The sequence below is a fragment of the Candidatus Acetatifactor stercoripullorum genome (genome assembly GCF_944382095.1).
Taxonomy (GTDB): Bacteria; Bacillota; Clostridia; order Lachnospirales; family Lachnospiraceae; genus Acetatifactor; species Acetatifactor stercoripullorum.
In genome coordinates, this window is sequence record NZ_CALWMU010000011.1 from 1 (window position 1) to 57671 (window position 57671).

50 protein-coding genes, 2 tRNA genes and 1 pseudogene (1 of these 53 running past the window's edge) are annotated in these 57671 nt (G+C 49.2%); 8 read left to right on the top strand and 45 right to left on the bottom strand.

Annotation, left to right across the window (positions count from 1 at the left end):
• The 6 genes from SHK35_RS04830 to SHK35_RS04855 all read right to left on the bottom strand — a co-directional run.
• On the bottom strand, positions 1 to 971 hold a 971-nt coding region (locus SHK35_RS04830; RefSeq protein ID WP_318708860.1), incomplete at its 3' end, for a PepSY domain-containing protein.
• A gap of 108 nt (positions 972 to 1079) precedes the next feature.
• A complete protein-coding gene (locus SHK35_RS04835) occupies positions 1080 to 1931 on the bottom strand; it encodes an anti-sigma-I factor RsgI family protein (protein WP_318708861.1) in 852 nt (283 codons plus the stop codon).
• Positions 1928 to 2653, bottom strand: coding sequence for a sigma factor (locus SHK35_RS04840; protein WP_318705394.1), 726 nt, complete (start codon positions 2651 to 2653; stop codon positions 1928 to 1930). Before SHK35_RS04840 ends, SHK35_RS04835 begins: the two co-directional genes overlap by 4 nt.
• A 299-nt stretch (positions 2654 to 2952) precedes the next feature.
• A complete protein-coding gene (locus SHK35_RS04845; RefSeq protein WP_318708862.1) occupies positions 2953 to 4113 on the bottom strand; it encodes a DUF3048 domain-containing protein in 1161 nt (386 codons plus the stop codon).
• Positions 4114 to 4296: 183 nt separating this feature from the next.
• Complete coding sequence (locus SHK35_RS04850) at positions 4297 to 4791, bottom strand: hypothetical protein (RefSeq protein ID WP_318708864.1); 495 nt, start codon at positions 4789 to 4791, stop codon at positions 4297 to 4299.
• A gap of 102 nt (positions 4792 to 4893) precedes the next feature.
• Positions 4894 to 5757: an AAA family ATPase gene (locus SHK35_RS04855; protein WP_330638186.1), complete on the bottom strand. Its 864-nt coding sequence runs from the start codon at positions 5755 to 5757 to the stop codon at positions 4894 to 4896.
• Between the two features lie 161 nt (positions 5758 to 5918).
• On the opposite strand from SHK35_RS04855, the gene SHK35_RS04860 reads away from it, so the two are divergent.
• On the top strand, positions 5919 to 7280 hold the full coding sequence (locus tag SHK35_RS04860) for an MATE family efflux transporter (protein WP_330638187.1): 1362 nt from the start codon (positions 5919 to 5921) through the stop codon (positions 7278 to 7280).
• A gap of 82 nt (positions 7281 to 7362) precedes the next feature.
• Here the strand turns inward: SHK35_RS04860 and SHK35_RS04865 are convergent, their stop codons facing one another.
• Together SHK35_RS04865 and SHK35_RS04870 are read right to left on the bottom strand one after the other, a co-directional pair.
• Complete coding sequence (locus tag SHK35_RS04865; protein WP_318708865.1) at positions 7363 to 7791, bottom strand: flavodoxin family protein; 429 nt, start codon at positions 7789 to 7791, stop codon at positions 7363 to 7365.
• Positions 7792 to 7816: 25 nt separating this feature from the next.
• Entirely contained in the window at positions 7817 to 8971 is a 1155-nt protein-coding gene (locus SHK35_RS04870) for a cyclophilin-like fold protein (RefSeq protein WP_318708866.1), read from the bottom strand.
• A 248-nt stretch (positions 8972 to 9219) separates the two neighbouring features.
• Here SHK35_RS04870 and SHK35_RS04875 point away from each other — a divergent pair, with 248 nt between their 5' ends.
• Positions 9220 to 10092, top strand: coding sequence for a LysR family transcriptional regulator (locus tag SHK35_RS04875; RefSeq protein WP_318708867.1), 873 nt, complete (start codon positions 9220 to 9222; stop codon positions 10090 to 10092).
• A 66-nt stretch (positions 10093 to 10158) separates the two neighbouring features.
• Positions 10159 to 10527, top strand: coding sequence for a MerR family transcriptional regulator (locus SHK35_RS04880; RefSeq protein ID WP_318708869.1), 369 nt, complete (start codon positions 10159 to 10161; stop codon positions 10525 to 10527).
• 102 nt (positions 10528 to 10629) lie between these two features.
• On the opposite strand, the gene SHK35_RS04885 is transcribed toward SHK35_RS04880, so the two are convergent.
• Entirely contained in the window at positions 10630 to 11889 is a 1260-nt protein-coding gene (locus SHK35_RS04885) for an IS110 family transposase (RefSeq protein WP_318708870.1), read from the bottom strand.
• 313 nt (positions 11890 to 12202) lie between these two features.
• Between SHK35_RS04885 and SHK35_RS04890 the strand changes: the two genes are divergently transcribed.
• From SHK35_RS04890 to SHK35_RS04900, 3 genes are all read left to right on the top strand, one after another.
• Complete coding sequence (locus SHK35_RS04890; protein ID WP_318705401.1) at positions 12203 to 12640, top strand: cupin domain-containing protein; 438 nt, start codon at positions 12203 to 12205, stop codon at positions 12638 to 12640.
• Positions 12641 to 12674: 34 nt separating this feature from the next.
• Positions 12675 to 13364, top strand: coding sequence for a carboxymuconolactone decarboxylase family protein (locus SHK35_RS04895; RefSeq protein WP_318708920.1), 690 nt, complete (start codon positions 12675 to 12677; stop codon positions 13362 to 13364).
• 284 nt (positions 13365 to 13648) lie between these two features.
• Positions 13649 to 14212 (top strand): Ice-structuring protein, encoded by a 564-nt coding sequence (locus tag SHK35_RS04900; RefSeq protein WP_318708872.1) that lies wholly within the window; start codon positions 13649 to 13651, stop codon positions 14210 to 14212.
• A gap of 11 nt (positions 14213 to 14223) precedes the next feature.
• Here SHK35_RS04900 and SHK35_RS04905 read toward each other — a convergent pair whose 3' ends face one another.
• From SHK35_RS04905 to SHK35_RS05045, 29 genes and pseudogenes are all read right to left on the bottom strand, one after another.
• Positions 14224 to 14937, bottom strand: coding sequence for a LysR family transcriptional regulator (locus SHK35_RS04905; protein ID WP_318708873.1), 714 nt, complete (start codon positions 14935 to 14937; stop codon positions 14224 to 14226).
• A 40-nt stretch (positions 14938 to 14977) separates the two neighbouring features.
• Positions 14978 to 15607, bottom strand: a complete 630-nt coding sequence (locus SHK35_RS04910; RefSeq protein WP_318708874.1) for a TetR family transcriptional regulator — start codon at positions 15605 to 15607, stop codon at positions 14978 to 14980.
• 132 nt (positions 15608 to 15739) lie between these two features.
• Positions 15740 to 15841 (bottom strand): annotated as a pseudogene (locus SHK35_RS14170) (flavodoxin); the annotation flags it as partial.
• 186 nt (positions 15842 to 16027) lie between these two features.
• Positions 16028 to 16111: transfer RNA gene (locus tag SHK35_RS04920), tRNA-Leu, on the bottom strand.
• Positions 16112 to 16114: 3 nt separating this feature from the next.
• A tRNA-Tyr gene (locus tag SHK35_RS04925) sits at positions 16115 to 16196 on the bottom strand.
• A gap of 77 nt (positions 16197 to 16273) precedes the next feature.
• Entirely contained in the window at positions 16274 to 18124 is a 1851-nt protein-coding gene (locus tag SHK35_RS04930; protein ID WP_318708875.1) for a hypothetical protein, read from the bottom strand.
• 15 nt (positions 18125 to 18139) lie between these two features.
• Positions 18140 to 20242 (bottom strand): alpha-glycosidase, encoded by a 2103-nt coding sequence (locus tag SHK35_RS04935; protein ID WP_318708876.1) that lies wholly within the window; start codon positions 20240 to 20242, stop codon positions 18140 to 18142.
• 341 nt (positions 20243 to 20583) lie between these two features.
• Positions 20584 to 22350, bottom strand: a complete 1767-nt coding sequence (gene ftsH, locus SHK35_RS04940; protein WP_318704769.1) for an ATP-dependent zinc metalloprotease FtsH — start codon at positions 22348 to 22350, stop codon at positions 20584 to 20586.
• A 68-nt stretch (positions 22351 to 22418) separates the two neighbouring features.
• Positions 22419 to 22943 (bottom strand): hypoxanthine phosphoribosyltransferase, encoded by a 525-nt coding sequence (gene hpt, locus SHK35_RS04945; protein ID WP_318708877.1) that lies wholly within the window; start codon positions 22941 to 22943, stop codon positions 22419 to 22421.
• Complete coding sequence (gene tilS / locus SHK35_RS04950) at positions 22927 to 24447, bottom strand: tRNA lysidine(34) synthetase TilS (protein WP_318708878.1); 1521 nt, start codon at positions 24445 to 24447, stop codon at positions 22927 to 22929. Before tilS ends, hpt begins: the two co-directional genes overlap by 17 nt.
• A 35-nt stretch (positions 24448 to 24482) precedes the next feature.
• Positions 24483 to 25685 carry a SpoIIE family protein phosphatase gene (locus SHK35_RS04955; RefSeq protein WP_318704729.1) on the bottom strand — a complete coding sequence of 401 codons (1203 nt, stop codon included), beginning with the start codon at positions 25683 to 25685 and terminating at the stop codon, positions 24483 to 24485.
• Positions 25686 to 25847: 162 nt separating this feature from the next.
• Positions 25848 to 26156: an FtsB family cell division protein gene (locus SHK35_RS04960; RefSeq protein ID WP_318708879.1), complete on the bottom strand. Its 309-nt coding sequence runs from the start codon at positions 26154 to 26156 to the stop codon at positions 25848 to 25850.
• Between the two features lie 50 nt (positions 26157 to 26206).
• A complete protein-coding gene (gene yabQ, locus SHK35_RS04965) occupies positions 26207 to 26686 on the bottom strand; it encodes a spore cortex biosynthesis protein YabQ (RefSeq protein ID WP_318704731.1) in 480 nt (159 codons plus the stop codon).
• Positions 26687 to 26697: 11 nt separating this feature from the next.
• On the bottom strand, positions 26698 to 26985 hold the full coding sequence (gene yabP, locus SHK35_RS04970; protein WP_318704732.1) for a sporulation protein YabP: 288 nt from the start codon (positions 26983 to 26985) through the stop codon (positions 26698 to 26700).
• Positions 26986 to 27100: 115 nt separating this feature from the next.
• The gene (locus SHK35_RS04975) at positions 27101 to 27340 is read right to left on the bottom strand and encodes an RNA-binding S4 domain-containing protein (RefSeq protein ID WP_318704733.1); all 240 of its coding nucleotides are present in this window, start codon (positions 27338 to 27340) and stop codon (positions 27101 to 27103) included.
• A 107-nt stretch (positions 27341 to 27447) separates the two neighbouring features.
• Positions 27448 to 27723 (bottom strand): HU family DNA-binding protein, encoded by a 276-nt coding sequence (locus SHK35_RS04980; protein ID WP_318704734.1) that lies wholly within the window; start codon positions 27721 to 27723, stop codon positions 27448 to 27450.
• A gap of 139 nt (positions 27724 to 27862) precedes the next feature.
• Complete coding sequence (locus tag SHK35_RS04985; protein ID WP_318708880.1) at positions 27863 to 28588, bottom strand: MazG family protein; 726 nt, start codon at positions 28586 to 28588, stop codon at positions 27863 to 27865.
• A 227-nt stretch (positions 28589 to 28815) separates the two neighbouring features.
• On the bottom strand, positions 28816 to 30285 hold the full coding sequence (locus tag SHK35_RS04990) for a PEGA domain-containing protein (RefSeq protein ID WP_318708882.1): 1470 nt from the start codon (positions 30283 to 30285) through the stop codon (positions 28816 to 28818).
• A gap of 14 nt (positions 30286 to 30299) precedes the next feature.
• Positions 30300 to 31295, bottom strand: a complete 996-nt coding sequence (locus tag SHK35_RS04995) for a CotS family spore coat protein (protein ID WP_318704737.1) — start codon at positions 31293 to 31295, stop codon at positions 30300 to 30302.
• A gap of 94 nt (positions 31296 to 31389) precedes the next feature.
• Positions 31390 to 32724, bottom strand: a complete 1335-nt coding sequence (locus SHK35_RS05000) for a CCA tRNA nucleotidyltransferase (RefSeq protein ID WP_318708884.1) — start codon at positions 32722 to 32724, stop codon at positions 31390 to 31392.
• Positions 32725 to 32762: 38 nt separating this feature from the next.
• Positions 32763 to 34175 (bottom strand): MATE family efflux transporter, encoded by a 1413-nt coding sequence (locus tag SHK35_RS05005; protein ID WP_318708885.1) that lies wholly within the window; start codon positions 34173 to 34175, stop codon positions 32763 to 32765.
• A gap of 518 nt (positions 34176 to 34693) precedes the next feature.
• Positions 34694 to 36415 (bottom strand): SurA N-terminal domain-containing protein, encoded by a 1722-nt coding sequence (locus tag SHK35_RS05010; RefSeq protein WP_318708887.1) that lies wholly within the window; start codon positions 36413 to 36415, stop codon positions 34694 to 34696.
• A gap of 103 nt (positions 36416 to 36518) precedes the next feature.
• The gene (locus SHK35_RS05015; RefSeq protein ID WP_318708889.1) at positions 36519 to 38192 is read right to left on the bottom strand and encodes a M3 family oligoendopeptidase; all 1674 of its coding nucleotides are present in this window, start codon (positions 38190 to 38192) and stop codon (positions 36519 to 36521) included.
• Between the two features lie 143 nt (positions 38193 to 38335).
• Positions 38336 to 40489, bottom strand: a complete 2154-nt coding sequence (gene gnpA, locus SHK35_RS05020; RefSeq protein ID WP_318708890.1) for a 1,3-beta-galactosyl-N-acetylhexosamine phosphorylase — start codon at positions 40487 to 40489, stop codon at positions 38336 to 38338.
• 20 nt (positions 40490 to 40509) lie between these two features.
• The gene (locus SHK35_RS05025; protein ID WP_318708892.1) at positions 40510 to 42309 is read right to left on the bottom strand and encodes a GDSL-type esterase/lipase family protein; all 1800 of its coding nucleotides are present in this window, start codon (positions 42307 to 42309) and stop codon (positions 40510 to 40512) included.
• Positions 42310 to 42311: 2 nt separating this feature from the next.
• Positions 42312 to 43364 (bottom strand): glycoside hydrolase family 88 protein, encoded by a 1053-nt coding sequence (locus SHK35_RS05030; RefSeq protein ID WP_318708893.1) that lies wholly within the window; start codon positions 43362 to 43364, stop codon positions 42312 to 42314.
• Positions 43365 to 43627: 263 nt separating this feature from the next.
• Positions 43628 to 45358 carry an extracellular solute-binding protein gene (locus SHK35_RS05035; protein ID WP_318708895.1) on the bottom strand — a complete coding sequence of 577 codons (1731 nt, stop codon included), beginning with the start codon at positions 45356 to 45358 and terminating at the stop codon, positions 43628 to 43630.
• An 86-nt stretch (positions 45359 to 45444) separates the two neighbouring features.
• The gene (locus SHK35_RS05040; protein WP_318704747.1) at positions 45445 to 46377 is read right to left on the bottom strand and encodes a carbohydrate ABC transporter permease; all 933 of its coding nucleotides are present in this window, start codon (positions 46375 to 46377) and stop codon (positions 45445 to 45447) included.
• A 13-nt stretch (positions 46378 to 46390) separates the two neighbouring features.
• Entirely contained in the window at positions 46391 to 47344 is a 954-nt protein-coding gene (locus SHK35_RS05045) for an ABC transporter permease (RefSeq protein ID WP_318708897.1), read from the bottom strand.
• Between the two features lie 375 nt (positions 47345 to 47719).
• Here SHK35_RS05045 and SHK35_RS05050 point away from each other — a divergent pair, with 375 nt between their 5' ends.
• Complete coding sequence (locus SHK35_RS05050; RefSeq protein WP_318704749.1) at positions 47720 to 48679, top strand: AraC family transcriptional regulator; 960 nt, start codon at positions 47720 to 47722, stop codon at positions 48677 to 48679.
• Positions 48680 to 48859: 180 nt separating this feature from the next.
• Positions 48860 to 49423, top strand: coding sequence for a hypothetical protein (locus tag SHK35_RS05055; RefSeq protein WP_318704750.1), 564 nt, complete (start codon positions 48860 to 48862; stop codon positions 49421 to 49423).
• A 48-nt stretch (positions 49424 to 49471) separates the two neighbouring features.
• Here the strand turns inward: SHK35_RS05055 and SHK35_RS05060 are convergent, their stop codons facing one another.
• The 7 genes from SHK35_RS05060 to SHK35_RS05090 form a co-directional block, all read right to left on the bottom strand.
• Positions 49472 to 51478 carry a 2-isopropylmalate synthase gene (locus tag SHK35_RS05060; protein ID WP_318708899.1) on the bottom strand — a complete coding sequence of 669 codons (2007 nt, stop codon included), beginning with the start codon at positions 51476 to 51478 and terminating at the stop codon, positions 49472 to 49474.
• Between the two features lie 367 nt (positions 51479 to 51845).
• The gene (locus tag SHK35_RS05065; RefSeq protein WP_318708900.1) at positions 51846 to 52331 is read right to left on the bottom strand and encodes a cytidylate kinase-like family protein; all 486 of its coding nucleotides are present in this window, start codon (positions 52329 to 52331) and stop codon (positions 51846 to 51848) included.
• A gap of 60 nt (positions 52332 to 52391) precedes the next feature.
• Positions 52392 to 53054: an InlB B-repeat-containing protein gene (locus tag SHK35_RS05070; protein WP_318708901.1), complete on the bottom strand. Its 663-nt coding sequence runs from the start codon at positions 53052 to 53054 to the stop codon at positions 52392 to 52394.
• 64 nt (positions 53055 to 53118) lie between these two features.
• A complete protein-coding gene (locus tag SHK35_RS05075; protein ID WP_318708902.1) occupies positions 53119 to 54222 on the bottom strand; it encodes a galactose/methyl galactoside ABC transporter permease MglC in 1104 nt (367 codons plus the stop codon).
• A 14-nt stretch (positions 54223 to 54236) separates the two neighbouring features.
• On the bottom strand, positions 54237 to 55736 hold the full coding sequence (locus SHK35_RS05080) for a sugar ABC transporter ATP-binding protein (RefSeq protein ID WP_318708904.1): 1500 nt from the start codon (positions 55734 to 55736) through the stop codon (positions 54237 to 54239).
• A gap of 129 nt (positions 55737 to 55865) precedes the next feature.
• Complete coding sequence (locus tag SHK35_RS05085; RefSeq protein ID WP_318708906.1) at positions 55866 to 56957, bottom strand: galactose ABC transporter substrate-binding protein; 1092 nt, start codon at positions 56955 to 56957, stop codon at positions 55866 to 55868.
• Positions 56958 to 57087: 130 nt separating this feature from the next.
• Positions 57088 to 57671 carry the 3' portion of a substrate-binding domain-containing protein gene (locus SHK35_RS05090; RefSeq protein WP_318708907.1) on the bottom strand. 382 nt of this gene lie beyond the right edge of the window, so only the last 584 of its 966 coding nucleotides appear in the window; its start codon lies off the right edge, out of view; it ends in the stop codon at positions 57088 to 57090.

Consider the following 57671-nt stretch of genomic DNA (forward strand, 5'->3'; position numbering starts at 1 on the left):
ACTCCGTCGTTGTTCGGGCCGTAATCCGTATCGTTGTAATCCGTTACTCCGTCGTTGTTCGGGCCGTAATCCGTATCATTGTAATCTGTCACTCCGTCGTTGTTCGGACCGTAATCCGTATCATTGTAATCCGTTACTCCGTCGTTGTTCGGGCCGTAATCCGTATCGTTATAATCCGTTACTCCGTCGTTGTTCGGGCCGTAATCCGTATCATCATAGTTGAGAGAGCCACTGCTGGCAGCTGGCTCCTGGCTCTGCGTTACCGCAGCCTTATGCTCAGCTCTCAGAACCTTTCCGGTTACCGCATGGATATCATATTCATATTCATTTCCGTTCGCAGTAAATTCCAGCTCAAAAACTGTGGTACCGTCGTCATGGTCAAACTCCTTATCCTCAAACATTGCATCCGCCGCTTTGACATTTGCCTGAGCCAGCGCAATTTCTTGTGCTTTTTCCAAGGTAATATAAGGAGAAGGACTGCCGCTTTCGGCATAAGCTGAATCATAATCGTCTTGTTCAATCGTCACAACGCTGGAAGAAAGACCCAGCCCTTTCACCGCTTCCTGCGTGCTGGTACTCATATCAACCAGAAAATCATCGTCTGGAAGTATCGATCCGGGCTCAAGCTGCAAGACGATATTCTTTTTATTTCCGTCAATATCCTCTACGAAGTAGCCCGCTTCATTGATTTCTACAATCAGATCCTTTAAAACATCCTCACAGTTTTTGCCGATATAATCCAGATACGTTTCCACAATGCCTTTCCCATCATCGTTCCTGCCAGTTAAAGCAGTCACACGCCCCTCTTCGTCATATGCAATCTGAATTTCCGGATTAACGCTTAAAATAAGTGTGCCTGTTTCCTGCAATGCCTTCCCCTCTGCAGCAGAGTATCCACATCCGGTCAGAAGGACTGCTGACGCAACAGCCAGGGAAGAGACCGTCACTAAAATTTTTCTTCTTTGTCTCATATCGATTGCTCCTTTCAGTTTCTATTTGGCTTTTGTTTTACCTTACATTCATAGATTACGGAACTCTAATTTCAAAAGTGGGGTAATCTGGAAATTTTTGAAATAAATTTAGTCGTCATCATCGTCATCGCCATAGTCGCTGTAGTTACTTCCACCGTCGTCACTATCTGGAGCATCGTCATAGTCTGTATTTCCATTATCCGTATTACCATAATTGCTGGAACCAGAAGATGCCGGAGGCGTAACCGTTGGCTGAGATGGCTCCGGCAGCGGAGCCGACGGCGTTTGCTCTGGCTGGGATTCCTCCGGCAGCGGAGCCGACGGCGTTTGCTCTGGCTGGGATTCCTCCAAAGAGGAGCTGTCCTCCATGCTTTCCTCCCTCTGCATGCTTTTATGGTTGACAATTTCAATCGTAATCCGTCCGTCTAAATGCTCCGCCACTCCTACACGAAGCTCCGCTCCATATTCCTGAAACAGCGCTTCGTCCGGGGAATCAATGGAGAACGAAACCTGCCCGCCCTCAGAGAGGAAGCCCATCTCTATCGCCCGGTCAATCAGCTCATTAGACACCGTTACTTTATTCTTGCCTTTTCCGTCATAGCCTTCCAGCAGTCTTTGCCCATCTTCATTCACTCCTGCAAGCCCCACAACCGTGCCCTGCCGGTTCAAATCCAGCTGTACCTGCGGATTGATGGTGAGATAGATTCGAGAATAAGGCCGCATATAGCTCTGATAATAGCTGACGCCCCAAAATAGCAGAAAGCAAACTGCGACTGCCGCAATTCCGCTGCTGATCCACCTGATAGTGTACTTCTGCTTTCCCGGGCTTTCCTTCATCAGCACGGGCTCGTATACCGTCTGCCCTGTTTCGTAACGAAGATTAGCCGCTTTAAAAAATCTGCCTTCTTCATCCAAAAGCACCACATAACCAGGGTGACATTCCATAACCAGATAACTCATCGCGCTGCCACTCCTTTCATCACCTGCTTTAAATGCCCTCGGATAATTTCATAGCCGTTAGTATAAATCAGCAAAAGGGCTACCATGTATTTACGATGTCTCTCCAGTGTTTTTCGTTCCACACCACTGCCAGAGGCAAGCCGTCCAATGGGCAGCCGTTTTGTCTGCAGCATTTCGTCTAACAGCTCCGGATTTTCCTTTGCATATTGCAGCGCCCTCTTGCAAGCCTCCAGCGTACGCTGCTGCTTTGGACAATTATCTGCCACATCGCTGAGGCTGACCCCAAATTCCTGCATCTGCCGGCTCAGCTCTTCAATTTCTGTCCGGGTAGCATCCCGGGATGCCGCATTTTCTTGATAGTCCTGTCCATCGGCCAGCGTTTCCTCAAGAGTCGTATCCTCCTCCCCGGTCGGCGTACTCAGTGAAATCACATGCCTATGGCGCTGTTCTTTACGGCTGTAATCGATCAGACGGCTTTTTATCAGCATAGACGCATATTTCAGGAAAGCCCCCCGTGTGCGAGAATAGCTTCCAATGGCTTCGTGAAAAGCAATCATGGAAATGCTTAATTCATCATCATGCCCTTCAATGGGCGGACGCTTTAAGAATTTTGCTGTTTCCGCCTTTATAAAGGGCATATATGTACCGATAAGGTGGTCTGCCGCCTGTATGTCATTTTTTGCCGCATAGACCTGTTGGACAATTTTGTGCTCATCATTCATGCAGCAATCTCCTCCTATATATAGAAATACGGCCCCTGCTTCTTAAAACTGGGGTCGCTTCTGCAAAAATTTATTTACGAAAGCTTTTGATAAAATTTTATATCAGCTTAGATTGAGGTGAAACCGCAATTTCGTAAAGACCATGTAAAATCAAACTAAAATGCCTGATTATTTTGGCTGATTTCAGGAGGATTTTCATATGCTGTCGAGAAACCGGGAGCTTTCAGCATAAAAAGAGAAAGAGGCAGCTGTTTCTAATCAAAGCTGTCTCTTTCTCATAACCGGCCTGATGCCGGACTTTATTCATAGGACATATACTGAGAATACTCATCCCAGATATTGCAAATCCATGTTTTCCCCTGATTGAACACGATTTCATTGCCGTTCTCATCCAGGAAAATATTGGGATCATAATCCCCCTCCCGGCTCCAGGTTCCCTTGATCACCCTGCCGTTTGTAAACACATAGGCGTCTCCCGTTCCATGAACGCCAAAGGCCAGATAATCCAGATTTGCAGGATCTCTTACCTCTCCATGACAGATTTTGAATACCACATTGCTCACGGCAATCTGTTCTCCATTCATTTCATCCGTGTGGGCAGCGCCGTACTGGGTACGGTAATATAAGCCGTCCTCTTCATTATAGGTAAAGCAGGGATTGGCATTGCCGTAACCGCCGCTGTTGGAGGAGGTGCCTCCGGGATAAATCTTGGTTGCCTCAGGATAATCCGCATATTCCGCCCGCTGTCCGTCCGCAGCGAAGGTAAAAGCCTGCACAAAACGGTCCGTATATTCCGTCTCATACCCAAGACGGTCCACAGCCTCATTGTAGCCGTCAATAAACAGATAGCCCGTATATTCCGTGGCATAGCCGGATCTGGAAATACGGTCAAAGGCCTCCGGAGCGGCTACATCTATGCCCTCCACCGCCTGGCTTACATTGTCAATTCTGTCTGTGTTGATGATCGGCCCTACAAAGGGAATTGCAAGGCCCCAGTTTACAAATATGGAATCATAGGCCATAGCCTCATACACATAATAATCCCGGGCGCTGCGCACAGGCCCAATGTGATCCAGATCGTCATAATCCTCAAACAATGCCATGAGACGAGTGATACGTCCCTCCACAGGCGCCTCGTACACAATGCTCGCCTGAGAAATGCCATACTGGGGCAGGGATGGCTTATTGTTCGGCATAATCACTGCCATATTTCTTCTCTTTACTACAGCCTCATCCTTCCACTCCCCTGTGAGGTAGCTCTGCATCTTGCCGTCCACCACGGTCCGTTCTGTAATCACAGTGTCTCCAGAGGGCTGCGCCTGGTCCTCTCCCCCCTGTATTTCACTGGCTATGGGCTGTCCCTCCACAGTGTGGACTACAGAAGCCGCATCTTCGTTATTTCCACAGCCTGTAAGAATACCCATTGCCACAATCATTGCTGCAAGTACTTTCTTTTTCATACAAAATCCTTTCCTTTTGTTACTGGGCCCTTTTCCTCAGGGCTGCCTGTCTTATTTTAGCTCTTTCTAATGCCTTTTGTCTATTTATTTGCACAAAATTTTCTTAGAAATTTTTAGAAGCATAAACCCGGCGCCGTTTTCACAGCACCGGGCTTTCTTTTTTTCCGAGGTTCAGATTTTTTATCACTGCTGCGGTTTTTCTGTCTGCGCGGCCGTAGATTCCGGTGCAGGCTGAGGAGCCGGAGCGGGCTGGGGTACTGGTGCAGGAGCAGGCTGAGGCTGCACTTTTACAATTCCATATGCCCAGTCTGCAAACTTTCTGGCTCCAATAATATCCGCATCATTACCCTTCAAATTCTTTAATACACCCACAATGCAGAATACCAGCACAAAAATGCTCACAAGAGCTTCTACCAGTCCGTCTGCAACACCCCAGATATGGGAAATAATGGGAATCTCATACAAAAAGTCAAATACTCCCAGCACTGCGGATACTAAATTTCTTGCCACGCACAGGCAGATGGCCTGAATTACCTGGCGGGTTGCCCACTCATTTTTCTCCGCAAGCAGTACCACGCCCGCCAGCAGAAACAGCACTGTGGAATACCCCAGATATGCGAGAATAAACGCCGACACAGTGTAGAAGCACAGTCTAATTCCATATTTTCCTTTTTCCATTGATAAACCCTCCTCAATATTATTATTTTCAGGAATACATAATGTCAATATCAGTATAGCGTAAAAAGCAATTTATTGTCAATGAAAGATAAAATTTTGATGTCACTTGTCAAATTCCCCTTCATGCTCCTTGAAAAATTCATAATAAGCGCGCACGCTGGGGAGCTCTGTCCATTTTTTGACATCCACAGGCTCTTCGTCCATATCGTATATTTTTGCATTTTTTATGGACAGCACAAAGGGAGAGTGGGTGGAAATGATAAACTGGCATCCAAAAAAGCGGGCGGAGTCCTCCAGAAATTTCACAAGCTCTTTCTGTCTTTGGGGAGACAGGCTGTTTTCTGGCTCGTCCAGAAGGTACAGGCCATTGTCCTTTATCTTTTCCGAAAAATATAAAAAAGCGCTTTCCCCGTTGGAATGCTCCCGCACATTGTCCATCAGGCGGCTCCTTACATACTTAGACTGGGTTTTCCGGCGGGCGGTGGTCACCTTTTTGAGCTGTTCGTAATCCTCCAGAGAACGCATTTGAAAATGAGAATATTTGGCATCCAGATATTCCTCAAACAAATCCTCCCTTTTTCTGTCTACGCCCTCGTTGAGGCTTCTCAGATTCAGCATAAAATCAAACACATCATCACTAGCAATAATTCTGCTGCCCCTGGGAATCGGCTTGTACACTTCATAATCACACATGCCCGTATAATCCTCAAAAAAATTGCTGCGGTTGTACAGGGAATCCCTCTTAAGTCCCAGCTTTTCTGCAATCACATTCAGAGCCGTAGTTTTTCCGCAGCCGTTGCCTCCATATAAAATTGTGACAGGCTCAAAATCAAGCATAGTAAACCGGTGTCTGACCAGCACCTGAAAGGGATAATAAGAGTCATAGCAGGTTCTTCGTATCCCCATAAAAAAGCTGTGCTCCCGGTCCTCATCGGGAAAAGAAAAATGCTTTAAATAAATCATCATCTGCCTCCTTGCATTTCCTGTTTTTAGGTGTATGATATAGAAAGCATTTTACCATAAAAGGCAAAGGCACGAAACTGGGCATAATCACCAAAAACGGGTTCCAAAGCAGTGGCCGGAGTTTCTCACCTGACTATATTTTATACTGAGAAAGGAAATATGCCGTGAAGAAGCACGAAATGGACCTTTTAAGCGGGTCTTTGTGGAAAAAAATTTTGATGTACAGTATTCCCCTGATGTTTACAAACATCCTCCAGGTGGTGTTCAATATGTCGGACATTGCCGTGGTGGGAAAATTTGTGGGCCCCATTGCCCTGGGAGCGGTTGGCTCTACCAGTATTCTTGTAACATTGTTTACGGGGCTTTTGATCGGTTTGGCCAGCGGTGTAAACGCTCTGACCGCCTTGCACATCGGTTCCAGAAACGAAAAGGATATCCGGGAAACCGTACATACCTCCGCCATTCTCTGCCTGCTTGCGGGAATTTTGATTATGCTGATAGGCGTTTGCTTTGCGCCCGCCATTTTAGAGGCCATGAACACCAAGGAGGAGCTGATTGCTGACGCCGTGCTGTACCTGCGCATTTATATGCTGGGAATGCCCGCCCTTGCCCTCTACAATTTCGGCAATGCGGTTCTAAGCGCTGCAGGAGACACTAAGCGCCCTCTGTACTATCTTTCCCTGGCCGGTGTTATCAATGTGGTTTTAAATCTGTTTTTTGTGATCGTATGCCATCTTGGCGTTGCGGGAGTGGCCCTTGCCAGCATTATCGCCCAATATATTTCCGCCTCCCTGATCCTGCGGTCTCTCTTCCAAAGCCAGGAAAGCTTTTCCCTTCGCATGGCTTATCTAAGGGTGGACTCTGCCAAGCTGATCCGCATTTTGCGTATTGGCCTGCCCTCCGCCCTTCAGTATGCCCTTTTTGCCATCGCCAATCTGTTTGTGCAGACCAGCGTAAATTCCTTTGACCATGTAATGGTGGAGGGCAATTCCGCTGCCGCAAATGCGGATTCCCTGATCTACGATATGATGGCCGCCTTCTACACCGCCGCTGCAAGCTTTATGGCACAGAATCTGGGAGCGCACAAAAAGGACAGAATTTTAAAGAGCTATCTGATCAGCCTGACTTATTCCTTCTTCCTGGGGCTGATTCTGGGAGTGAGCCTGTATCTTTTCCGGTATCCCTTCCTCTCCATCTTTACCAGCGACAGCGCCGTGATAGAGGCGGGCATCAAGCGTCTCTCCATCATGTCCCTGTCCTACGCTGTTTCCGCCTTTATGGACTGCACCATCGCGGCCTCCAGAGGACTGGGCCGGACCGCCATCCCCACTGTTATTGTGATCATGGGCTCCTGCGTGTTCCGCATCATCTGGATTTATACGGTTTTTGCATACTTTGGCACCATAGAATCTCTCTATCTTTTGTATGTATTTTCCTGGCTCTTTACCGCTGTTGCAGAAGGAGTGTATTTCATCAAAATATACCGCCGCTGCATGGCGGCGGAGGGGCTGGCTGATGCGGCTTAGTTTCCTGGTATAAACAGGTTGGGCCCCGTCTTTGTAAGCCATTGGCTGATTTTTTCCGCCAGCTGATCTTTTTCATCCTCCATCACACCCAGGGCCTCCCGCACGTCTGCCTTGGGACACATTCGGGCAATATCCCGCCGGATATCGCCCACAGCCCCTCCACAGTGGGAATATTCATGTGCTTGCGCTGGATGCTGCTGTTGAAAGCGCAGAATCGGTCTACCAGGGTTTTCAGCTGGGCGGACATGCCATAATAATACAAAGGTGTAACAAACACCATCATATCTGCAGACAGAATCTTTTTACGAATTTCCTCTACATCATCCTTCTGCACACAAGGTCCCTCATAGCCACAGTGAATGCACCCAATACAAGGGTGTATCTCAGCGTGGGCTGCGTCAATAACCTCCACAGCATGCCCCGCTTCCTTCGCTCCCTGTTGAAAGCACTCTGCCAGCAGATTAGAAGAACCATTCTTGTTGGGGCTGCCTTCCAATATCACAATCTTCATTTCAAGCTCCTCCTTACTCCATTTCTCATCCGTTATCCGCTTCAATGGTGATAGTGCCTGACATTTCGCTGACCAGCTCCCCGCCCAGGACAGCCTGTCCCAGTTCAAATAAGGAGGAATTTTCACCATAGTCACCGTAGAACATCACCACATCCCCCCAGGGTGCGTAATAGGCCAGCGTTCCGGCTCCCCCTTGGGCCATGGGGGAATTGCTTGTATCCAATTCCTCCGGCGGATAAAATATTTTTTCATTGGTACTGTAATCCTCCACCTCTATGGTGAGGGGAAGCTGCTCATAAAGGGAATCGGCCGCCGTTGAATCGTTTAATTCATAGACCACTGTGTCTTCTCCAAACTGCACCAAAATCCGGCGGGACAAAGCCTGCTTCCCTTCTTGCTCCCCTTCTGTTTCCAAGGAATATCCCAATTCCCTTACCCAATTCTGGATGGCTTCCTGTGAGGAGGCCGCGTCCTCTTCGTAGCAGTCGAAGATATGATCCGAAATCAAGGCGTCAGGCGCTGCCTGAGTAATGATCTCCACGCTGTTTGCCAGGCCGCCGGTGCCATGGGAGCAAAACAGGTAGACCTGCTTGCCCGAAAGATCATTCTGCTCCAGGAAGGAAAGCAGCGCCATAGGCACACCATACCACCAATTAGGATACCCCAGGAAAACCACATCATAGCTCTCCAGATTCTCCACGCTCTCTTCCAGCTGGGGGCGTGCGTCATCGCCTCGTTCCTGATTGGCGCGGGCAAGGCATTCATCCCAGTCGCTGGGGTAGGGGTCCGTCACCTGAATGGAAAACAGATGCCCTCCTGTTTCCTCCTGCACCCAGCCCGCCAGCTGCTGCACGTTTCCCGGCGGAATGACGCTGGGGGAAGCAACAGCATCCACATCATCCGCCAAAACAGCGTTGTCCGCCCAGGAAAAATAAGCCACCAAAATATTTGTGGTATCCGTATCGCCAGACTGCTCCATGGATTCTGCTTCCTCTGTGGCCATACCGTGATCATTGCTTTCCGTTTCCGATACACTGTTGTCTAAAGCAGCCTCCTCCGTTACAGCAGTGACGCTGTCCGAGGATTCCGAAGCATTTGTCTGTGTTTCCTCCGACATTCCACAAGCTGTAAGCGAAAAAACCATTGCTGCAGCTGATAAAATCGAAAGTATCTTTTTCATCCATCATACCTCCCGTTGCTTTTTATTTTCTGGCCTTATTATAAAGCGGATCTCATCCGGTGGCTAATACTTATCTTTTATCCTTATCCATACATTTTTTGTATAGGTTCCAAAATATCAGCCTATCAACCATATCGTCTCCTCAAAATATAAGCTGGCCTTTTTTAAATAGCTAAAAAGCATTTGAAGAGTCAATATATTGATTTTGGGGCATATGCGTGATATCTTAAAACAAAGGAGGATTCAATATGGAAATCCGTGTTTTGAAATACTTTCTGATGGCAGCCAGAGAAGAGAACATTACAAAAGCCGCCACTCTGCTTCATCTGACTCAGCCTACCCTGTCCAGGCAGCTGATGCAGCTGGAGGAGGAGCTGGGCGTACAGCTCTTCCGCCGCAGCAAGCATCGGATCATCCTGACAGAGGACGGAATGCTTTTGCGCCGTCGAGCAGAGGAAATCGTAGCTCTGGCTGATAAAACAAAAGAGGATTTCCTGCACAGGCAGGATGAGCTGGCAGGCATCATATCCATTGGAAGCGGGGAGCTTCGAAGTTCCCAATTTCTGGCGCGCCTGATTTCAGGTTTTCAAAAGAAAAATCCCCTTGTTCAGTTTACCTTCTACAGTGGAAACTCCGACAATATCAAAGAGCGGCTGGAGCGGGGGCTTTTGGATGTCGGCCTTTTGCAGGAGCCAGTAGATATTGTAAAATACAGCTTTATTCGAACGCCCGTCCGTGAACAATGGGGGGCGTTTGTCAGCGTAGACTCTCCTCTGGCAGAAAAAGAGACTGTTTCGCCCGCAGACCTGGCGAACATGCCTCTGATTCTGCCCGGACGGGAAAATCTGCAGAACGAATTGCGTAACTGGTTCGGCTCCTATGGGGAAAATCTGCAAATCACAGCCAGCGGAAATCTTTTATATAACCTGGCCATGTTAGCCCGGGAGAACGGCAGCTGCGTTCTGACCCTTGATATGGCTTGTGAATATCCGGGAATGCGCTTCATTCCCCTTTCACCTTCTATGGATTCAGGTACTGTACTGGTCTGGAAAAAAGCACAGGCCTTCTCTCCTGCAGCCGACGCCTTCCTTGCTTATCTTAGAAATACTCAGAATGTATAACACAAGATTATTTATAAGCATTAGACATTATTTTTTTACCATAGCCTGTCGGGAAGGAGTGAATCAATGACTATACAAGAAGCCAGCGAGCGTTATAACATTCCCATGGAAATCCTGCGGGAATATGAAAGCTGGGGGCTGTGCGGTGAAATCAAGAAAATAATGGGCTCTTGGCAGTATGATGATACAGATTTAAAACGCCTGAGTCTGATTATGACCCTGCACGACATTGGGTTTGAAAGTTCCGAGATTGAAGCCTACATGCGGCTGCGGGAGCAGGAAGGTACAGACGCACAGCGGATGAGAATGCTGAATCAAAAACGCAGCTGCACACTGGATGAGATTCACTTCCGTGAACGTCAGCTGGAACGGCTGGATTATCTTCGCTTTCATATCCGTAAACAAACCATTGATACAAATTTCAAGGAGGAATAAGTTTGAAACAAAGAAGTAGAGGTTATCCAAGAACAATAGGGCATAGAAAATAAACCATCATAAAAGGTGGTTTTGAAAAGTAAATATGGACACAACACCTAATCAGGAAACAGGAATCACATTATCTTTGATGATATATCCTCGTTGTTTAAGCAGATTAAGTGCCTGTGAAGTAGTCAAGACTTTTGCTCCATTCACAGGACGCTGCTCAAGAAAGCCTTCCGGTGTATAGGGTTTTAAATCTGTAAGTATGTGCCAGATAGCGGTCAGGAGCATACGACAGATAGCAATAACAGCTTTCTTGTGGCCGCGCCGTGCTTTGATACGTCGATAACGGTTCGTAATTTCAGGATGTTTCTTGGATTTGATTAAAGCATTTGCAATCTGCACTAAAACTGGTTTAAAATAAGAACCAGCACGGGAAATCCTAGTGGATTTGATTTTGCGATTGCTTTGATCGTTACGAGGACAACATCCAGCCCATGAGACGAGGTTTTTAGCTGAGGGGAAGACAGACATATCACCTCCGATTTCAGAGAGCACCTGAATAGCAGTCATTGGGTTCTTATCGAATCCTGGCACGGTTCGAATAAGGGTAAGGGCTTCTTCGTATTTATCACTGAGACGAAAGATTTCCCGTTCTATTTCTGCTTTGTGCATTTCTAATTCATCGATGTGGTCAAGGCACTGCCTGAGTTTCACAGCCTGTTCAGCAGAGATGGCGCCATCAACGGCAGCCTGTATTTCTTCGATAGGAGTTTTACATCTGCTATCAACAAAAGGCGCTGCATCAAAGGTTTCCCCAGGGTGTTGTAAAATCTGTTCTGTAATAGAACGGGAAGATTTACCAAATACATCAGAAAAGACATCATCCAGTTTTAAGTTAGACACGGTAAGACAATTTTGAGCACGATTCTTTTCACCGGTAATCATACAGGTGAGCTTATATCGGTATCTTACCAAATCTCTTAATTCACGGATGTCAGCAGGTGGAATAAAGGAAGGTTTGACCATTCCGCACATATATAAATCGCAAATCCACTTGGCATCCTTGCGGTCAGTCTTATTGCCCTTTTGGGGCTTGGTATATTTGGGGTGGGAAAGAGTAATCCAGATGTTATTCTTCTCCAAAATGTTAAAAACAGGAATCCAATACTTGCCGGTAGATTCCATACAGACATCAGTACAGTGATATTTTGCAAGCCAGTCACACAGCTTTTGCAATCCTTTGGAAAAGGAAGAAAAGCGAGCCTGCTTATATTCTGTACGGCTGTGAGAATCAGTAATACCAATGCAGGCATAAATCCATGTTTTGTGGACATCAAGTCCACAGCAGTTGTTTTTTAAGATTTTAAACGACACAAAATAACCTCCTGATAATTATAGTAATAAAACTGACAGTGACTGGTCATCCGGCAAAATCGAGTCGACTTTGGAAGAGATAAGTTTACGGGCTACGGTAATGCGCCAATCATTGATGCCTTAACGGACGACCGACAACAAATAAGAATACGAGGTCGCCGCTATACAGCCCCGCCACTCACCTCCGCGTGTTCTGTAGTGTGTCAGTTTTATAAGAGAATAATATCAGAAGGAAGATAGATTAGAAAAGCGAAAGTCAGCCAACCCGTTTCATGACGCATTGGTGCCTTTCGCAGAAAGGCGGATTATAAGAATGAAAATCCAAGACAAAAACACATTTGACCAACAGAATGTTTTCGGCCAGGGAAGTGCCAACACCGCTTTTGCTCAATACTTTATTGGGAATTCCTATTTAAATCCCCTGACCAGGCCCGGTGAAAGCACCGTGGGTTTGGCAAACGTCACCTTTGAGCCGGGCTGCCGCAACAACTGGCACATTCATCATGCAAAAACAGGCGGCGGGCAGATTCTCATCTGCACTGCAGGTGAGGGTTGGTACCAGGAGGAAGGCAAGGATGCTGTAAGCCTCACTCCCGGCACGGTCATCGTCATCCCGCCGGAGGTGAAGCACTGGCACGGCGCCAAGGCCGACAGCTGGTTCAGCCACATTGCCGTGGAAGTGCCCGGCGAAGAAACAAACAACGAGTGGCTTGAACCGGTAGATGACGAAAGCTATTCCAAACTGCAGTAAAAAGGCCGAAATGCGAAAGGAGTTTTGCTTTATGATGAACAACTATCGGGCAACCGATCCGGAATTTATGGAACGCTTTGAGCACTTTGCCTTTGATGAAGTGGTAAACGAGCCTGGGCAGGAGCTGGAACCTGTCACCCGGCATATGGCGATTCTGGCCGCATTGCTGGGCTGCCAGGGAATTGACACTTTCTGGGAAGAGCTGCCTGATGCCCTGGATGCCGGTGTTACCCCAGTCATGGTCAAAGAGATTGTCTATCAGGCAGTGGATTATTTGGGAATCGGACGGGTGCTGCCCTTCCTGAAAGCCACAAACGAGATTTTAATGCAGCGCGGCGTGTCCCTTCCTCTGGAGGGCCAGGCTGCCACCACCATGGAAAACCGGTTAGAAAAAGGCGCTCAGGCCCAGGCGGATATCTTCGGTCCTCAGATGCTGGAGGCCTGGAAGGCCGGTCATATCAACCGCTGGCTGGCGGCTAACTGCTTTGGGGATTACTATACCCGCAGTGGCCTTACCCTGGCCCAGCGGGAGATGATCACCTTCTGCTTTCTGGCAGCTCAGGGCGGCTGTGAACCCCAGCTGACAAGCCATGCCAAAGGAAATATGAATTTGGGCAACGACAAGGATTTTCTCATTCGGGTGGTATCCCAGTGCCTGCCCTATATCGGTTATCCCCGCAGCCTGAATGCTGTAGACTGTGTCAACAAAGCAGCGGAGGGATAAGCTAAGCCACTACATCCCCAGCTCCCAACAGTTTACCAAGTCCGGTTCGGAAATATTGCCTATCTGCCCCGGACGGATAAATTTCCGGAGCTGGGGCATTCTTGTGTCAGCTTCTCGAACATATCTAATTTCTTTACTTTACAGCTGGAATCGATATTCTTAAGAATCTCTTAAAGTTAGGGACATCGCCTTTTTTTCTCAAAAGCCTTATGCTATACTTTGACAACCGGTTAAATTTTTCTGCAGAGTGCTTTTATTTAATAGAGAAAAAGGAGAAAATATATATGAAATTACGTTATTACTTAATGATAACCTTCTGCCTTCTGGCTCTGACCGGATGCCAAAGCCCCTCTCAGGAAGCTGCCCCGGCAGCTTCAGAAGCCTCTGAGACAACGGCGGCGCAGCAGACAGACCCCGAAGCAGCCACATCAACAGTTCAGGCAGAAAGTGAAACTCTTTCCCAAACCAACGTTGATCTGAAAGCTCTGACAGATCTGGTAGGAAAGGCCGACTCCGAGGTTACAGCCCTTCTGGGCCAGGGAGAAGAAATGCAAAACGGGGATGGACTTCTTTTGGAGCGCAGCTACACGCTTTCTCTTTTAGGAGAAAATGCCGATGTTTCCTTGTCCTTCAATCTATATCAGGAAGGCTCCGATTTACTGGAACAGGCAGTAATCAATTTAGGCCAGTCTGATTTAAGCGAATACGCCCAGACCTTGACCCAGTTATTTGGCGAGCCCACGGAATCCTATGAAAAGTCTTATATTTTCGTTTCCGATGGTAAGACTCTGATACTGGCCGATCCCTACGGCGATGGAGCCTATATCGAAATATCCCTGGAAGAATAAGTGAAAATTATTTATTCTATCTGGGCCCGGAGCATATTGATTTCCTGAATGAACAGAGAGGCTGCCGGAGAAAACAGATGCTTTTTCTTCCAGATCAGTACGCTTCGGGTCATATGCTCAGGATAAACAGGAACAAACCGCAGCCGGGGGCTGCTGTGAATGGCCAATGCCCCATCCAGGCAGAAGGCACAGCCCAGCCCCTCCTCCACCAGCAATGCCGCATTGGAAAGCAAGGTATAGCTCAGGGGAATGTTCAAATCCTTCTCCTCCCTTTTGAGCCAGTTGAGAATCTCTGCGCGGACCCTCTCCCGCAGCGGCAGGATCAGCGGATAATTTGCAGCCTCTTCGGGCCTGATGGATTCCCGGAAAGCCAGGGGATGATCGTCCCGCATAAGCACTCCCCAGGTTTCCTTTTGAGAAAGTCTGATAAAATCATACTTAACCGTGTCCACGGACTCCAGCAGGAGCCCTACATCCAAAAGCCCCTTATCCAGCCGGTCTGCCAGCTCTACAATTTCTTCTGCACGCTGCCGGAAAAAAATACCGTCGTCCGTCAGGGTCAGTCTGGATTTGCCCCGAAGCATCAGCGTCGTGCCCAGCTCCTTTTCCAGGTCAATCATCTGCCTGCTTAAGGTGGGCTGTGTCACATGCAGAATGTCCGCCGCTTTTGTAATATTCTCTTCCCCTGCTACTGCAAGGAAATAGCGAAGAGTGCGAAGCTCCATTGGCAGTTACCTCCACTTTCAGGGCTTTCTCCCCCATAAATTACGCAAATCCTTGCAGCAGCTTAAGCACCATTGACTTTGTAATTTCATAAATAGACAAAAAAACATAATCGGCTTGAGCCTGCTTTAAAGCTTCCTTTTGTTTATCCGTTACCACCGTATAAGGGTATATGCCAAACATAAACGGAAAAAAGGCATAGATAAACTCCTGTATGTCACGGACTGTCATCTGCGGAAAAAACTTTTCCAGGCAGCAGGTTACAGCGCGCATAGAATTCCCATATGCCCTCTTGAAAGCAACCAGGTTTTCCATTCGGCTATTGGCCTCCATGTCATAATGATTCATGGACATAAGCTTCAGCAGACGGCTGCGCCTTTCCAAGGAATGGGCCATTTCATCAGCAAATTCATCAACAGACAGCTTCTGACAGCTCTGCCGCATCGCATTCAAATCCTCAATCCATGCCTCGTACTCTTTCTGAAGCAATGCGAGAAATATTTCCTCTTTCGTATGAAAATAATAATAAATCAGCGTACGGGTAAAAGAGGTTTTTGCTCCAACATCCTTAAGCGTCACATCCTTGAAATTCATCGTTTCATAAAGCTCCGCACAGGCATTTATGATTTCCTCTTTTCTTGCGTTGGTCATTTCTTCTGAACCCTTTGGCATAAATGGCACTTCCTTAATTGCTTATCTATTCTATCACAGTTTTTGCCCACTTTTCCGCTTCCGCATAGCCAAGCACTCTGCCTGGCTTCCAGGCTGCAGCCGGACAATGGGACTGCAGGCTTTGCGCCGCTTTTTCAATTCCGCCAAATCTGCGCTGATAGCTGCAGCAATCCTTTCTGCTGCTTTGGCTGTCACTCCGCTGGCAGAAAAATAAGCAACCAATATTTTTTTCATTTTCTTTCCTCTCATTCTGCCGCGCAAGCGGCTTTGTAACCAGAAGGAACTTTGTGCGGCAGCACAAATTCCGGATTGAAAATTTTAATTTTCAATCTTTACACCTTCTCTCCTTTTTTTGACACTGTGTCAATATATAAACAAAAAAAATACAACGAAAATGTTGTATTTTTGTCATTTCTATACTGCTGGTAACCGGACTTGAACCGGTACGAGGTCGCCCCCGAGGGATTTTAAGTCCCTTGCGTCTGCCTATTCCGCCACACCAGCAAATGGATGGAGGTGGATTCGAACCACCGAAGCAATTTGCAGCAGATTTACAGTCTGTCCCCTTTGGCCACTCGGGAATCCATCCACGCAAGGCAAATGCCTTAACAATGTGAAATTGTATCACAGTTTTACACAAAATGCAAGCAAAAAAAGCTTGCCCTCTTATGGCTCCATGGGCGCCTTCTCAAAATAGTAGAGCACAAAAGGATATTTTGCCAGCTGCATTTCTCCGTAGCCCGCTATGCTGTAGCCCTTGGCTGTCATCTGATCAATATCGCTCTGGGACATGTAATCAGGAGTAAAGTACCAGAACCTGTCAGCGTCCGTGCTGAGATAATTGCCGTTGATTACTTCATTTTCCGGGAAATAAAAGGCTAACACCGTCCATCCAAGATGCTGGACACCGTTGCTTACCAGCTTTACCTCCTCAGGCACCTCTCCCATCAAAGAAAGGGTTTCGGCCGTCTCCTGCTCCTGCCTGTTTACCTCAGCGCTGTAGGACTGGTAATTCTGTATTCCCATGCCAAACAGCAGAGCCAGAACCACCACCAAAACGGCCTTACCCGCTTTTACAGGCCATTCCTTTTTCCATTTCCCGCCCAGCCTTCCAAGAAGCCCAAGGATGCCGTTACACTCTATCACCAGGGTCACAAAAACAACCGCGCTCAAGGGGTACAGATATCTCTCTGCCAGCACGGGCCCCATCAAAAGGCACAGCACATAGGCAAACAAAAGTGTGCCAATCACAGTAAGGGCTCCCACTGCTGCGGCGTATGTAGTATCGGACCAGGCTCTTACAGAGGGTGTATGTATCAGTATGCCAGTCCTGCCATCCTGCCTTTTTATCTCAAAGAACGAGGACTCCGCCAAAAGCAGAATCAGCAGGAAAACCACAAACAAAGGAAGCAGAATCCGGCTCATAGAGGCTCCTCCGGTGAGCATCACAAGGCTTTGCTTTAACGGCAGCAGCTGTGACATCCACCAGTTATTGCTGACGCTTTCCGTGGTGGAAAGCAGACGCTGCAGCCAGGGCAGATAGCCCACAGCAAACACCACTATGGACACAAGCCCCTTGATCCAGGCTTTTCCCCTGTAACGCACAAAATAAGCCACAGCCGTGACAAACAAAAGAATCCCGGCGCTTACCAGCGCGTAATAATGGGCATAAGCCCCAATCAGCGCCCAAAGCACCATTCCCACCCAGGCTGCCTTCCCTCCGCACAGCACCCGGAAGGAGCAGTAAAAGCAGGCCGCCATGGCCAGAAAAGCCAAAGCGTACATTCGCACCTCCAGATTGTATTCCAGACAGGAGGAGGCCAGACCGGAGATCATCACAAAAAATGCCGCCGGGATATTTCCAAAGCGCTTGCGGAAAAAGGTCACCGCCATCACAAGACCGGTCCCAAAGGGCACAAGAGAGGCCAGATGATACACCGGCACTGTGTAACCAAACAGCTCTCCGAACAGCTTCAGCCAATAATAGTACAGAGGCGGATGGCTGTCCCAATAATAGAGCACCTGCATAATGCCCGCCATGGATTTTTGGGCCGTGTTGGCGGAAAAGGCTTCATCCCCCCACAGTACATTGTCAAACATCAGGCTTACGTTGAGAAGCACTACAAACAACGCCAGCAGATAGATACCGGCGGGAAACACATATTTTCGTACAAACCGCACCAGCCACACACTGCGGTATTCCTCCCAGTCCACCTTCACTGAAACCTTCCGGCAGCTTAACAGCCATTCTCCTCCAGCCGTCACAAGAGCCGCCAAAAGCTCCACTGCCGCAAATTTCAAAACAAAGGAAGGGGATCTGTCTATCTTTTCCCAAAAGGAGGTTCCCTCGTCGCATAAAAATACCATAGCTCCGGAGGAAAGCAGAGTAACCAGGAGAGTATATGCCCCATAGCGTAATACCGCCTCCCCTGTGGTGAGCTCCTTTCCCTTATGATAGCTGCGCCAAAGCAGCAGAGGTATTATGGGAATCAGTAATCCGAATATGACCGCCTGCATTCTCTTTTGTCCTTTCTATTTTCCTGTATACTTTAAAATGACCGCGCTGGTGGGGGGCATATCCAGGATAATCTTGCCCGCCGTAACCGCATACTCCTGTCCCTCCAGGGTATAGCCCTCTTCCCCGGTCTGCAAAAGCACCTTCATTTTTCCGGTCTTTGGTATCCCCAAAGGCCATACCACCAGCTCCTTGGTCACCGGCTCATTGTTGTTGTTCACGGCAATCACACACTGTCCCGCTCTGTTAAACCGCCCATAGGCAAGGAAGTTATAATCCGACTCCACGCTCTTGATGGATCCTCTTCTCAGCTCCGGATTCTCTTTTCTAAGGCGGATAATATCTCTGTGAAAGGCAATCAGCTCCGTGTCCTCCCTGCCCCAGGGATAGCTGCGTCTGTTATCCGGGTCGGTAAAGCCGCACAGACCCGCTTCATCCCCGTAATAGATGGTGGGCGCCCCCACCCATGTCATCTGTATCACAACCCCTTCCCGGAAAACGGCCTTGCTCACGTCCTGCTCCGCCGCCTGGGAACCCAGGGTGTTGATTCTTCCAACCTTATGGTTGGTGCGGGTAAGAAAACGGGAGTGATCATGGTTGGACAGCTCATTCATGGCCACCTGCCAGCTTGGCATGGAAAAGCTGGCCGTGTGATGACGCATGGCGCCCCAAAAGCTCTCCGCATTGCCCAGCAGATCCTCCCTGAAGTCGTCGCTGTGCTTCTCCATCCCAGTCAAAAACCATGTAACCGGCTCCATAAAAGCGTCATAGTTCATAACCGTATCCCACTCGTCTCCCTGAAGCCAGTCCCTGGTATTTCCATAATGCTCCGCCAAAATAATGGCGTTGGGGTTTGCCTCCTTTACGTTTCGGCGGAATTCCTTCCAGAAATGATGGTTAAACTCTCTGCTGTGGCCCAAATCCGCCGCCACATCAAGCCTCCAGCCATCTGCATTATAGGGCGGCGACACCCATTTTCTTGCAATGTGCATCACATAATCAAACAGCTCCTTAGAGCCCTCATAGTTAAGCTTCGGCAGCGTGTCATGTCCCCACCAGCCGTCGTAGCTGGTATTGCAGGGCCAGCCATTTTGATCACGAAAGTCAAAGTAATTCCGGTAGGGGCTGTCCCCATCGATAAAAGCGCCCTTTTCATAGCCCTCGGCCTTTTCGTAAATGCGCTCCCTGTCCAGCCATTTATTAAAGGAGCCGCAATGGTTGAATACGCCGTCCAGAATTACCTTCATGCCTCTCTTGTGGGCCTGCTCCACAAGCTGCGCAAACAGCCGGTTGCCAGCTTCCAGATTGGCCTTGTTCGTGACACGGTTGATATATTTTGTGGCAGACTGGTTCTCCTTCTGCCCATTTTGCAAAAGCTCCCCTTTTTCATCCACAATTTTACCGTAATGGGGATCGATATAGTCATAATCCTGAATATCATACTTATGATTGGAGGGAGACACAAACAGAGGGTTAAAGTAGATCACCTCCACTCCCAGGTTCTGCAGATAATCCATTTTATCCAGAACACCCTTAAGGTCGCCTCCGTAAAAATTCCTCACATCCATCTGGGCCGGATATGTGTTCCAATCCTCCACCCTCTTTACGGGCTCGCCGATATAGCAATACTCTCCCGTCTCCACATCGTTTGAAGGATCGCCATTACAGAATCGGTCCACATAAATCTGGTACATCACCGCGCCCTTGGCCCAGTCCGGAGTCTGAAAGCCCGGCAGGATCACAAAGTCATAGTACTCATTTACCTCCTGAACCAAACCCCTTACGTCAAAATAACCGGTCAGACGGCCGGTGCGTATCTCAAAATAATAGGAAACCTTCTCGTTGTCCAGCTGAAGCTGAAAAGCGTAAAAATCAAACTGCTCATCGGTTTCCACCTTGTTCATCAGATATCTTTGTCCCTTGTGCACAAAAAACACACAGTCCACATTGTTTTTTGCGGTACGGAACCGTATGGTCACCAGGTCATAGGGAGTGGGCTCCTGGGGAATCACATACTCCCCCGTAGTGTCCGAATAAAGCGCACGCCTGTTAAAAACCGGCCGCATGGAAGAAATATACTGCTGGTTGTATTCCGTCTGCCTTATCTTTTCCAAGTCCATAGTTCTACCTGCCTTACAATCATATTCTGTAATATAGTATGCCCAATCCTATTGTACTGAAAAGAAAATATAAGTTCAATAGCAAATCTGCGGATTTACAGGCATATACGGTAAAAAGGACAGCTTTTAAAGGCTGTCCTTTTTAGAGAAGGTATTTCTTTCTTATGGGGTATAGCAAAAAACTATATAATGTATTGGGGGGGGGTTACGTATATTATAATAGCATGCGTTCCCCCATTTGGCTATTCTCAGAATTCACAAATATTACAAATTTGCTATTCCGTTTTTGTCAATTTTTCACAATGCCTTGTTGTGTAAAATCACCAAAAGCCTTGTGGGCTTTAAGCCTGTGCCGCAAAGAGCCCTTCAAATTCCTCCCGGCCAATCTTTTCCTTCTCCAAAAGAAGCTGGGCACACCTGTGGAGCACTCCTTCGTTTTCCAGAATAATGGCCTTTGCCTTTGCATAGCATTCATCAATAATAGACTTCACCTCTCGGTCAATCTCACCGGACACAGCCTCGCTGTGAGCCTTTGCGTGGGCTAAGTCTCTTCCGATAAATACCTCGTCGTCATCATCGTCATAGCAGATCACGCCGATATTTTCCGACATGCCAAAGCGCGTCACCATCCTGCGGGCCACCTTTGTGGCTTTCTTGATATCGCTGGAGGCTCCTGTGGTAATGTCCTTAAAGATAATTTCCTCGGCGATTCTGCCGCCTAAGGACACCATAATATCCTGCAGCATCTCTCCCTTGGTGATAAACATTTCATCCTTTTCCGGCAGGGGCATGGTATAGCCTGCCGCTCCCACTCCCGTGGGAATGATGGAAACCGTATACACAGGGCCTACGTCGGGCAGCACATGAAATAAAATGGCGTGGCCCGCCTCATGGTACGCCGTGATTTTCTTTTCCTTGTCGGAGATGATACGGCTCTTCTTTTCGGAGCCAATGCCCACCTTAATGAAGGATTTTTTGATATCCTCCTGAGACAGATAGGCCTTCCCCTCCTTCGCTGCAAGAATCGCCGCTTCATTCATAAGGTTTTCCAGGTCAGCCCCGGTAAAGCCCGCCGTGGTCTGGGCCACCTGCTTGAGATCCACATCGTCTCCCAGGGGCTTATTCTTCGCGTGAACCTTTAAAATCTCCTCTCTCCCGCCGATATCCGGCCTGCCTACCGCCACCTTGCGGTCAAAACGCCCGGGCCGCAGGATAGCCGGGTCCAGAATGTCCACCCGGTTGGTAGCCGCCATAATAATAATTCCCTCGTTGACGCCAAAGCCGTCCATTTCCACAAGAAGCTGATTCAGGGTCTGCTCCCTCTCGTCATGGCCGCCTCCCATGCCAGTGCCCCGGCGTCTTGCCACCGCGTCAATCTCGTCGATGAATACAATGCAGGGTGCATTTTTCTTTGCTTCCTCAAACAAATCCCGAACCCTGGAAGCGCCCACGCCCACAAACATTTCCACAAAGTCGGAGCCGGAAATGCTGAAGAAGGGAACGCCTGCCTCTCCCGCCACAGCCTTTGCAAGAAGCGTCTTTCCGGTTCCGGGCGGACCCTCTAAAAGCACGCCCTTTGGAATCCTGGCTCCCACCCGGGTATATTTCCCCGGCTCCTTTAAGAAATCAACGATCTCCTGAAGCTCTTCCTTCTCTTCCTTTAAGCCTGCCACCTGCGCAAAGGTGACCTTTTTCTCTCCAACAACCATCTTGGCCCGGCTTTTGCCGAAATTCATCATTTTCCCATTGCTGCCGCCAGTGTTCTGGGTGTTGAGCATCATAAAAAGAAACAGTCCCACCACCAGCACAATGAGCATGGGAACCAGGGTGGTCAAAAACCAGCTCTGCCGCTGCACATCCAAAACCACGGGATCATACCCCGCCTGTCTGATTACTTCCTCAATCTCAGACACGTCGGTGACATAAAGCCTTCTGTCCGAGCCATCCGTCATCTCCACCTCCACATAACCGGTGGGAGTCTCTGCGTTTGGCTGAATGATAAGCTCCTCAATCTTATCCCCCTCCAGGTCCGACATAAAATCTGCCCTGGTGTAGCCGTTTCTTTGCTCGCTGAACAGGCTCAGCACTGCAACCACCAGCACCAGCATAATCAGAAAAACAAAGAAAGAGTTAAAACTTTTACCGCCTTGCTTCAATTTTGGGCCTCCTACTCACTTTAATTAAATTCCACAACCCCGATGTAGGGCAGATTGCGGTATCTCTGGTCATAGTCCAGACCATAGCCCACTACAAATTCATCCGGTATCTCAAATCCCGTGTAGTCCACCTTTACATCAACCACCCGTCTCTCCGGTTTGTCAAGCAGCGTACACAGACGCAGGGATCTGGGCCCTCTGTCCTTGAGCATTTCCAGCAGATAGCTCAGTGTCCTGCCGCTGTCCACAATATCCTCCACTACAATCACATCCTTATCCTTCAGGGACTCATCCAGATCCTTTACGATTTTTACCACACCGCTGGATTTGGTGTCGCTTCCGTAGCTGGACACAGACATGAAGTCCAGGGACACGGGCACCGTGATTCTCTTTGCCAGCTCGCACATAAAAAAGCTTCCGCCCTTTAAAACGCATACCAGATGCACCTGCCTGCCCTGGTAGTCCCTGCTGATCTGTTCCCCGATGGCCTGAATCCTTTCGTCCACCTCTTTCTCGGATAATAGTACTCTAATGCTCTCTGCCATAGCCTTCCTCCGTTTCACTGCCCCCGCAGTCTCTTCTTAATTGTACCTGCAGAATGCGCTTTGTATTCCCATTTATTTTATAATATTCACTGATGCGCCAGCCTGCAAGCCAAAGCACATGATGCTCCTGCGCCAAAACCAGAATGCGCTCCCGCTTATCTTTGGGAATCTTCTCCGTAATCATATAATCCTTCAGAGATTTGTGCATCTGCCCGCCCCGTCCGTCAGACAGGGTGAGATAGTCCCCTTTTTGTCTGGTGCGGAACACCAAGGGCTTATTTATTTTATCATAATCGAACCATTTCGTACATTCCCTTTGGGGCACTTCCCTGTGTTTTTCTGCCAAAAGCAGGGTGAGTTCCGCCTCCCCCCAGGCTCCAAGGCCCACCCGCAGTGGAGTTTCTCCCAATTCTCCGGCCCCTATGGACACGGGGGAAAATTCTCCTCTCTCCTCCAAAGGCGCTCCCCTATCCTGCGGGGCCCTCTTTTCCAGAATCACCTTGTCATATTCCCTTCTGGCGTTCATGCCAAAGGGCAGGCTCACGCTCCGGTTTCCCTCCTGCGTAAATAAAGTCATCATCGCCTGGATATGCACATACTCCATATCCTTATGCCCGGGCCACAGCTCCTTTAAAAGACAGTGCAGCATTCTTGCGCGGATGGCCGGATGCTCCTTTACAAACAAATTCCTGTCAATCACCGCAAAAGCCCCTTCTTTCAGGGCCTCCTCTCCAGCCGCCCCTGGAGAAGCTGCTCTGACGCATCTTTTGAGAGCCTCCTTCGTCTGGACCTCCAGATAATCCTCCGTCTCCGACAGAATCCGGGCCGTTCTGCTCATGCGGGCCACACAGCCCGGCGCGATTTCATTCTCAGCATAGGGCAGAATATGATGTCTGATTCTGTTTCTGGTATAATCATCCTCTTCATTGGTGGCATCCTTTCGCCAGGAAATGCCCCGCTCCTTTAAATACCCTTCTATTTCCGGCCTTTCCAGGCAGAGAATAGGGCGGATGATCTCATCCCTCACAGGAGGGATGCCGCAAAGCCCCTTCAGGCCGCTTCCCCGAAATAAGTGAAACAGCATGGTTTCACTTAAATCATTGCTGTTGTGGGCCACCGCAATCCTCCCAGCCCCAAAATCCTCTGCCGCCTGGGAAAACGCCTCGTAGCGGATGCTTCGTCCCGCCTCCTCCTCAGAGCATTTGTCCCGCTCTGCCCTGGCTTTTACATCAGCCCTGGTCAGATAAAAAGGGATTTCAAGGCTGCGGCAAAGGGCCTCCACATACCGGGCATCCTCCCCGGATTCCTGCCTCAGACCGTGATCCACATGGACCACCGCCAAAAAAAGAGGAGTTCTCTTTGCCCATTCCAGCAACACAAATAAGAGGCAAAGCGAGTCTGCCCCTCCAGAGATTCCGGCCACCACCCGGTCGCCGGCTTTCAGCATATGGTGTTCTTCCATAAAGGAGAACACTTTTTCCTCCGTCCTTCGTGCGTTGTTCATGTCAACCTTTATGGTATCTGAAAATCCCAAAAAAATCAAGTAATACCGCTATTTTCCCAAATGCCGATCACAATTATGGTCATGTCGTCCAAAATACGTCCCTTGCTTGTGCGGATCACCATCTGCAGCAGCTGCTCGGCAATCTCCCTGGGATTTTGTTTCGTCACTTCTGATATGGCCTCACACATAGCTTCCTCATAATTTCCCTCCCCCAGCGCATCCAGCACTCCGTCCGTCACAAGCACCAGATAGTCTCCGTCCGTCAGCCTTCTGTGCACAGCCTCAGGCTCTATGCTGCGGAAAACTCCCAGGGGAAGGCTTCCCATTTCAATTTCCTCCACCTTTCTTCCCTTTTTTAAGAAGGAAGCTGCTGCTCCCACCTTCCACAGGCTGCAGCTTCCCCGGTAAAGATCCAGATCGCAGATGTCAAGGGTGGGATGATTGTGCTCCTCCCCCCTGGCAAAGAGCGCAGCATTTACCAGATTCACAGCCGTCTCCATGCCGTAGCCCGCCTCCAGCATTTTCTCCATCAAGTCCAGCACTCTCTCGCTTTCTGCGCTGGCCTCCTCCCCAGAGCCGGTTCCATCGGACAAAAGCACCGTCAGCCTGCCCTTTTCCGATTCTATCATGGCATAGTTATCCCCGGAGACCGTTTCATTTTCCTTTACAGCCTTGGAAAACCCGGAGAGCACAATAAAGGAAGGCTCCTCTACAAGAATAAAGCTATGTATTTCTCTTTCAATATAGTATGGACTTGTGACCGATACCTGCAGATGCCGGTCCAGCAAAACGGAAAGCATGTCCGCAGCCTCCTGGGAGGGCATTCTGTCCCTTTTCCGAATGCACATGGTAAGGCCGATGGCCTTCCTGTCGTCGGCCTGTGGAAGATAGCAGATATCCTCTACCACAATCCCCTCCTCTTTCATGGCGTGAACAATCTGGCGTCTGCATTTTTCTTCCATAGGCTCATAGTGGAATACCTGATCCGCCACCTCCGTCATAATCTGGGCCACCTCACTGAAATTGCTCCCCATGACCTGTCTGTTCTCCCAGACCTTTCTGGCATCGAGAAAGGTCTGCCTGTCCGTCCCCGTTTCTGTCCCTTCAAACGCTCCGCCGAAGCTGCGGGCAAGCTCGCGGAAGGTTTCCGCATATCCCAAAAGCCTTCTCTTACACAAATCAGGCACCTGTACGGTGTAAATTTCCTTTTCCCGCATTTTCCATCTGTCCGTTCCCATACTGTTTCCCCTTTCTTCCCTCAGCCGGGCGTTGCCGCTTAGGCCAAGCAGTACTCATTATAGTGGCAGCATTTTCTTGTTTTTGTCAAAAAGAGGAAGGAATATGCTTAATTTTTTGCGACAAAAAAAGCAGAAGCCCTAAGACTTCTGCTTACCTGATTCTCAATCATCCTCTTTAAAAAGAATCTCACCCTCATATACCAGTCCCAGCTTATCCTTGGCCACCTCTTCCACATAGGCCTTGGTCTGGGTATACTTCCGATATTCCTCTATCTCCTGTGTCCGTTCATCCTCCGCCGCGATCTGCTCCTTTAGCTGCTCCTCTCTGGCGGCATAGGCTTCTATTTTCTGCTCCAGCTCTACGCTTTGCACAGCCACGGCCACCATGATCATAATTACCACCAGCGTCACCAGAAACATGCTGAAGCGGTTTTGATGTCTTTTCCGGTATGCAATTTTTCTTCTCGTCATACAAACACCTCTATCCGCACACCGCAAGGCGGCCTTTCAACAAACTTACCCTATAATGTCATTTTAAGCATTTTCACAAGCAGAGTCAACTTCTTTTTTAGCAGCCGGCCTCCCCTTCTGCCCTGTCTGGAAAGACTCTTTTTTGCCTTTCCCGCCCTGTTTTTCAGGGCTTTTGCAGCCCATAAAAAGGGCCTTGCCAGAAAACAGGAGATTTTTCCCAGTGCAAATAGCACGCGTCCCAAAAGAAGGGACACATATTTTACGAAAAAGGGACTTACCAGCTTTTTATACAGCACCATGCCTGTCATCGCACCAAGCACGGCAAACCAGCGCAGTGTGCCGTTGCTTTCATGATACAAAAGCAAGAACACCTCCGCCGCACAGTAGGCCCAAAAGCAGAGGTCCTCCACGGACACCCAGAAGCCGCTGTGAGGCAGAACTCTTCTCAATATCCTGAGAATATCGTACAGGAAGGTAATAAAAATGCCCATGAGCAGGGCATAAAAAAGAAAAAGATTCTCGTTTGCCATGGGCGGCTCCTTCAGCGAAACAGCCTGTTTAGCAGGGATTCATTTTTATGTCCGGCCAGGTTTTGATCGGAATAGGTAAAGCTGTCGATTCTGCCGTCAATGTCCACCTCGCCCTTATCCAGAGTCAGTCTGTTCACATGCAGCTCATCCCCCTTGATCATAAGCATCCCCTGCTCCGTCTCCAGGAGAATCTCATGCACGTCAAAGGAAAGGACATCGCTCACACCGTTGATGGCGCAGGTCCTTCGATTTGTCATTGTCACCTTATGGGTGCGTCCGCTGTTGCTTAAATCTTCCATAAATCCTCCTGCCCGGTGGGTTCTGCGCCTTTTTCAAGGCCCCAAAGAAGCTGCCACCCTGTTCTCTTACATTATATTAGACAGGAGCCGGAAAAATTCCTGTGTGAAAAAATACTTACAGATAGCGGAACAGCTCGCCGGCCTCTTCCTTTTTTACAGTTTCCTGCACGTCCAGCACCTCCACTCTTACCTCCTTGTTTCCGAAGGAAATAGATATGATATCTCCCTTCTTTACGTTTGCGGAGGCCTTGGCGGGCTTATCGTTTATCAGCACCCTTCCGCTGTCGCAGGCCTCGTTGGCCACGGTACGGCGCTTGATCAGACGGGATACCTTTAAATACTTGTCAAGTCTCATATATGCTCCTTTCCAAAGGAGGACGCCCGGGTTTTCCGGGCGCCTCTGCCACAGAAACAGGCAAAAAAAGAGAACCGCCTTCTGGAGGTTCTCCCAAACAGCCCTTATTATGCGTTCAGCATATCCTTCAAAGCCTTGCCTGCCTTGAACTTAGGCGCCTTGGAGGCTGCAATCTTCATAGGCTCGCCGCTCTGGGGATTTCTTCCTTCTCTCTCCGCTCTCTTGGAAACTTCAAAGGTGCCGAAGCCTACTAACTGAACCTTTCCGTCCTTCTTCAATTCTGCAGCAACAACATCCGTAAAAGCCTTCAAAGCCTTTTCAGCATCTTTCTTAGAAATTTCAGCCTGATCAGCTATAGCTGCCACTAATTCTGTTTTGTTCATTTTGAACTCCTCCTGTAATGAGTTTTCGTTGATTGTATTTCACGTAGATGCTTCTTGAGAAACGTCTATACATATATATATCCGTTTTTACTGCATTTGTCAAGGCATTTTCCCCATATTTACGGCACTTTCCCCACATTTACGGCACTTTTTTCTCTGCTCCTTCCAGCCTGTCTATCAAATCTTCTGTGCGGTCTGTGAGAATCTGCTCCTGAGACAGTCTGCATAGGCCTGCTATCCGGGAAAGGGCCATAAGGATGTCCCCTGTAAGCCTTGAAATTTCCGGGTCATAATCCACCGGAGTACACATCTTAAGCCTCTTAGCCGCATCCAGTATCTGCTCCGCGCACGCCTTAAAATCCCCCTGGGGTTCATAGAGCTTGTCCGCCTTTTTTAACACCTTCTGCGCCCTGGTGAGGGCAGGCAGCTCCTTAGGAATCTCCCGCAGCACAGACTCTGTAATGGTCTTCCCCTCCTTTTCCTTCTTCTTGATTTCCTCCCAATTCTCCAATACCTGCCCCGGGCCCTCTACGGCAAGATTCCCGAACACATGGGGATGCCTGCGCACCATCTTAGCGGCCACCTCCGACACCACGTCCCCCATGTCAAACAGCCCCTCCTCTTTTGCAATCTGGGCGTGCATAACCACCTGAAGAAGCACATCCCCCAGCTCCTCCCTGAGGTTTTCACAGCTGCCGGTCTGCTCCAGAATGCGAATGGCTCCATTCACCTCTGCCGCCTCCTCCGTCATACAGGGCCGCAGGCTCATATGGGTCTGCTGCCGGTCCCAGGGACAGCCTTCTTCACTGCGCAAAGTCTCCACTATCTTTAAAAAGTCCTCATAAGTATATTTCTTCTCTTCCATCTTCTTCTCCTATATATACCTTATTTTATTATTACAGTAATTCTTGCAATGGTAATTTCCAGGGGGCATATTTCATAAACAGACCCTTGCTGGCCGCCGGTACTTAGGCTGTGTCCTTTACAGCCTTATGTACCGCTGCGGCCAGCTCGGAGCGGAAGCGTGTCTGTGTTGAAATATGCCCCAGGCACAAAATATTTTACAAAATAATCCCTGTCGGAATACCTGACTTATTGCGCGGCTTCAGAAGACTGCGCTGCAGATGAGCTTTCCGTGGATTGTGATGCCGATGAGCTCTCTGCGGACTGCGATACCACCAAATCCGCGAAGGAATAGGAAATATCCTTTTCCTCCTCATCTACCAAAACGGTATAGCTTCTGGTTTCATAGCCTGTCCTTCGCAGGGTTATCACATGGGAGCCGGATGTCTTTCTGAAGCTGCAGGGAGAAATTCCCACGTAATTGCCGTCCAGGTATACCTCTGCCCCCTCCGGAGCGTCCACATACACCTTGTAATAGCTGGTGGTGGTGTCTGCCTGTGTGGACTCCGTACTGCTTTCACTGCTTTCCTCCTCTTCCTCGTCGGTATCCACCTTATCCAGCACAATGTCGATGCCTGCGGACTCCTGGCCTACCCGTATATACTGGGTCACCGACTGATAACCCGAAGCCCGCACAATCAGCTGGTGCAGGCCGTACTCCAGCGTCACCGGCCCGGAAGCGTCCGTCTCCGTTCCATCCACATACAGCTGGGCAGAGGAGGGCGTTATGGAAAACAGCACCATTCCATACTGCACCTCCGCAACCTCCAGGTCTCCGATATCCAGAGTGGTCTCTTCATTGCGGTTGATCACAACGCTCTTTACGCCTCCGCCTCCGTTGTGACTGATATTTACCTGGTAGCTTCCCTCTGGCACGGTCAGCAGCATATCCTCTGTAATCCGGCAAATCATAGACTGGCCGATCTCTATCCAGCCCCCCACAAAATTCTCGTCATTGGCAAGCCGCAGATATCCATGACCCTTCTCTACAGATATGCTTGCCACTTGGCTGTCAATTCCCTGAAAGCTTAAGATATCCGCCGCATTCAGCTCCATTTTATCTATGCTCCTGCCCTGGGAGAGATACTGTGTATTTTCTGTAAGCTTATACACCTCCTGGCCGATGGTCACCTCTCCCCGCACCGTATTGATCTCATATCGCTCCACATTCTCATAGCTCCAGGCATCAGGAGAAATCTGCATGCTGGTCAGATGCTTCTTAGACTTTAAGAAGGTGATGTAGACCACGTCTCCCACCTCAATCTGATCCAGAGAAACGCTTTCTCCATACTTGTCGTAAAGCTTTGTGGTGCCGTCCAGAGAAAGGGTGTAGCGCCTTCCCAGCTCCAGATTCAAGAATGTGACAGTATTGTCATCTTTGTTTTTATCCACCAGAACCGGTGTGTCTGCAGAATCATAATCCCCCGGCCCCGTCAAAATAAACCCTGTGTCCACCCGCTCTCTGGTCTCATCAGCCGTCTCCTGTGACGTCTGCCCCTGAGCGCTTTCGTTTGAGGCATTCCGGGCCCTATTGCCAAACGCACTCCACAGGCCAAGCGACACTATCGTCACAACTGCAGCCAAAAACAAAATTGTCCCGGTTATCCCCAAAACACTTCTTTTGTTCTCCTTTTTTTTCTTTCTTTGGTTTTGTTTCACAGTCTGCTCCTTCTTTATCTCCTCTGAAATATTTCATCCAGAAAAATCTGCTTTTCCTTTTCCTGCACCACTAATTTCTCCAGCTTTTCCCTGTTGCGCTCCGGTATCCACGCCTTTCCCGAGTTATAATAAAAGTTGACGATCTTCCAAAATTTCTCCGGATATGCCAGCCGGTAATAAAGGTCCATTCTGCTTTCGTCCGAAATAGGTCTTTCCTCCTGGTAAGCCGCAAGCAGCTCCTTCCCCAGAGAAACGGACCAGCTGCTCTTTTCCAGAAGCTTACGCAAAAACAAGTACAAGTCCCGGATCGGGTTGTCAGGAAGGCATTTTTCAAAATTTACAACAAACCATTCCTCCTGCCCCCACAAAATATTGTGATACTGATAATCCCCGTGGCAGTACAAAACGGTTTCCTTCCTCTCATGGCCCCGACTGTTTTCCAAACGGTAGCGGTTCCATTCCTCCGTGACAGCCAATGCCTGCTCCAGAAAATAATCAAAGCTGTTTAAAAGGCCGATTTCAAACCCGGTTTTCTGTCCCCGCTGCTTCAAATACTTTCGAACCCTTCTAAGCTCTCTGTTATGCTTCTCATATTCCCTTCCCGCAAAAAAGCCATCGGCTGGCAGTCCATCCATCTCTGTTTGGGACAGCTCCATGCACCCATGAAGCCTCGCCAGCACTCTCACCGCCTCCAGGCACTCCTTCTTTTCGTAAATATTGCATTCCCGGCCCTCTGCGTAGGTTTTCAGCACATAAGAATTTCCCTCCATGTCCTTTACAAACAGGCTCCCTTCCCTGGTGGGAAGAATGGACTCCACTTGTATTTTCCCTGTTTCCCTGATATGATTCAGCAGTCTGTCCTGTATACGAATTTTGTTTTCATTCCCTGCATATTCTTTAAAAATGAGACAACCCTGATTGGTATCACATAAAATAGCTCCCCTTCCCTTGCGGGTACGAAGCACCTCTATATCATACTGTCCCAGTAAACTGACTGCCCTGTCATTCACTTCCAGTCCCTCCTAATTTACACTTATGAACCTTGGGTTCATAACCTATCATATGAGCGAAGTTCTGAAAGTATGTTAGGCTCTTCTCTGCCTTTTAAAGGTATTTCTCGGCCTCCTTAAGCAGCTTTTCTTTTGTGTTGTATGCAGGCTCCTCCAGCACAAGCTCCAGCAGTCCCTGCAAGGCCTCCCCAAGCTCTTTGCCGGGGCGCATGCCTATGTCCATCAAATCCCTTCCTGTAACCGCCAGGTCCTTTAAGCACACACACTGCCCCAGAGAACGCATGTCCTGGTACAGCTCCTGCCATTTTTCCAGCCGTTCCAGCTTTTCCTGGCGCAGATAATCACTTTGAGCCAAAATATCCGCCCGTTTCACACAAAACAGCATTGGCAGCATATCCACCCCTATTTTATTTGCCAGACGACGCATCCGGCGCATATCCGGCTCCCACTCGTTTCCATAGTCGTGATAAAGCACCAGCTTTTTCACCAGGCTTATGGTGTCATTGTCAAAGCGCAGCCTCTTTAAAATCTGTTCCGCCAGATCCGCCCCCAGGGACGCATGATGATAAAAGTGGGTAAGCCCTTTTTCGTCCCAGCTTAAGGTATCCGGCTTTCCGATGTCGTGAAGCAGCACCGCCAGACGCAGAATTTTATCCGGCTCCGTCTCCTTTAAGGCCTGCAGCGTGTGTTCTCCCACGTTGTAGCAGTGATGCGGATGTATTTGAGGCGTTTCCATGGCCCGGTCAAACTCCGGCAGAATCACTTTCGTGACGCCTGTGTGATATGCTATTTTAAGAAATTCCGGATGATCGGAGGTGATGAGCTTTACCAGCTCCATCTGAATACGCTCCGGGCTGATATGGGAAAGATTGGGCGCCATTTCCCGGATAGCCTCCCCGGTTTTTTCCTCAATGCGATAGCCCAGCTGGGCGGAAAAACGAATGGCCCGCATCATGCGGAGGGCGTCCTCCCCGAAGCGCTCCCTGGGGTTCCCCACACAGCGGACAACACCCTCTTTCATATCCTGAAGCCCCCCAAACACATCAATGAGGCCTCCCTCTTCATTGTAGGCCATGGCATTGATTGTAAAATCTCTTCGCTTCAAATCCTCTATCAGACTGGGTGTAAAAATAACCTCCTTGGGATGACGGCTGTCCTCATACTTTCCGTCAATCCGATAGGTAGTCACTTCAAAGCCCTCCTTATCCAGCATCACCGTCACCGTTCCATGCTGTATTCCGGTGTCAATGGTCCTCCGAAACAACGCCTTTACCTGCTCCGGTCTGGCCGAGGTAGTGACATCCCAATCCTCCGGCTCTCTGCCCAGTATGGAATCCCTGACACAGCCGCCTACGATATACGCCTCAAATCCAGCCTGACGGATGGTCTCTATAATATAACTTGCTTTCTGTGGCATCTCTATCTTCATATTACTCTCCATTCCTGCGTTCCCCTTTGTGTGTCCTTTTACATATCCTGCGCCTGCGTTCCTGCAGCCTTTGCTTCAACGCCGCCTGCCGCTGCCATTTCCCGCAGAACGCTGATGCCAAGGGGTACCGCAATCAAAAAGGAACACACATCAGACCAGGTCTGACACATCTGTACGCCCAAAAGCCCAAAAAATTTCGGCAGAATCCAGATAAAGGGCAGGAAAAACAGTCCCTGTCTGGCCGCCGCCACAATAGAAGCCCGGACAGCCTTTCCTATGGACTGCAGCATCATATTGCTCATCACAATCCAGGCATTCAGGGGAAATGCCAGGCACTGCAGCCTAAGCGCAAGGGCGCCGATGCGGATCACTTCCGCATCCTCCCTGCGAAACAGCATGACCAGCGGCCTTGCAAAAATAAATCCCACTGCAGACAGAACCAGCAAAAACACGAAGGCATATTTCACACAGAAGAAAAAGGCCTCTCTTACTCTGTGGTACTTTCCGGCTCCATAATTCATGCCGCACACCGGCTGAAAGCCCTGTCCAAAGCCAATAAGCGCGGAATTGGCAAAGGTGGTCACTCTGTTCACAATGGACATGGCCGCAATGGCGGCGTCGCCAAATTCCGCCCCATAGAATCCCGCCGCCCAGTTCATACAAATCTGGGCCACACTGCCCAGTCCCTGTCGGCACAGGGAGGGAAGGCCTCCCCGGATAATCTCCTTAAAATAATACCAGCTGGGCGAAAAATCACGCAGGTGAATACGGATATTTCCTCCCTTTCGGGTCATGAGAACCAGCAGCACAAAGCTGACAATCTGGCTTATAGTGGTGGCAAGCGCCGCTCCCGCAACCCCCATATCAAAAACAAAAATGAAAAGAGGATCCAGTCCAATGTTTAAAACGGCTCCCGTCACAATTCCCACCATGGCATAGGATGCGCTGCCCTGAAAGCGCAGCTGATTGTTCAATACAAGGGACGACATCATAAAAGGAGTTCCTAGTAATATAATGCCAAGGTATTCCTTGGTATAGGGTAAAATCGTAGGTGTGGAGCCCAGGGCCATTGACAGGGGCTCCAGAAAAATCAGCCCAAGCACACCTGCAAAGATTCCTGTCAGGAAAGCGCTGACAAAGCCTGTGGCCGCCATTTTGTTGGCGTCCTCAAATTCTCCTGCCCCCAGCTTTCTGGAAATATAATTGCCGGAGCCGTGACCGAAGAAAAAGCCGCATGCCTGTATAAAGGCCATCACAGAAAAAACCACTCCCACCGCCGCCGTAGCCTGGGTGCTGATTCTTCCCACAAAAAAAGTATCTGCCATATTATAAAAAGAGCTCACCAGCATACTGATAATAGTAGGAACCGCCATCTGACACACCAGACGGGTGGCAGGCTCGTTTAACATATACTCTATCTTTTCCTGCTGATTCATTCTGCTTACTTTCATAGGTATATCGTATCCTTTCCCTCTTCAATAGCAGTATTATACCATAGTTTTTTTTATTTCACATTTCTTTTCAAATTTCTTAATATGGATTTTAGAATGCGTACAAAATTTAGACACATCTTTCCGCTATGATAAATACATAAAGAAAAGGAGCTGTGGGATTCTTACAGCACAGTTTGGGTTCTGTCAGCTTCGCCAAAAAACTCTCCCGCAGGCAGTCTTGTCTGCCACGGGTTACATATAGATTCTTTTTCATAACTCCCTCTTAACAATAGTACTGGATTCAGTACTGCGGCGGGAAACAGGTGCTGCACCTTGTTTTCAAAAAAATGTCCCAAAGCCGGAAACGGTTTTTGGGACATTGCCGTGTATATGGCTCATTTTTTCAACCGAATTATAGGCTTACAAATTTGGGGTCGGCTTTCCGTTCAATCAAATCCCGCTCTATTGCTTCGCAGTACAGAAAAGAAGCGGGCAGGAAACATCGTTCCTTACCCGCTTGCTGCGGCCTCTGCCGCTTATTCTGTCTGTGTGCTTTCCGTCTGTGCGGTTTCCTCAGTCTGGGTTTCTTCCGTCTGTGCGGTTTCCTCAGTCTGAATTTCCCCCGTCTGTGCGGTTTCTGTACCTTCTACAGAGGAGGAATCCTCTGCTGTGGAAGTTTCCGCAGCGGAAGCCTCAGCCTCTACCTTCAGGTAATTGAGATTACCCTTGCTGTCCTCCACTTCAATTCCTGCGCTGATCTCCTCCATATAAGCGGTCATGGTTTCGCTCAAAAGAGTGCTTCGAACGCTCAGCTTCCACGCCGGATCATTTTGGCCCACATAGTACATCACATAGGTGTAGCCATCGTCCTCAGAGGTAATGGAAACAGTATCTCCTGCAGCTCTGCCTTCCTCAAACAGCCACTGATCCAGATCGTCCGGCAGACCTCCTCTGGTAACTCCCTCATACAGTCCTCCGTTTCCGGCAGTGGAGGTATCTGTGCTGTACTGTTCGCAAAGGGCTCCAAAGGTTTCCTCTGTGGCCTCTCCCGAAGCCCACTCATCCAAAAGGGCCTGTCCGTCCTCTTCCTGCGTAATCAGTACACGCACATCCACAGATGGGGTTTCATCCAGATAACGCTCCTCAAAGGCCAGCACGAAATACCGGTTATTGTCAGCATCCTCAATAATCGTGGTGTCTCCCGCTTCTCTGGAAGCGTCAAACAGCCAGTCCCGAATCAGAGAATTTGCGCTGGCTCTCTGTACATTTTCCTGCAGCTCGCCGTCCTGGGCCACCGTCTCCTGGGCGTCCTGGGCAAGCGCCTGTGCCTCCTCCATGGCTGCGGCAATCTCAGCCTCGGAGGGCTCGTATTCCTCTTCCGTCCCGGTCTCATCCGCCGTGCTCTCCTGAGCGGCGTCAGTCTCCGCAGAAGCCTGGGTATCCTCCGCAGCGGAAACTTCCTCTGCTGAGGTCTCCTCCTCTGCCGGGTCCGCCAGTTCAGTAGGCTCCGTGGGAAGCTGCGCTTCAATGGTTACAATCCGGTAATCCACAGAGTCGTAGGAGTCGGTGTTTTCCTCGTAGTAGCTTTGAATCTCCTCCTCCGAAGGGGCTCTTTCCTCGGCAACCTGCTCGTAATACTGGTTGATTACCATAGCCTCCTTCACAAAATCGGATATCCTGCTCAAGGTAGCATAGGAACCATAAAGCTGGCGCACATAATCTCTGGTGGTCAGTCCCGCCTCCGACGCCGCATTCTCTACGGATTCCTCAAAATCCGCGTATTCTTCTGTAGTATCATAGGTAAAGCCCGCAGCCTCCGCCTGATCCTTCAGGGCCTTGTTGCTGATCAGATTCTCCACTGCCAGCTGCTCAAAGTAGTCCTGCCAGGTAAGGGTTTCAGAATACATCTGGGTGGAAAGGTCTCCCGAGAGATCCAGTCCAAAGTAGGACATATAAGTGCCATACTGCGCCAGATAATTATTTCTTGCAATATTATAAGCATAATCAAATTCCACCCTGGTGACATTTTCTCCGCCCACCTTTATAAAGGTTCCCCGGGTGGCCATGAGGGTCCGGATAGGGAAGGAGGCGATCAGACATACCAAAGCTGCCGCGATCACGATTCCCACAGCGGTCATGATATGCTTTTCCCTCTGCTCCTTTTTCTTCTGTTCCTCGCGCCTCTGCATTTTACGGTCATAACTGGTTATAATTTTTTCCTGTTTCTGTTCCGTATTCTGAGTTTCCTTTTTAGACATGATGAAATGTCTCCTTCCTATTTTCTCTGCCAAAATTTTGGCAAAGCAGCTATGCGTTTTTTGCGCACTGTTCATTTTACCGTATTTATGGCAAAAAGTGAAGCTATTTCACATATTTTTCAAGTTTTTCCACTATATTTTTGATACAGCCCCCTTCAAAAGGACTTTCCAGTCCTGCCTCCTTGAGCAGGTTCGTGTAAAAGTCGCTGGCGGAAAGCTTACATAACTTCAGATAGCTGTCCCAGGCTCCCCCGAAATCCTCGTCCATTTTTATCTTATACTGCAAAGCGCAGGTCTGGGCCAGACAGTAATCAATATAATATAAGGGATAATCATAAATGTGAAGCTGCTTCTGCCAGAAGCCTCCCTGTCCGAAAAACCGATCCTCCCCGTAGTCCAGATGGGGCTTATACTCCTTTTCCAGCTCTCTCCAGGCCGCCTTTCTCTCCTTTGGAGTCATATTGGGATTTTCATACACAATATGCTGAAATTCATCCACCATGCAGCCGTAGGGAATAAACGCAGCCGCATCCTCCAGGTGCATTGTCACATAATCCTGGGCCTTGTCTCCAAAAAACAGAGGCATCCACTGTTCCGCAAAAAATTCCATGGACATAGAGTGGATTTCCGCCGTTTCCATACCGATATCCCTATGCTCTCTAATCGGATCCTTGCCGGAAAGATAACCCTGAAAGGCATGACCGCACTCATGGGTGATCACATCCACGTCCCCGCTGGTTCCGTTGAAATTGGCAAAAATAAAGGGCGCTCCATACAAGGGCAGATAGGTCATATAACCTCCGGCCCTTTTGTTTTTTCTGCCCAGCACATCAAAAAGCTGGTTTTCCATCATAAAATCAAAAAATTCCTTCGTCTCCGGGGACAGCTCTTCATACATCCTCTGTCCTGCCTTCAGGATTTCCTCCGGAGAGCCCGTGGGCGCAGGATTTCCCTGGGCAAAGTAAACCTGTTCGTCTATAAAGCTCAGCCTGTCAAGCCCCAGGCGCTTTCTTCTCTGTTCATGGAGCCTTTCTGCAAAGGGCACAAAATATTCTTTGATCTGTCTCCGGAAAGCCTCCACCTCTTCTCTGCCGTAGCAGTTGCGGTTCATGCGAAAGTAGCCAAGCTCCAGATAATTTTCATAGCCCATCTCTTTTGCCTGCCTGGTTCTGTTCTTTACCAGCCTGTCAAAAATTTCATCCAGCTTATCCGCATTCTCTTCAAAAAAGGCGCTCATCCGCTCCCATGCCTTCGCCCGCACCGCCCGGTCCGGGCTGATCAGATAAGGGCGCAGAAGGGACAGATTCAGTTCCTTGCCGTCGAAGGCAATCCTGGCCTTGGCGATCAGCTTGTCATACTCCATGGTAAGACTGTTTTCCTCCTGCATCAGAGGAATAATCTTTTCATTCATGGATTTCTGGGCAAGCTCCATATTTTTGAAGGCCACCGGCCCTATTTTTTCCTCCAGATACGCTCTGTAAGGGGAGGCATACAGCTTCTTCTGGTACTCCAGCACGAGATTGCTGTATAAGGGTCCCTTTTCATCATAATATTGGTGCTCCTTATCATAAAATTCATCGCTGGTATCCCCGTCAAAGCGTATCTGGGCGATGGTCATCAGGGTGGACACCCGGTCCGTCAGGGCGTAGTATTTCTGATGCACGGCAAACTGGGCCTCCCCGCTTTCTGCCTCCTCAAGCTCCTTCATCAGCTCTTTCATTTCCGCTTCCACCTGCGCAAAGTCCACACGTTCGTATGGCATATCCTGAACTTTCATTTTTTCCTCTCTTTCTGCCGCGTAAGCAGCTTTCTCAATGAATCTATTGTACAGTATTCCGTGGGCACTGTAAATCATGCGGGAATCTTTTTCACCAAAAAGGAGTGCCGCATCTGCAGCACTCCCTTAAAAACAGATTCCCTCTACAGCTCCATAAAAATGGTGTCATACGCCCCGATGGTCACCGTCTTGTCTCCCACATGGGTGGGAATGGTTGTGGTCTGTTCCTCTTCGCTGTTGTTGATTACCACCAGCTTGCGGCTCTCAGGATAGTAAGCGCATTCCGTATAGAGATTATCGGTCATATACAAGCCGCTTACGCCCTCCCCTCCGGCATAGCGGATCAGCTGATAAAGCATGCGGGTGTTCTCCGGGCTTACCTGGAAAGAGGCCAGATAAATGCCCTTGCCCTTCCCGAAATCATGAACGGTCACTAAGGGCTTGTCGTCCTGAGCCAAAAGCACCCTTGCCTGGCCGTCCGTAAGATACCGGTTCTCCTTGGGCAAAACCCTTGTCCCCCTGGGAAGGATATGCTCACTGTCAGAAGGCTCAAAGATCCATCTGCCGTGGCAGACCCTGGCGCCCGTATCCTCATCCACACCCAGCACATGAGCCATGCGGAAATAATTGTCATACCCCTGTACAGCCGAGGGCTCGTTGACTCCTAAAAAGACGCCGCCCTGGTACACCCATTTTGTGAGCGCAGTCACCAGCTCCTCATCCTTCCAGGCGTCTCCTCCGCTCCATGCACTGCCTGCATAACCGGCGTTGATCACCACATCCACATCCTCCAGCGCGCCCTTCTTTACATCCTCAAAGGAAAGAAAGCTTACCTCTATGGGCAGCCCGGAAAGGGCCTCGTTGATATGGATCAGATCGTGCATATAGGTTTCATGAAAATGCCCGGAAAGCGTCCAGGAGCGCAGCGCCCCCCAGCTGTGCAGCACCGCCGCCTTTGTCTTGATGGTATAGGGCCTGCCCTTCTCATGGAAGGAGCGTATCAGCCTAAATTCATCCGACACCTTTTCTATGTAATCGCAAAAATCGGGATAAGGCTCCACCAGATGCAGGTAGCCGCCCAGGCCGATGCGATCGATCTTCGCCCGAAGCAGAGCCCTTCTCACACTGTTCCAATATTTTTTGGCATCCAGGGTGGGATTTCCTCCCTCCATAAAGGTAGGTGCGCCCCCCAGTCCCACAGGGAACAGATAGGGGTGCAGGCGCAGCTCGTGAGTGGGCACATCCACGCCCGCACAGAGCCTTGCCTCGTATCCTGAAAACACACATTTGATCAAGCCGTCAAACCCAAACTCCTGAAACCGTCCGTTGTAAGGCTCCACGCCCACCCAGCTGTCGTCGTAAAACACATAAGCCTTTTTTCCGTAGCTGTGCACCAGATCAATGAGCTTTTTTCCAAAGGAAATCACAAAATCATTGATAAATTCCATCCAGTCGGCCTTTTTGCTGTTTCCCGGCATATGTGTCACATGGAGATTGCCCTTGTTGATAAAGTCCTCGGCGGTCATGGCATAGCCGTACTTCTTTTCAAATTCATTCAAGGCCCGGCTGCTCACCGTAAAATCGTAGGAACCCCAATCCGAGAAAAGATTGCGGTTTCTTTCGCTGCTGCCCCAGATCCACACAAAATTATAAAACATGGAGGTAAAGCGCACCACTGTGGTGTCCGGGTGGGTCTCACACCAATTCTTCATCCAGTCCAGCAGATAGTCCTGGGTTTCCGGATACCTGGGATCGATCTGCATAAGATGCTCCTTGTCCCAGTGGTTCGTGGTATGATTGTACATGGAAATCTCTTCCCAGATACGGTATGCCAGAAAGCTCACAGTATACTTATGAAAGGGCGCGATATTTCTTATGGTGACGGTACCCGTCTCTTTGTCATAGCTCCAGTTTTCTCCCTTTATCTTCTCATTGACAGTCCTGTCATAAACCTCCCAATAGGGGAATGCCTCGGCACTGTCATTGACAGCAAACTGCTCCTTGAAAAAACTGTCCAGAAGTCCAATGGTCACACTGCCCTCCACAGCAGTCTGCGCAGGTGTGCACAAAAAGGTCTGCTGCAGCTTATCCGGATTCTGTCTGGCCCATTCATTGTGATCTCTGATCATGCAGATGGTGGAATAAATCCCGTAGCCTGCATGTACGATTTCGTCGGAAAGCACGGTTCCGTCACTGTCACGGATCACATCCGCCCCCCACTTTTCTGCCATTTTTAAAGTGAGCTGTTCATAGCCGGACTCTCCCGGCAAGGTAAAGCCGCCCTTTTCCTTTGCCATTTTTCCTTCCTCCTCATCTTCTAAACATTCATTTTACGGCACATTTCCACTGCAAGCCCTCTTGTAATGACTCCCCGCAGATTGGCTTTCTCCTCCGAAGGAAGCATGCCGATGGCACAGGCCGCCCGCACAAAGGGCTTCGCATATGCACTGCAGTCCTGATCGTATATGCAAGGCTCCTCCCTGGGAATGCGTTTCCTGCTCTGGTAGCCATTTATGGCAAGCACCACAAATTCCTCCAAAGTCACGGGCCTCTCAGGATAAAAATGTCCCTTCTCCACCAGGTGAGGGTCTATCATTCCATTCTGATAAGCACATTCCACAGTGCCCGCATACCATTCGTGCCCCACCACATCCACAAACATATCGTTATATACATTGGTGGGAAAAAACCGCACTGTTTTGATAATCATATCCAGTACGTCTGCCCTTCTGGCCTCTTTTTCCAAATCCTCCACCTCAGAAAGAAGCTCCTGCGCTCTTACAGGGTTTGTGACATTCTCATACGCCTCAGGCTTTTTGGGCAGTACAATAGGGTCTTTGGCCTTCCATTCCCCGTAGCCTTCCGTCACGCACTTTGCCAGAAAGCAGTAGCCCGGCTCAGGATGCCGGCTGCACACCCGCTGTATCTCCTCCGCCACAAAGCCTGCCATTTTGTAAGCCCCATAATCATTGGTATGGGTATAATCATCCGGGAAAAAGTAAGCCTTTGCCTCCTCCAGTCCCTGCTTTTGAATGAAGTCCATGCTTCGCTGGTGCAGGTCCAGCACCGGCACCTCCAGGCGCCGTCCCACTTCCCGGCAGCTCTCCGCATACTCCGCAAGCAGATCGTTGTAGCTGCCGTCGTTTCCCTTCCAGCTGTTTCTGGCCACAGGCGTCACTAAAACAGGATACCCTCCCTTATCCCTGCATTCATTTATGTATCTTGCCAGATTGGTCCGATATCCGCCAAAAGCCTTCAGCTCATCCAGCTTCTGGTCGTTATGTCCAAATTGAAAAAAGAAAAAGTCCCCGGGCTTTCTGTACTGATCGATCACCGCATAATGTCCCTCCTTTCGGAAGGAATCCGTGGTGAGCCCTGAGTGGGCGTGATTGGACACTCCTGCCTTATCATTCAGATATGCAGTGATCATCTGCCCCCAGCCGCAGTAGCTGCTGCCCGGGGCATAGGGATAATCGGCGCTTTGATCCGTAACAGTGGAATCTCCTGCAATATAAATGGTGGGGCAGAGCACCTCCGCCACCGCCAGACTGCTGATTCTGGGCCTATCCGCCACCACGGTGATATCCAGGGTGGTATCTGCATAAATACGGGTCTGTCCCCGGGGGACTATGTCGCACACATTTACTATCATAGTGTGGGTAAATACCGTGTCCCCGGGAATATTTCCCAGAAAGCTCAGTCTCCGCCTTCCGGAAAATATCAGCACATTGTCCATAGGCTCCTGCGTCCTGATGGTAAGCGTAACCCTGTAATTTCCCTGACGGGGCACATCTACCTTGAAGGAAAGAGGAAGCCTCCTGCGCTCTCCCTCCTGGCGGTCTCCGTTCTTTTCCTCCAGTTCCTTAAGTATGCGGTCACAATCCACAAAGCATCCGTTTATGTCCCCTTCTATCACTGTCAAAGACGCATCCCGATACCAATAAACCGTGTCAAATCCCGAATTAAGCTCCGAAATCTGAAGAAGTTCCTGCTCCCGTCTATTCTCCTCTGCCACAAATCCATAACCCTTGCCAGGCCTGTAAAAATCACTTGGATTCACTCCTATGACATTTGCCGTATCAGAATCCTGGCCAAACAGGAAATTCCGCCGAAACATGTTTAAAGAGCACCGTCCTTTTCTATTTGATCAGAGATCAGCAATGTGGAGAAAAATGCCAGCGCAAGTCCCTGCCCCCAGCCCTGTATCCAGTCTCTGGAAATACCCCGGTAGCCTTCCACATCCTTCATCACAGCAGTCCCGGCAGACACGTTCATCACCTTGCCATCCTCGCTTACATTGTCCATAAGCCCTCTGATAGACTTATTGATATACTTTGAATGAAGGGGATTTCCTCTGGTAAGCATGGCAGCCGCAATCCCCGCAGATGCGGAAATTTCCTCATAGGAATCCGGGTCGTCAAGAACCGTGCGCCACAGCCCGTTTTCGGTCTGCACCGTCTTAAGGGCTGAGAGCTGCTCGTTCAGAGAGCCTGCTACATCCATGTATTTCGGATACAGATAGCACTCCGGCAGCACATTGCTCACCTGGGACATGGTAAAGGCTGCCCAGGCATTTGCTCTTCCCCAGTAAATTCCGGACATATGATCCTTGGTGATATTGTTATAACCGTGATAATAAAAACCGCTGCTGGGGTTCTGCAGATACTTAATGTGCCAGTAGTACTGGTTCAGGGCGTCATCGATCATGGCCTCATCTTTTTCCATGACGCCCACCCTAAGAAGAAGAAACGCCGCCATAAACAAGGTGTCTGCCCAGGCCTGCTCAGGGAAATCATTGTTGGCGGAAACCGTATGCTGCAGCACATGATCCCCAAACCGAAGCGCGTCCCTGGTCAGATATTCCACCTTGCTCATGAGAATATCATGATAACGCTGTTCTCCCGTGGCCTTGTATAAGGTAATCAGGCAATGCCCCATAGCGCAGGCGTTCACCGTCCATACTCTGGGAAGCCCCAGATCTATCAGTTCATCCACACGATCCTTTAAAAGCTTCAGATACTCTTCCTTACCTGTTTTTTCATAGGCGTCGCTGATCCCATAGTAGGCCACTCCGCAGGGCCAGTCCCAGGTCAGATCCATGTTCATGGTTTTTCTTACAATTCTGTCAATTACCTGCTCGACTTCCTGTTTGTCATACTCCAGCTTTAGCATAATTCCTCCATTTCTACTGTCTTGCAGTATTATAAAATTTTCTTATACTCTTACTGTAAAAGTATCCCTTATTTCAGTCAAGTATAAAAAACCGCTGAAATGTTTTTAAAAACTGTAAACCCATAAGAAAATTTTATAAATACAGTTTTTTATAATTACAGCCCTCCAGCCTGGGCCGGAGGGCTGCTTTTACTGCTCTCGCTTATGCGCTCTGCCTATCAGGAGCGCTCTTCTACTTTCAGCGTTCTCTTTGACGGATACAGTTATTCGGGAAGCTTCGTTGTGTTGCCAGCCTCATAAGCTGCCGCTCTCTCATCCAGAATTTCCTGATAGCCTGCATCTGCATACTGCTGTGCCAGCTCGTCATACAGAGCGTCAAACTCCTCAGGGCTGCACATGGTCAGCTGATCTCTGTACTCGGTGTACAGGGAAAGCAAGGTTGCCTGATACTCGCTTGCAGACTCAATTACTACAGAGTAGTTACAGTCGCTGACGCCATAGCCTGCTTCGTAAAGCTCTACCTGAGCGTAATAGTTGTCAATGATATCCTGTGTGAAGTCCTCGGGAATTCCCTTAGGAGAGGACATTGCAATCACATCCTCGATGGTACCTGCGTTTCTGGCCTCGATGGTTACACACCAGTAATCCTTGTTGTTGCCATAGCCCTGGGTCTTGTCGCCGCTGTAATCTGCAACGGATACAGGCAGGCCGTTCTCATCCAGAGTATAGTGCTCGCCTTCGTTGCCCCACTGCATGGTAAACAGATTATCCTCCAGGGTCATCCACTCCATGTACATCATAGCGGCCTTGATCTCATCCTCAGAAGCCTGAGAGGAGAAGCCGATCATCATACCGAAGGGATTGTTGGCACGGAATGCGAAGGGCACTGTGCCTGCTTCCTCATCCACTACGTTCTGGGAAATTCTTACCGCAAGATCTCCGTCGGGATTCTGCTCGTAGAATGCGGTCACCCAATCCATGTCTGCGGAGATATAGTTGCTGTATAACAGGGTCTTTCCGTTTACAAAGTTAGCCTTTGCGGTCTCCAGGTCGATGATATAATACTCCGGATCAAGGTATCCCAGGTTGTACTTCTCATTCTCTCTGCGGATATACTCTCTGTTTGCATCGCTGCCCAGAGCGGGAATCGCATAATCGCCGTAGGTTGCCCACTCAAGCTCATCCTGAGGATAGGTTCTGAAGGCATAGTTCTGATCCACGCCTGCGCCGGTAATCATCTGGCCGCCGTAGGGATGCTCGCAGATGCCTGCGTCAACCAGCGCCTGAAGCATTTCCTTCTCCTCTGCCCAGGTAGTCGGATACTCGTCATAGCCGACCTGCTCCAGCCAATCCTGACGATACATGGTAACCCAGGTATAGTTTGTGTTGTAATAAGGTCTCTCAGCCAGCACAAAATAACGCTCGCCGTTCATTTCCGTATACTGAATCTGATCATTTTCCACCATTCTGTTGTAATAGGTGGGAGCAATCTGCGCAAACTGATCAATATCATAGGTGGTCAGATAGCCGTCTGCCGCCCACTGTGCCAGCTTGGGATAGTCATACTCCATCAGGATGGTAGGTAGATCCTGGGAAGCTGCCAGCAGGGAATAAGAGGTAAGCACATCAGAACGCGTAATGGGCTCAAACTCCAGAGTAATGTTGTAAGCGTCGCCAAAATTCTCCTGAATCCAGGTCTCCCAATAGTTTTCTCCAATGGCAGGAACGCCCTCCTGGCCTCTGTCATAAACCGGAATGGTCAGAGTCACATTTTCTGCAAAGGGCTCCCATCCGTCAATTCCTGCAACCGCATCGGCCGCCTCCGTTGAAGCTTCAGCCGTATCGCCTGCCGCCTCGCTGCTTTGCGCCTCTGTAGAAACCGCTGCAGAATCATTTGCCGCGTCTTCCGTGCCGCCGCAGGCGGTGAGCATACTCACTGCCATAGCGCCGGTAAGCACTGCGGCAAGCATTTTCTGAAGAGTGTTCTTCTTCATAATAATATCCTCCTTCATAATAATTGTATAGTTTATAAACACCCGGAATGCTCCGGTAAACTACCTGATGAAACATAAAGCCCTTATCAGCCCTTTACAGCCCCGATCATGGCCCCCTTCACAAAATACTTCTGCAGGAAGGGGTAAATGCAGATAATCGGGATGGTTACAAACATGATGCTGGCTGCCGACAGCACCTCCGGGGTACTGGTCACCGCCGCCTGCTCGGAAAGGGTCGCGCTCTGCGCCTCCGTGGCCGACGCCACCATCTGATACAGCTTATACTGCACCATTTTCAGTCTGTCGGTTTTTATGTAATACATATTGTCCGCGTAAGCATTCCAGCGTCCTACTGCATAGAACAGGGAAAGGGTCGCGATAATGGGCTTGGACAGGGGAAGCACGATCTTTGTAAGGATCTGCAGGTTGCTTGCGCCGTCCAAAAAGGCGGACTCCTCCAGGCTGTCCGGTATGCTGGCCTGAAGATTTGTCTTCATGATCAGCATATTGTAGGGGGAGTAGATCAGGGGCCAGATCAACACCCACATGGTATCCAAGAGATTTAAATCGTTCATCAGCAGATAAGTAGGAATCACACCTGCGGTAAAGTACATGGGAATCATAAGCACAATGGTAAAAAAGGTTCGCCCTTTCAGCCTCTTTTTGGAGAGGGGATATGCCGCACAGGTACACACGATCATGCCCAGCACCGTGAATATCAGGGTTACCACTACACTGTAGCCCATAGAATACACCAAACTCCCATCCTTAAAGATGGAGACATAGGCGTCAAAGTTAATGCCCTTGGGCCAGAAATAAACCTCTTTAGCGATAACGAAGCTGTTGCCGGATATGGATTTTGCCGCCAGATGGACAAAGGGCACCACACAGGTGGCACAAAGCAGCACGATAAACAGCATCATGACAAAATCGCTGACCCGGAATTTGTTGATAGCTCTGCTGCCGTCAGGAGATGACGTCTGCGCGCCGCGAACCACTTCTTCTTTTTTCTTAGCCATATGCGTTCACCTCCTATAACAAGCCATCTTCGCCGAGCTTCTTTGCCACCCGGTCTGACAAAAGCACCAAAATCACACCCACCAGGGACTGGAACAGATTCACCGTGGTTGACATACTGAATCTTCCGTTCTCCAGACCCTTTTCAAATATGTATACCGCCAGCTGATACTGGAAATCCTTTACCTGGCTGTTCTGCAGGGCTGTCAGACGCTCCAGGTTGCTGTTCATCACACGTCCCAGGTTCATAATCAGCATGGTTACGATGGTTCCCTTGATGCCCGGGAGCGTAATATGCCACATACGCTTCCATCTGTTGGCGCCGTCGATCATGGCCGCCTCATAAAGCTCACCATTGATGCCGGTGATGGCCGCCAGATAAATGATGGTTCCCCATCCCATGGTCTGCCATACGTTTAAGAGCAGATAGGTCACCGCCCAGTGGAACTTCTCCGTCAGGAAGGGAATTCCTTCCTCTATCAGGCCAAGATCCATCAAAGCCATGTTTACCAAACCCGTGGACGGCCGGAACATGGTGTACGCCACGCTTCCAATGATGGCCCAGGAAAGGAAGTGGGGCAGATACAGGATGGTCTGCGTCACCTTCTTAAACCTGGGGAAACGAAGCTCATTCAAAATCAATGCCAGGATTACCGGCATGGGAAAGCCAATCACCAGATCCAGCACGTTAAATACAATGGAGTTTCGTAAGGCCCGGTGGAAATCCGCATCCTGGAACACCTTGATAAAGGTTTCAAGACCCACCCATTCGCTGCCGTCATAGCCTCTGGCGGGCTTGTAATCCATGAACACCATGCGCAGGCCGGGATATGCAGCGTAGCTGAAAATAATCACCATTAATAAGGGGAACAAAAGCAGCAGATACAGCTGCCAGTCTCGTTTCAAGGAATTTTTCCAGCTGGTGCCGGTTTTTACCTTAGGCGCTGCGGGAGCTTTACTCTTCGCCATATCATAACCTCCTCCAATACATGCAACATCTTGTTGTCAATTTGCATAATTTTTCTGCTTTTCTGTCTCTATTATCATACACATTTGCAATTTTTTCTAAGCAATTACCATATAAAACTGCGCAAAAACGACCATTTATTTTTCCCTTCATTTTTGACTTCATGGAATTTTTGCCTATAAAATCTACATATTATTTGCTTTTTATGCGCAAACTGCCAATCAAAGCCCGTTTTTCTCAAAAATCCGTACTTTTTATGCGTTTTCCCAACAAATATTATGGTTGATTTTCTTCGATTAAATTGCTATATATAGTATAGAGGTAAAAAACAGCTACAATTTATTCTGTTTTTATTTCATTTTGGAAGGGGGAATTTCATGGCAAAGCCAAAGAGCGCTGTAATTGAGTATCGAAATTATTATCTGCCCATTCATTTTCCCGTGCTGCTGCTGTCGGGGGACTATTGGAAAATATCCGACATTCCCAGCGGACGGCTTCATTTTCATAACTGCCTAGAGATCGGCGTCTGCCATTCCCACAGCGGCACCATGGAATTTTACGGGGAGCCCTGTCCCTTTAAGGAGGGAGACGTCACGGTAATTCCCAGGAATGTACCGCATACCACCTACAGCACACCGGGCACGGAAAGCCATTGGTCCTATGTTTACTTCGATCCCCAGGAGCTGTTTCGGAATATGCTGCCTGCCACCTGGAAAAATTATGATCTTACGCCCTACAATTTCCACAGCTATAAGCATATTCTGAGCGGAAACGAATATCCCCATATCCACCGGCTGGTGCTGGATATTATAAGAGAGCTGGAAAATCAGGGCCCCAGCTACCAGATCAGCGCCAGAGGACTTCTTTTATCCCTTTACATCCAGCTCTACCGCATTGAAAACGAGGAGAGCAAGGGAAGCGCCGGGGACAAGCCGGAGGGGCAGCCCCTTGAGAATTCGCTGATCATTGCTCCCGCTTTGGATTACATAGAAAAAAATTATATGCAGCAGTTTTCCGTAGACTATCTTGCAGACCTGTGCCACTGGAGCACTACCCACTTCAGAAGAGTTTTCCGGGAAATCATGGGGACCTCTCCCCTTGATCACCTGAATAACACCCGCATTTTAAAATCCTGCAACCTTCTGCGCAGCACAGAGCATTCCATTCTTGAAATTTCAGAAATGGTGGGCTTCCATTCCGTGTCCAGCTATAACCGCTGCTTTATCAAAATCATGCAGACGTCCCCTAGGGACTACCGCAAGCAGATACAGCAAAGTGACAAGCGGGCGGAAAAACAGTCCATTCTGGAATACGCAGGATGGATGTTTCCGGAGTGATGTGTACATATTGCCCAAAAACCGCTTTCTCTTTTTTTATTTATCTGTGTATTGATTTTGTTTTGCTTTATTATTATACTATTCTTATATTAATCATTTATTTTCAGAAATTATAGATTTAATCGCAGCTATCCATAGTTCATTGTTTTGTGTTTCAGGGAATTCAGAAAGGGGGCATTTATGAACAACAAATGGGTGAATTGCATGGCCGTCTGCAGTCTGTGCCTTGTTTTTGCAGGCTGCGGCCAAAGGGAACGGGAAATTTCCCTGACAGAGCTGCAGAATTCATCGGGGGACTTCCAGTTTTCCTCAGTTCAGTGGGGCTCATCCAAGGAGGACATAGAAGAGACCCTCGGGGTCACACTGGATGAATTCTTATCTGCAAACAGCAGCCATCAGGCCTATATGGCTTCGGAAGCCTTTGAGTGGGAGGGCGCCCAGGCCCGGCTGCTTTGCGACTTTGAAAATGAGACCTTAAGCAGCGTCTCCTTCCACATTTTCCCCGAGGAGGATGAACAGGAGGCCGTCTGGGAGGCTCTTACCCAAGAGCTCACTTCCCTCTACGGCGAAGCGGAGATTTTTTTCCGGGAGAGCCAGATCGAGGAGCTTGGCTTTACCACCCAGGGGGAATCTTATCTCTGGGAGCGCACAGAGGGCATCCACACGGCGCTCGTCCTTACTGATTTCAAGCAGGACGGCTCTTTCAAGTATATTCTTTTGTCCGTTTATCCAGTCACAAAATAAGAGAAAAGAGAAGCGGCGCATTTTTGCGCAGCTTCTCTTATTTTACAGCTATTTTACAGCCTGCCTGCGGTACTGCACAGGCGTCACATGATAGGTCTTTTTAAACAGGCGGTTGAAATGCTCCACGTTCTCATATCCCACATTGGCCGCAATGGTCTCCACAGTCTGGGCTGTTTCCCTGAGCATGGCTTTTGCCTTTTTCAGCCGCTCCTCCTTTACCGCCTCCTGAAAGGTCATGCCTGATTTCTCCTTGATATATTTGGAGAGATAGGGGCCGGAAAGGGGAAATTGTTTTGCAAGGCCCTCCAGCCCCACATCCGTGTAATGCTGTTTTATAAAGCCCATAATTTCCACAATTCTCTCTTCTCTTCCTTCGCGGATGTGCTGTGCCGCAGCCAGCTTATTGGCCGCAGACACCAACGCCGCTATGGAAGCCTTGATGATATCTTCGTCCAAGCCTACGCCCCAGTCGTACTTTCCATCATGAACAATGCCTACATAGGCTGCAGCCTTTGCACTGGAGCCCGTGGAAACGGCATGCTCCTCATAAACGGAAAGCTCGTAATCCATGCCGAAAAAGAGCTTCACCGCATTGCTTACCGCATCCAGCCGGCCGTTTCCTGCGGCAGTAACCACTCTGCTTTCGCCCTTCTGGGCTATGGTCACCTCCGCAATGATGCCGTCCTTTTGCTTGAAATGGCACTCCGGCACATCAAAGACCATTCGGGGCGTGATATAATTTTCCTCGAAAATCGTATAGATTTCCCCCGGGCGCAGCTCCTGATGCCGCTTGTCGGACACACCCTTTATCAGGTAGCCCACCTCTTCCTTCATTTCCGCCGGAAGGGAGAAGCCAAACTGCTGCTTCAGCACAAAGGCCACGCCTCCCTTTCCCGAGACACTGTTGATACGGATTACATCGGATTCATATTCTCTTCCCACGTCGGAGGGGTCGATGGGCAGATAAGGAACATCCCAGCGCTTTCCGCTCTTTCCCGCCTTAAGCCATGCCATGCCCTTGCTGATGGCATCTTGATGGGAGCCGGAAAAGGCGGTAAACACCAGATCCCCTGCATAAGGGGTTCTCTCATGCACTCTCATGCCTGTAAATTTCTCATAAGCCTCCCTGACCTCCATAATCCGGGAGAAATCAAGCCCGCTTTCCACGCCGTGGCACAGCATATTTAACGCCAGCGTGACAATGTCCACATTTCCGGTCCGCTCTCCATTGCCAAACAGGGTGCCCTCCACCCGGTCCGCTCCGGCCAGAATGCCGAATTCCGCATCGCTGATGCCGCAGCCCCTGTCATTGTGGGGATGTACGCTAAGCACCACATTTTCCCTGTATTTTAAGTGCTTGTGCATGTACTCCACCTGACAGGCAAACACATGGGGCATGGCAACCTGTACCGTGGTGGGCAGATTGATGATGGCCTTCTGGTTTTCCCCGGGCTGCCACACATCCAGCACCGCGTTGCAGACCTCCAGGGCATAGTCCACCTCCGTCTGGGAAAAGCTTTCCGGGCTGTACTCAAAAGTAAAATTCCCCTCCGTCTCCTGGGCCAGCTTTTTTAACATTACCGCGCCGTCCACCGCCAGCTTTTTCACCGCTTCCTTATCCTTATGAAATACCTGCTCCCTTTGCTCTACGGAGGTGGAATTGTATAAATGCACCACCGCATGGGGCGCGCCCTTTACCGCCTCAAAGGTCTTGCGGATAATATGCTCTCTGGCCTGAGTGAGCACCTGTATGGTCACATCTTCGGGAATCATATCCCGCTCAATCAGCGCCCGGATAAAGTTATATTCCGTATCCGAGGACGCCGGAAAGCCCACCTCTATCTCCTTGAAGCCCAGCCTTACCAGCAGCTTAAAGAATTCCAGCTTCTGCTCCAGACTCATAGGCTCCACCAGCGCCTGATTGCCGTCTCTTAAGTCTACGCTGCACCAAATGGGGGCTTTCTCAATGCTGTCCTTTTTCACCCAGTCATAGGTCGCCTCCGGGGGCATAAAATAAGATTTCTTGTATTTTTCACTTACTGTTGTTTTTCCCATGGATATATCCTCTTTCCTTTACTCAAGTTCTACTTTTCAGATTGTTCCATGGTAGCACAATCTTATTCTGCCAACAAGTATTGAGTTTAATTTATTTATTGATTTATTTTAATGTTCTTCTTTTTAAAACAAGTCTATTTTTTGAAAAATTATGATATTCTCTTTCTTTTATATTTAATATATTTCTTTTTGACAGCTATAATATTTATTGATTTTTTTTGTTTTCATTTATGATTTTTTTTGTGTTATCGAGCAGCACTTTTGCTGCTTTCTCACATAAAAAAAGTATGGATTCTGTTCTGCATTTGAATCCATACTTTCCTGTATTTCCCTTTGGAGGTCCCAAAGCCTCCCATATGATAATATCTTAAATAATCTCTACCCGTTCAAAATATTTCAAAAGAATCCCGGCGCAGTTCTCTATTCCCAGTCTGGAGGTATCCAGAATCATGTGGTAATTATTCACATCGCCCCAGACCTTGCCGGTATTTTCATAGTAATAGTCGGCCCGTTCCCTGTCGTTTTTCTCAAGCAGGGTCTTAGCCTCCTCATAGGGCAGCGATTCTTTCTTCATAATCCGGTGAATCCGGTCCTCCTTATCCGCGCTGACATAAATGTTAAATACATTGGGCTGATCTTTCAGAATTTCAGAAGCACAGCGGCCCAAAATAATACAAGGGTGTCCCGCCAGCTCCTTTATCACCTCCGCCTCAGAGGCAAAGCTGTCCCCCTCAAGCTCATGCTCAATATAGGCCTTATCATACACAGGCACATTCAGCTTTTCAGAAAGCTCCTTTGCGATCAGGCTGGCGCCTGTTCCAAACCTGCGGCTCATGGTAATCACTAAATTCATAGGAATCCCTCCTTTGTGCTTCCTATTGTATGATAAAAGAATTGAATTTGCAATTCCTTTTTATTCCCATGCCGCTGTAAGCACATGCTCGCCTGTCATCTGTACGATGGTGTCGGAGGTAATGATTTCCCCGTCGTATTCCCAGCCCAAGAAGGTGCTTCCCTGTTTTGACACAACTGGAAGCTCCCCATAGGTCTCCCCAAAGGTCACCTCCATGGGCGCAAGCACATCCGAGCCCTCCTGGGAAACACCGCCGTTTAAATCAAACTTTACCGTGATCCGGGCCGGGGTCCATCTGGCATAAAGGGTAATGTCTCCGGTGACCTTTTCACTTTCAAAGCTCCAGGCCGTTTCCTCTCCTTCTATCTGCCCATACCAGCCCTGAAAATCATAGCCCGGCTTGTAAGGCTCCTCCGGTTTTGACACCAGCTGTCCATATCTGAGATTCTGTGCCGCCACCTGGCTGCCGCCCTGGGTGTCAAAGGTAATTTGAAAGCCTCCGTTTATGGTGAAATAGATGATCAGAATCAGGGCAGCGCCTGCCAGCACTCCGATCAGGCCGTCCAGTATGCGGATTGGCACATCCTTACTGCCGTAAATTCCTCTGCCAAACCATTTCCCTCTGGGCCTTTGGCTGCTTTGCGCCTCTTCCCTCTGCCGGCTTTCTTCTGTCTGCTGATTTTCCTCCGTCTGCAGGTTTTCCTGCATGTGCTGATTTTCCATGGCGCTGTCTCCTGATCTGTTGTCCTTAAGCATTTCCCATGCTCTTATCCTGCTTGTTAAAAAATTACTTGCGCACCAAATACTTTCTCATATCAATGGCGCAGGCGATCAAAATAATAAGTCCCTTGATCACATACTGCATATTCATGTTAATGGAAAGGAAATTCAATGCCACGAAGATAATACGCAGCAGGAATACGCCCATAACCACGCCGCTGATCTTACCGGTGCCTCCTACAAAGGATACACCGCCGATTACGCAGGCTGCGATGGCGTCGCATTCATAGTTTAATCCGGTGGCTGCGGTGTTGGAACCGATACGGGAGGACTCAATAAATCCTGTGATGCCGTACATAGCGCCTGCCAGTGTATGTACCAAAATGGTGGTACGCATTACGTTTACGCCGGAAACCTTAGCCGCCTCGGGGTTGGAGCCCACTGCAAACATGTTTTTGCCAAAGGTGGTTTTATTCCAGATAAACCACATCAATGCAACCACAATGCAGGCCAGCCACACATAATTGGGTATGGCCACCCTCGCCCCTCCCGCCTGGAAGGACACAATGCTTCCCTTTACCACGTCGTTGAAATGCTGGTCCAGACCGGACAGAGGCTGTCCGTTATTTCCATTGATCATGATATACATCAGCAGAATGCCGTACACGATCAGCTGGGTGGCCAGCGTAACAATGAAGGGATGCAGCTGGAATTTCGCTACAAAAAAGCCGTTTACCCAGCCTACGATGCCGCCTACCAGAATCACAATGATGATCATCAGCGGAATGGGCAGTACCGGAAGGTTGGGGAACATCTTGGTGGCATAATCTACCGACTGCATCAGGGATGCGGTAATACATGCCGTCAGGCCCACAACGCGCCCTGCGGAAAGGTCTGTTCCCGTCAGCACGATACAGCCCGCAATACCACAGGCAATGGGCAGGTTGGCTGCCGAAAGGCTGATGATATTTACGATAGACGGGGCACCCAAAAAGTTATGATTTTGTATATAGGTGTAGATAATTGCAATAATCAGCAGGATATACAGCGCATTGTTTAACAAAAATTCCTTCCAAAAGGTTCTCTTGTCTCTGCTGTCCAGGCTCTTGTAATTTGCAAAGCCCTGCTTCATACTGCCTATTTTGTTATGAAACATTTTCGTGGGATTCATGCACGTATCCTCCTCTAAACATATTTTGCGGCAAGAGCCATGATTTCCTCCTGCGTGGTATTCTTTGCATCCACCTCTCCCGCCAGCCTTCCGCCGCTCATGACCAAAATACGGTCGCATACGCCCAGAAGCTCCGGCATTTCCGAGGATACCATAAGAACTACCTTCCCTCTTTTGGCCAGATCAATAATCAGCTGATATATCTCATACTTGGCGCCCACATCAATGCCTCTGGTAGGCTCATCCAGCATCAGCACCTCCGGCTCCGTTAAAAGCCACCGCCCAAGGATCACCTTCTGCTGGTTTCCTCCTGAAAGCGATCTGATCTTGGTTTTTTGGGAGGGCGTCTTGATCCGCATGGCATTGATGGACCACTCCGTATCCTTTTCCATAGATTTTTCACTGAGGTAAACGCCCGCCTTCTTATGCTTCTTGAGGCTTGAGATTACCGTGTTTTCCCGGATATTTAAAATACCGAAAATACCGGTTGCCCTGCGCTCCTCCGTCAGAAGGGCAAATCCGTTTTTGATGGATTCCCTGGCATTCCGATTGCTTACCACCTTTCCGTCCAGCTTGATTACGCCGTCCTTTCTGGTGGCAACGCCAAATATGTTTTCCAAAGTTTCCGTACGTCCACTGCCGTCCAGCCCGGCCAGACCTACAATCTCGCCTCTTTTTGCCTGGAAGGAAACATTCTTTAAGAGAGAATACCTGGCCGTGAGATTTTCCACCTCCAGGGCCACCTTTCCCGGCTTGTTTGTCTTTGGCGGAAACTGGTTTGTCAGCTCTCTTCCCACCATCAGCTTTATAATCTGATCCGTGGTCAGCTTTTCCGCAGGCTCCGTGGCCACCCAGGTACCGTCCCTCATAACCGTAACTTCGTCTGCAATTCTTAAAATCTCTGCCATTTTGTGGGAAATATATATAATTCCGCAGCCTCTGTCCCGAAGCATATTGATGATCTTAAATAAATGCTCCACTTCCTCCTCTGTGAGGGAAGAGGTGGGTTCGTCAAACACAATCACCTTGCTGTTATAGGATACCGCCTTTGCGATCTCCACCATCTGCCTCTGGGAAACGGGCATGGTGCTCATAATTCTCCTGGGATCCACCGAAATCCCCAGCTCCTCAAAAACAGCCTTGGTGCTTTCATACATACGGTGCTCATTTACCACAAGCCCCGCAGTTTTTGGATATCTCCCCAGCCATATGTTATCCATCACATTGCGCTTCAGGGCCTGATTCAGCTCCTGATGCACCATGGCGACCCCATTGTTTAACGCTTCCTTGGAATTTTTGAAGTTTACTTCTTTTCCTTCCAGTAAAATACTTCCGGAGTCCTTACTGTAAATGCCGAACAAGCATTTCATCAGCGTGGATTTTCCGGCTCCGTTTTCTCCCATCAGTGCATGCACCGTGCCCTTCTTTACCGTCAAAGAGACGTGGTCAAGGGCCTTTACGCCGGGAAATTCCTTGCATATGTCCGTCATCTGTAACAGCACTTCCCGTTCCATACGCATCCTCCTTACTGTCTGTTTCCATGCTTCCGCCCACAAGGCTTTCCTGCGGCGGATATGCCCATGAAAGCCCTGTCAGCGCAAAAGCAGCCGCTGCCGTAGCAGCAGCCGCTTTTGCTATGCCCTTTATTCTCCGGTATATACTCCATAAGGAATATAAATCTTGTTGCTTACATTCGGGGAAATATTGTAGCTGTCTGTGTCTGCCATCAAATCGCTTCCTGCCTGAACGTTCTTTGTAAGATGTGCGATTGCGCCCGCCATGCCTTCTGCATCCTGCTTGATGGTTCCTGTCATCTTGCCGTCTGCGATCAGCTGCTTTGCAGCATCCGTTGCGTCAACGCCGAATACGGGAATTGTGGTGCTGCTGCCGTCTCCAAGGTTGTAGCCCTTGTCGTTTAATGCGGAAATAACGCCCTCTGCCATGCCATCGTTGTTGCAGATTACGATCTCGATCATATTTCCAGAGGACTCGTTGTACTGTGACAGGTTGGTGGTCATATAGTTGTTTGCTGCAGTTGCGGACCAGTTGCCGTCCTGGTCAACCTGATACTTATCCGTATTGGAAGCGTCAAAGTATTCCAGCTCAGGCTTGCCTGCTGCAGTCAGCGCTGCATTGGCATCCTCTACAGCGTACTGGGTACGATAGATAGCCTCCACATTGCCCAGCTGTCCCATGAACATTGCATAGCTGATTACGCCGTCGCCGTTCAAATCAACGGTGTCATAGTTTTCCACCACATATTCGCCGATCATCTGGCCCTGCATATGTCCCGCCTCGGGAGCGTCCGTGCCCACAAACGCGCACTTGTCATAGCTTCCAAGCACTACGCCTTCCTCTTCGTCAGGCTCTACCGCACGGTTAAAGAAAATAACGGGAATTCCCGCCGCCTCCGCCTTATCGACGATAGCCTGGGAAGCGTCTACGGAACCTGATGTAACGATATTTACAATCAAAAGATTTGTTCCCTGGGCAATGGCTGTGTCAATCTGTTCATTCTGTGTGGTCTGGTTGCTGTTTCCGTCATAATTCTGGAAATTGATGCCGGCTTCGGTCAGCTGTGCATCCAGCGCGGTACGCACACTGGAAATATAAGTATCGCTGTAGGTATAGTAGAACACGCCTACGCTCAGCTCATCACTTCCTCCTCCGCTGCCGCATGCGGCAAGTCCCAGCATCATAATGCCGGCCAGAATAACTGCCAAAAACTTTTTCATAAAACATACCTCCTTAAAGTATTTTGAGGGGAAGGAGTCCCCCCCTCACCGTTTACAATCTCATTATAGGAAAGTATTTTTAGAAAAGATATACAATTATTTACGAAAAGGGTTAAAAAAACTATTTAAATTAGTCAAAGAAAAATAACATTTTCTGACATTCCGGTTCAAACATATTCTCCCTGGTCACGATCTTGACAGAGGTATCCACATCGCTTTCCTGCACGTTATTTCCCGATGCCAGAATAGAGGCTGCCTCCACTCCCAGATATCCCATGGCATAAGGATTTTGCACAATCAGCGCATCCACCTCTCCCGTTTCCAGCATCCCAACGGAAACCGTATTGGAATCAAAAGCCACCACATGAATGGCATCCTTTACCTCCAAATCGCGGATGGCCCACCCCACGCCCAGGCTGGTCCACTCGTTAAAGGTGACAATCACATTGATCTGGGGATTTTCCTTGATCAGCTCTCTGGTTCCTTCCCTGGCGTCCTCCGTGGTGGATACCACGTTTATGGTAGTAATCTCCTTCACCCGTGGGCTTTCTTCCATAATTTCCCGAAATCCCTGCTCCCTCTGCTGCCCGTTGGCAGAATTTACATCATAGTTCACGATGCCTACATAAAGCTCCTCCTCGTCAGTATGCAAAGCCGCCTGGGCCGCCTGTCTGCCCGCCTCCACATTATCTGTCCCAATCCGGCAGCTCACCT

Bases quoted from the DNA above. Each gene is read 5' to 3' on its own strand.
- SHK35_RS05085 (WP_318708906.1), bottom strand. From the start codon at position 56,957: ATGAAAAAGTTTTTGGCAGTTATTCTGGCCGGCATTATGATGCTGGGA.
- SHK35_RS05075 (WP_318708902.1), bottom strand. From the start codon at position 54,222: ATGAATCCCACGAAAATGTTTCATAACAAAATAGGCAGTATGAAGCAG.
- yabP (WP_318704732.1), bottom strand. From the start codon at position 26,985: ATGGAAGATTTAAGCAACAGCGGACGCACCCATAAGGTGACAATGACA.
- ftsH (WP_318704769.1), bottom strand. From the start codon at position 22,350: ATGCTGGTGCTGGTGGTTGCAGTGCTGAGCCTGTTCAGCGAGCAAAGA.
- gnpA (WP_318708890.1), bottom strand. From the start codon at position 40,489: ATGGCAAAGGAAAAGGGCGGCTTTACCTTGCCGGGAGAGTCCGGCTAT.
- SHK35_RS05060 (WP_318708899.1), bottom strand. From the start codon at position 51,478: ATGGGAAAAACAACAGTAAGTGAAAAATACAAGAAATCTTATTTTATG.
- SHK35_RS04975 (WP_318704733.1), bottom strand. From the start codon at position 27,340: ATGAGACTTGACAAGTATTTAAAGGTATCCCGTCTGATCAAGCGCCGT.
- SHK35_RS04930 (WP_318708875.1), bottom strand. From the start codon at position 18,124: ATGCAGGCGGTCATATTCGGATTACTGATTCCCATAATACCTCTGCTG.
- yabQ (WP_318704731.1), bottom strand. From the start codon at position 26,686: ATGGCAAACGAGAATCTTTTTCTTTTTTATGCCCTGCTCATGGGCATT.
- SHK35_RS04890 (WP_318705401.1), top strand. From the start codon at position 12,203: ATGAAAATCCAAGACAAAAACACATTTGACCAACAGAATGTTTTCGGC.
- SHK35_RS04845 (WP_318708862.1), bottom strand. From the start codon at position 4,113: ATGAAAAAGAAAGTACTTGCAGCAATGATTGTGGCAATGGGTATTCTT.
- SHK35_RS05080 (WP_318708904.1), bottom strand. From the start codon at position 55,736: ATGGAACGGGAAGTGCTGTTACAGATGACGGACATATGCAAGGAATTT.
- SHK35_RS05005 (WP_318708885.1), bottom strand. From the start codon at position 34,175: ATGAAAGTAAGCAGAATGAATCAGCAGGAAAAGATAGAGTATATGTTA.
- SHK35_RS04855 (WP_330638186.1), bottom strand. From the start codon at position 5,757: ATGATGATTTATTTAAAGCATTTTTCTTTTCCCGATGAGGACCGGGAG.
- SHK35_RS04850 (WP_318708864.1), bottom strand. From the start codon at position 4,791: ATGGAAAAAGGAAAATATGGAATTAGACTGTGCTTCTACACTGTGTCG.
- SHK35_RS04875 (WP_318708867.1), top strand. From the start codon at position 9,220: ATGGAAATCCGTGTTTTGAAATACTTTCTGATGGCAGCCAGAGAAGAG.
- SHK35_RS04900 (WP_318708872.1), top strand. From the start codon at position 13,649: ATGAAATTACGTTATTACTTAATGATAACCTTCTGCCTTCTGGCTCTG.
- SHK35_RS04870 (WP_318708866.1), bottom strand. From the start codon at position 8,971: ATGAAAAAGATACTTTCGATTTTATCAGCTGCAGCAATGGTTTTTTCG.
- SHK35_RS05000 (WP_318708884.1), bottom strand. From the start codon at position 32,724: ATGAAGATAGAGATGCCACAGAAAGCAAGTTATATTATAGAGACCATC.
- SHK35_RS04935 (WP_318708876.1), bottom strand. From the start codon at position 20,242: ATGGACTTGGAAAAGATAAGGCAGACGGAATACAACCAGCAGTATATT.
- SHK35_RS05025 (WP_318708892.1), bottom strand. From the start codon at position 42,309: ATGTTTCGGCGGAATTTCCTGTTTGGCCAGGATTCTGATACGGCAAAT.
- SHK35_RS04955 (WP_318704729.1), bottom strand. From the start codon at position 25,685: ATGGGAACGGACAGATGGAAAATGCGGGAAAAGGAAATTTACACCGTA.
- hpt (WP_318708877.1), bottom strand. From the start codon at position 22,943: ATGGCAGAGAGCATTAGAGTACTATTATCCGAGAAAGAGGTGGACGAA.
- SHK35_RS04905 (WP_318708873.1), bottom strand. From the start codon at position 14,937: ATGGAGCTTCGCACTCTTCGCTATTTCCTTGCAGTAGCAGGGGAAGAG.
- SHK35_RS04985 (WP_318708880.1), bottom strand. From the start codon at position 28,588: ATGGAAGAGAAGAAATATACTTATGAGGACTTTTTAAAGATAGTGGAG.
- SHK35_RS05035 (WP_318708895.1), bottom strand. From the start codon at position 45,358: ATGAAGAAGAACACTCTTCAGAAAATGCTTGCCGCAGTGCTTACCGGC.
- SHK35_RS04865 (WP_318708865.1), bottom strand. From the start codon at position 7,791: ATGAAGATTGTGATATTGGAAGGCAGCCCCAACAAGAATGGTTCTTCT.
- SHK35_RS05050 (WP_318704749.1), top strand. From the start codon at position 47,720: ATGGCAAAGCCAAAGAGCGCTGTAATTGAGTATCGAAATTATTATCTG.
- SHK35_RS04880 (WP_318708869.1), top strand. From the start codon at position 10,159: ATGACTATACAAGAAGCCAGCGAGCGTTATAACATTCCCATGGAAATC.
- SHK35_RS04960 (WP_318708879.1), bottom strand. From the start codon at position 26,156: ATGACGAGAAGAAAAATTGCATACCGGAAAAGACATCAAAACCGCTTC.
- tilS (WP_318708878.1), bottom strand. From the start codon at position 24,447: ATGAACAACGCACGAAGGACGGAGGAAAAAGTGTTCTCCTTTATGGAA.
- SHK35_RS04910 (WP_318708874.1), bottom strand. From the start codon at position 15,607: ATGCCAAAGGGTTCAGAAGAAATGACCAACGCAAGAAAAGAGGAAATC.
- SHK35_RS04835 (WP_318708861.1), bottom strand. From the start codon at position 1,931: ATGAGTTATCTGGTTATGGAATGTCACCCTGGTTATGTGGTGCTTTTG.
- SHK35_RS05010 (WP_318708887.1), bottom strand. From the start codon at position 36,415: ATGTCTAAAAAGGAAACTCAGAATACGGAACAGAAACAGGAAAAAATT.
- SHK35_RS04840 (WP_318705394.1), bottom strand. From the start codon at position 2,653: ATGAATGATGAGCACAAAATTGTCCAACAGGTCTATGCGGCAAAAAAT.
- SHK35_RS04895 (WP_318708920.1), top strand. From the start codon at position 12,675: ATGAACAACTATCGGGCAACCGATCCGGAATTTATGGAACGCTTTGAG.
- SHK35_RS05040 (WP_318704747.1), bottom strand. From the start codon at position 46,377: ATGGCTAAGAAAAAAGAAGAAGTGGTTCGCGGCGCGCAGACGTCATCT.
- SHK35_RS05055 (WP_318704750.1), top strand. From the start codon at position 48,860: ATGAACAACAAATGGGTGAATTGCATGGCCGTCTGCAGTCTGTGCCTT.
- SHK35_RS04980 (WP_318704734.1), bottom strand. From the start codon at position 27,723: ATGAACAAAACAGAATTAGTGGCAGCTATAGCTGATCAGGCTGAAATT.
- SHK35_RS05045 (WP_318708897.1), bottom strand. From the start codon at position 47,344: ATGGCGAAGAGTAAAGCTCCCGCAGCGCCTAAGGTAAAAACCGGCACC.
- SHK35_RS05065 (WP_318708900.1), bottom strand. From the start codon at position 52,331: ATGAATTTAGTGATTACCATGAGCCGCAGGTTTGGAACAGGCGCCAGC.
- SHK35_RS05070 (WP_318708901.1), bottom strand. From the start codon at position 53,054: ATGGAAAATCAGCACATGCAGGAAAACCTGCAGACGGAGGAAAATCAG.
- SHK35_RS05030 (WP_318708893.1), bottom strand. From the start codon at position 43,364: ATGCTAAAGCTGGAGTATGACAAACAGGAAGTCGAGCAGGTAATTGAC.
- SHK35_RS05015 (WP_318708889.1), bottom strand. From the start codon at position 38,192: ATGAAAGTTCAGGATATGCCATACGAACGTGTGGACTTTGCGCAGGTG.